This is a genomic window from Idiomarina abyssalis, assembly GCF_900116625.1.
GTDB classification, from domain to species: domain Bacteria; phylum Pseudomonadota; class Gammaproteobacteria; order Enterobacterales; family Alteromonadaceae; genus Idiomarina; species Idiomarina abyssalis.
On record NZ_FPBE01000001.1, the window covers coordinates 800,676 to 857,789 of the forward strand.

General features: G+C 46.9%; 60 protein-coding genes (2 of these 60 running past the window's edge). 29 read left to right on the forward strand and 31 right to left on the reverse strand.

Annotated elements, in window-relative coordinates:
• A protein-coding gene (rpsB, locus tag BM359_RS03955) for a 30S ribosomal protein S2 (RefSeq protein ID WP_054488169.1) crosses the window boundary here: on the reverse strand, positions 1-78 show its 5' end (the start). The gene continues 651 nt to the left of window position 1, outside the view; 78 of the gene's 729 nt are visible here — the first part of the coding sequence; it begins with the start codon at positions 76-78; its stop codon lies beyond the left edge, outside the window.
• Between the two features lie 285 nt (positions 79-363).
• Here rpsB and map point away from each other — a divergent pair, with 285 nt between their 5' ends.
• From map to dapD, 3 genes are read left to right on the forward strand one after another with little or no spacing between them, the layout of a single operon-like run.
• Positions 364-1,152 carry a type I methionyl aminopeptidase gene (map, locus tag BM359_RS03960; protein ID WP_054488170.1) on the forward strand — a complete coding sequence of 263 codons (789 nt, stop codon included), beginning with the start codon at positions 364-366 and terminating at the stop codon, positions 1,150-1,152.
• Between the two features lie 18 nt (positions 1,153-1,170).
• Positions 1,171-3,810, forward strand: a complete 2,640-nt coding sequence (gene glnD, locus BM359_RS03965; RefSeq protein ID WP_054488171.1) for a [protein-PII] uridylyltransferase — start codon at positions 1,171-1,173, stop codon at positions 3,808-3,810.
• Between the two features lie 9 nt (positions 3,811-3,819).
• Positions 3,820-4,644, forward strand: coding sequence for a 2,3,4,5-tetrahydropyridine-2,6-dicarboxylate N-succinyltransferase (dapD, locus tag BM359_RS03970; protein ID WP_054488173.1), 825 nt, complete (start codon positions 3,820-3,822; stop codon positions 4,642-4,644).
• A 3-nt stretch (positions 4,645-4,647) separates the two neighbouring features.
• Here the strand turns inward: dapD and truC are convergent, their stop codons facing one another.
• Both truC and BM359_RS03980 read right to left on the reverse strand, forming a co-directional pair.
• Positions 4,648-5,358 carry a tRNA pseudouridine(65) synthase TruC gene (gene truC, locus BM359_RS03975; protein ID WP_054488176.1) on the reverse strand — a complete coding sequence of 237 codons (711 nt, stop codon included), beginning with the start codon at positions 5,356-5,358 and terminating at the stop codon, positions 4,648-4,650.
• 2 nt (positions 5,359-5,360) lie between these two features.
• Entirely contained in the window at positions 5,361-5,705 is a 345-nt protein-coding gene (locus BM359_RS03980; RefSeq protein ID WP_054488177.1) for a YqcC family protein, read from the reverse strand.
• A gap of 93 nt (positions 5,706-5,798) precedes the next feature.
• Between BM359_RS03980 and BM359_RS03985 the strand changes: the two genes are divergently transcribed.
• Both BM359_RS03985 and BM359_RS03990 read left to right on the forward strand, forming a co-directional pair.
• Positions 5,799-6,830 (forward strand): DUF3549 family protein, encoded by a 1,032-nt coding sequence (locus tag BM359_RS03985; RefSeq protein ID WP_054488178.1) that lies wholly within the window; start codon positions 5,799-5,801, stop codon positions 6,828-6,830.
• Positions 6,830-7,141 (forward strand): DUF3301 domain-containing protein, encoded by a 312-nt coding sequence (locus tag BM359_RS03990; RefSeq protein ID WP_054488180.1) that lies wholly within the window; start codon positions 6,830-6,832, stop codon positions 7,139-7,141. The genes BM359_RS03985 and BM359_RS03990 overlap by 1 nt, the downstream gene beginning before the upstream one ends.
• On the opposite strand, the gene BM359_RS03995 is transcribed toward BM359_RS03990, so the two are convergent.
• The 4 genes from BM359_RS03995 to syd all read right to left on the reverse strand — a co-directional run bounded on the left by BM359_RS03995 (position 7,112) and on the right by syd (position 9,216).
• Positions 7,112-7,426, reverse strand: coding sequence for an Mpo1-like protein (locus tag BM359_RS03995; RefSeq protein ID WP_054488181.1), 315 nt, complete (start codon positions 7,424-7,426; stop codon positions 7,112-7,114). The genes BM359_RS03990 and BM359_RS03995 overlap by 30 nt on opposite strands.
• Before the next feature lie 5 nt (positions 7,427-7,431).
• A complete protein-coding gene (locus BM359_RS04000; protein WP_054488182.1) occupies positions 7,432-8,112 on the reverse strand; it encodes a GNAT family N-acetyltransferase in 681 nt (226 codons plus the stop codon).
• A 33-nt stretch (positions 8,113-8,145) separates the two neighbouring features.
• Complete coding sequence (locus tag BM359_RS04005; RefSeq protein ID WP_054488183.1) at positions 8,146-8,526, reverse strand: DUF3192 domain-containing protein; 381 nt, start codon at positions 8,524-8,526, stop codon at positions 8,146-8,148.
• Positions 8,527-8,667: 141 nt separating this feature from the next.
• Positions 8,668-9,216 (reverse strand): SecY-interacting protein, encoded by a 549-nt coding sequence (syd, locus tag BM359_RS04010; protein WP_054488184.1) that lies wholly within the window; start codon positions 9,214-9,216, stop codon positions 8,668-8,670.
• 59 nt (positions 9,217-9,275) lie between these two features.
• Here syd and queF point away from each other — a divergent pair, with 59 nt between their 5' ends.
• Complete coding sequence (gene queF / locus BM359_RS04015) at positions 9,276-10,100, forward strand: NADPH-dependent 7-cyano-7-deazaguanine reductase QueF (protein WP_054488185.1); 825 nt, start codon at positions 9,276-9,278, stop codon at positions 10,098-10,100.
• A gap of 4 nt (positions 10,101-10,104) precedes the next feature.
• On the opposite strand, the gene BM359_RS04020 is transcribed toward queF, so the two are convergent.
• Entirely contained in the window at positions 10,105-11,883 is a 1,779-nt protein-coding gene (locus tag BM359_RS04020) for a M61 family metallopeptidase (RefSeq protein WP_054488187.1), read from the reverse strand.
• Positions 11,884-12,034: 151 nt separating this feature from the next.
• Here BM359_RS04020 and BM359_RS04025 point away from each other — a divergent pair, with 151 nt between their 5' ends.
• The 5 genes from BM359_RS04025 to BM359_RS04045 all read left to right on the forward strand — a co-directional run bounded on the left by BM359_RS04025 (position 12,035) and on the right by BM359_RS04045 (position 18,012).
• Positions 12,035-13,558, forward strand: a complete 1,524-nt coding sequence (locus tag BM359_RS04025; protein WP_054488188.1) for a GGDEF domain-containing protein — start codon at positions 12,035-12,037, stop codon at positions 13,556-13,558.
• A gap of 73 nt (positions 13,559-13,631) precedes the next feature.
• Positions 13,632-14,987: a nucleotide 5'-monophosphate nucleosidase PpnN gene (gene ppnN, locus BM359_RS04030; RefSeq protein ID WP_054488189.1), complete on the forward strand. Its 1,356-nt coding sequence runs from the start codon at positions 13,632-13,634 to the stop codon at positions 14,985-14,987.
• A gap of 7 nt (positions 14,988-14,994) precedes the next feature.
• Entirely contained in the window at positions 14,995-15,381 is a 387-nt protein-coding gene (locus tag BM359_RS04035) for a DUF3192 domain-containing protein (protein WP_054488190.1), read from the forward strand.
• Complete coding sequence (locus BM359_RS04040) at positions 15,378-16,901, forward strand: hypothetical protein (RefSeq protein ID WP_054488191.1); 1,524 nt, start codon at positions 15,378-15,380, stop codon at positions 16,899-16,901. The genes BM359_RS04035 and BM359_RS04040 overlap by 4 nt, the downstream gene beginning before the upstream one ends.
• A gap of 106 nt (positions 16,902-17,007) precedes the next feature.
• The gene (locus BM359_RS04045) at positions 17,008-18,012 is read left to right on the forward strand and encodes an isocitrate dehydrogenase (protein WP_054488192.1); all 1,005 of its coding nucleotides are present in this window, start codon (positions 17,008-17,010) and stop codon (positions 18,010-18,012) included.
• 44 nt (positions 18,013-18,056) lie between these two features.
• Here BM359_RS04045 and rlmM read toward each other — a convergent pair whose 3' ends face one another.
• From rlmM to BM359_RS04090, 9 genes are all read right to left on the reverse strand, one after another.
• On the reverse strand, positions 18,057-19,166 hold the full coding sequence (gene rlmM / locus BM359_RS04050) for a 23S rRNA (cytidine(2498)-2'-O)-methyltransferase RlmM (RefSeq protein ID WP_054488194.1): 1,110 nt from the start codon (positions 19,164-19,166) through the stop codon (positions 18,057-18,059).
• The gene (locus tag BM359_RS04055; RefSeq protein WP_054488196.1) at positions 19,166-19,546 is read right to left on the reverse strand and encodes a DUF423 domain-containing protein; all 381 of its coding nucleotides are present in this window, start codon (positions 19,544-19,546) and stop codon (positions 19,166-19,168) included. Before BM359_RS04055 ends, rlmM begins: the two co-directional genes overlap by 1 nt.
• Entirely contained in the window at positions 19,543-20,166 is a 624-nt protein-coding gene (locus BM359_RS04060) for an alpha/beta family hydrolase (protein WP_054488198.1), read from the reverse strand. The genes BM359_RS04055 and BM359_RS04060 overlap by 4 nt, the downstream gene beginning before the upstream one ends.
• Positions 20,166-21,065, reverse strand: coding sequence for a transcriptional regulator GcvA (locus tag BM359_RS04065; RefSeq protein ID WP_054488199.1), 900 nt, complete (start codon positions 21,063-21,065; stop codon positions 20,166-20,168). Before BM359_RS04065 ends, BM359_RS04060 begins: the two co-directional genes overlap by 1 nt.
• A gap of 97 nt (positions 21,066-21,162) precedes the next feature.
• Positions 21,163-21,927, reverse strand: a complete 765-nt coding sequence (locus BM359_RS04070) for an SDR family oxidoreductase (protein WP_054488200.1) — start codon at positions 21,925-21,927, stop codon at positions 21,163-21,165.
• Positions 21,928-21,947: 20 nt separating this feature from the next.
• Positions 21,948-22,844 (reverse strand): 3-hydroxyisobutyrate dehydrogenase, encoded by an 897-nt coding sequence (mmsB, locus tag BM359_RS04075; protein WP_054488201.1) that lies wholly within the window; start codon positions 22,842-22,844, stop codon positions 21,948-21,950.
• A gap of 27 nt (positions 22,845-22,871) precedes the next feature.
• Positions 22,872-23,993: an enoyl-CoA hydratase/isomerase family protein gene (locus BM359_RS04080; protein WP_054488202.1), complete on the reverse strand. Its 1,122-nt coding sequence runs from the start codon at positions 23,991-23,993 to the stop codon at positions 22,872-22,874.
• 9 nt (positions 23,994-24,002) lie between these two features.
• Positions 24,003-25,160, reverse strand: a complete 1,158-nt coding sequence (locus BM359_RS04085; protein ID WP_054488203.1) for an acyl-CoA dehydrogenase family protein — start codon at positions 25,158-25,160, stop codon at positions 24,003-24,005.
• Positions 25,161-25,172: 12 nt separating this feature from the next.
• Positions 25,173-26,672 carry a CoA-acylating methylmalonate-semialdehyde dehydrogenase gene (locus BM359_RS04090; RefSeq protein ID WP_054488204.1) on the reverse strand — a complete coding sequence of 500 codons (1,500 nt, stop codon included), beginning with the start codon at positions 26,670-26,672 and terminating at the stop codon, positions 25,173-25,175.
• Positions 26,673-26,740: 68 nt separating this feature from the next.
• Between BM359_RS04090 and BM359_RS04095 the strand changes: the two genes are divergently transcribed.
• A complete protein-coding gene (locus BM359_RS04095; protein ID WP_054488205.1) occupies positions 26,741-27,619 on the forward strand; it encodes an EamA family transporter in 879 nt (292 codons plus the stop codon).
• A 20-nt stretch (positions 27,620-27,639) separates the two neighbouring features.
• Here BM359_RS04095 and BM359_RS04100 read toward each other — a convergent pair whose 3' ends face one another.
• Positions 27,640-28,821 (reverse strand): acetyl-CoA C-acyltransferase, encoded by a 1,182-nt coding sequence (locus tag BM359_RS04100; protein WP_054488206.1) that lies wholly within the window; start codon positions 28,819-28,821, stop codon positions 27,640-27,642.
• Positions 28,822-28,899: 78 nt separating this feature from the next.
• Here BM359_RS04100 and BM359_RS04105 point away from each other — a divergent pair, with 78 nt between their 5' ends.
• From BM359_RS04105 to rcsF, 12 genes are all read left to right on the forward strand, one after another.
• Complete coding sequence (locus BM359_RS04105) at positions 28,900-29,319, forward strand: MerR family transcriptional regulator (protein ID WP_054488207.1); 420 nt, start codon at positions 28,900-28,902, stop codon at positions 29,317-29,319.
• Positions 29,316-30,485 carry an isovaleryl-CoA dehydrogenase gene (locus BM359_RS04110; protein ID WP_054488209.1) on the forward strand — a complete coding sequence of 390 codons (1,170 nt, stop codon included), beginning with the start codon at positions 29,316-29,318 and terminating at the stop codon, positions 30,483-30,485. The genes BM359_RS04105 and BM359_RS04110 overlap by 4 nt, the downstream gene beginning before the upstream one ends.
• 15 nt (positions 30,486-30,500) lie before the next feature.
• Entirely contained in the window at positions 30,501-32,108 is a 1,608-nt protein-coding gene (locus tag BM359_RS04115) for a carboxyl transferase domain-containing protein (protein WP_054488211.1), read from the forward strand.
• A gap of 16 nt (positions 32,109-32,124) precedes the next feature.
• Positions 32,125-32,910: an enoyl-CoA hydratase/isomerase family protein gene (locus BM359_RS04120; RefSeq protein WP_054488212.1), complete on the forward strand. Its 786-nt coding sequence runs from the start codon at positions 32,125-32,127 to the stop codon at positions 32,908-32,910.
• A gap of 14 nt (positions 32,911-32,924) precedes the next feature.
• The gene (locus BM359_RS04125; protein ID WP_054488214.1) at positions 32,925-34,895 is read left to right on the forward strand and encodes an acetyl/propionyl/methylcrotonyl-CoA carboxylase subunit alpha; all 1,971 of its coding nucleotides are present in this window, start codon (positions 32,925-32,927) and stop codon (positions 34,893-34,895) included.
• Between the two features lie 2 nt (positions 34,896-34,897).
• Positions 34,898-35,803 carry a hydroxymethylglutaryl-CoA lyase gene (locus tag BM359_RS04130; RefSeq protein ID WP_054488216.1) on the forward strand — a complete coding sequence of 302 codons (906 nt, stop codon included), beginning with the start codon at positions 34,898-34,900 and terminating at the stop codon, positions 35,801-35,803.
• Positions 35,804-35,805: 2 nt separating this feature from the next.
• A complete protein-coding gene (locus tag BM359_RS04135) occupies positions 35,806-37,749 on the forward strand; it encodes an acetoacetate--CoA ligase (protein ID WP_054488219.1) in 1,944 nt (647 codons plus the stop codon).
• A 3-nt stretch (positions 37,750-37,752) separates the two neighbouring features.
• A complete protein-coding gene (locus BM359_RS04140; RefSeq protein ID WP_054488221.1) occupies positions 37,753-39,969 on the forward strand; it encodes a putative bifunctional diguanylate cyclase/phosphodiesterase in 2,217 nt (738 codons plus the stop codon).
• Between the two features lie 17 nt (positions 39,970-39,986).
• Positions 39,987-41,636, forward strand: coding sequence for an electron transfer flavoprotein-ubiquinone oxidoreductase (locus BM359_RS04145; RefSeq protein ID WP_054488223.1), 1,650 nt, complete (start codon positions 39,987-39,989; stop codon positions 41,634-41,636).
• A gap of 132 nt (positions 41,637-41,768) precedes the next feature.
• Positions 41,769-42,194, forward strand: coding sequence for a hypothetical protein (locus tag BM359_RS04150; RefSeq protein ID WP_054488225.1), 426 nt, complete (start codon positions 41,769-41,771; stop codon positions 42,192-42,194).
• 160 nt (positions 42,195-42,354) lie between these two features.
• The gene (locus tag BM359_RS04155) at positions 42,355-42,771 is read left to right on the forward strand and encodes an H-NS family histone-like protein (protein ID WP_054488227.1); all 417 of its coding nucleotides are present in this window, start codon (positions 42,355-42,357) and stop codon (positions 42,769-42,771) included.
• A 114-nt stretch (positions 42,772-42,885) separates the two neighbouring features.
• Positions 42,886-43,254, forward strand: a complete 369-nt coding sequence (gene rcsF, locus BM359_RS04160) for an Rcs stress response system protein RcsF (RefSeq protein WP_224797288.1) — start codon at positions 42,886-42,888, stop codon at positions 43,252-43,254.
• Here the strand turns inward: rcsF and BM359_RS04165 are convergent.
• Positions 43,251-43,895 carry a hypothetical protein gene (locus BM359_RS04165; protein WP_054488229.1) on the reverse strand — a complete coding sequence of 215 codons (645 nt, stop codon included), beginning with the start codon at positions 43,893-43,895 and terminating at the stop codon, positions 43,251-43,253. The genes rcsF and BM359_RS04165 overlap by 4 nt on opposite strands.
• Positions 43,896-44,106: 211 nt before the next feature.
• Between BM359_RS04165 and tsaA the strand changes: the two genes are divergently transcribed.
• Positions 44,107-44,814: a tRNA (N6-threonylcarbamoyladenosine(37)-N6)-methyltransferase TrmO gene (gene tsaA, locus BM359_RS04170; protein WP_054488233.1), complete on the forward strand. Its 708-nt coding sequence runs from the start codon at positions 44,107-44,109 to the stop codon at positions 44,812-44,814.
• Positions 44,815-44,892: 78 nt separating this feature from the next.
• Positions 44,893-46,596 carry a proline--tRNA ligase gene (locus tag BM359_RS04175; RefSeq protein ID WP_054488235.1) on the forward strand — a complete coding sequence of 568 codons (1,704 nt, stop codon included), beginning with the start codon at positions 44,893-44,895 and terminating at the stop codon, positions 46,594-46,596.
• A 68-nt stretch (positions 46,597-46,664) separates the two neighbouring features.
• Here BM359_RS04175 and gpt read toward each other — a convergent pair whose 3' ends face one another.
• Together gpt and BM359_RS04185 are read right to left on the reverse strand one after the other, a co-directional pair.
• A complete protein-coding gene (gpt, locus tag BM359_RS04180) occupies positions 46,665-47,150 on the reverse strand; it encodes a xanthine phosphoribosyltransferase (protein ID WP_054488237.1) in 486 nt (161 codons plus the stop codon).
• A gap of 7 nt (positions 47,151-47,157) precedes the next feature.
• Positions 47,158-48,450, reverse strand: coding sequence for an NCS2 family permease (locus BM359_RS04185; protein ID WP_054488239.1), 1,293 nt, complete (start codon positions 48,448-48,450; stop codon positions 47,158-47,160).
• A gap of 109 nt (positions 48,451-48,559) precedes the next feature.
• On the opposite strand from BM359_RS04185, the gene BM359_RS04190 reads away from it, so the two are divergent.
• On the forward strand, positions 48,560-48,880 hold the full coding sequence (locus BM359_RS04190) for a 2Fe-2S iron-sulfur cluster-binding protein (RefSeq protein ID WP_054488243.1): 321 nt from the start codon (positions 48,560-48,562) through the stop codon (positions 48,878-48,880).
• 14 nt (positions 48,881-48,894) lie between these two features.
• On the opposite strand, the gene BM359_RS04195 is transcribed toward BM359_RS04190, so the two are convergent.
• From BM359_RS04195 to prmB, 5 genes are read right to left on the reverse strand one after another with little or no spacing between them, the layout of a single operon-like run.
• Positions 48,895-50,037 (reverse strand): ATP-NAD kinase family protein, encoded by a 1,143-nt coding sequence (locus BM359_RS04195; protein WP_054488245.1) that lies wholly within the window; start codon positions 50,035-50,037, stop codon positions 48,895-48,897.
• 3 nt (positions 50,038-50,040) lie between these two features.
• Positions 50,041-50,169, reverse strand: a complete 129-nt coding sequence (locus BM359_RS04200) for an entericidin A/B family lipoprotein (protein ID WP_074930774.1) — start codon at positions 50,167-50,169, stop codon at positions 50,041-50,043.
• Positions 50,170-50,189: 20 nt separating this feature from the next.
• Positions 50,190-50,735 (reverse strand): elongation factor P hydroxylase, encoded by a 546-nt coding sequence (locus BM359_RS04205; protein ID WP_054488247.1) that lies wholly within the window; start codon positions 50,733-50,735, stop codon positions 50,190-50,192.
• 6 nt (positions 50,736-50,741) lie between these two features.
• A complete protein-coding gene (gene aroC, locus BM359_RS04210; protein ID WP_054488249.1) occupies positions 50,742-51,830 on the reverse strand; it encodes a chorismate synthase in 1,089 nt (362 codons plus the stop codon).
• Positions 51,830-52,759 carry a 50S ribosomal protein L3 N(5)-glutamine methyltransferase gene (gene prmB / locus BM359_RS04215; RefSeq protein ID WP_054488251.1) on the reverse strand — a complete coding sequence of 310 codons (930 nt, stop codon included), beginning with the start codon at positions 52,757-52,759 and terminating at the stop codon, positions 51,830-51,832. Before prmB ends, aroC begins: the two co-directional genes overlap by 1 nt.
• Before the next feature lie 86 nt (positions 52,760-52,845).
• Between prmB and smrB the strand changes: the two genes are divergently transcribed.
• A complete protein-coding gene (smrB, locus tag BM359_RS04220) occupies positions 52,846-53,409 on the forward strand; it encodes an endonuclease SmrB (RefSeq protein ID WP_054488253.1) in 564 nt (187 codons plus the stop codon).
• A gap of 3 nt (positions 53,410-53,412) precedes the next feature.
• Here smrB and sixA read toward each other — a convergent pair whose 3' ends face one another.
• The 3 genes from sixA to BM359_RS04235 are packed head-to-tail and all read right to left on the reverse strand — an operon-like array spanning position 53,413 to position 54,693.
• Positions 53,413-53,895, reverse strand: coding sequence for a phosphohistidine phosphatase SixA (sixA, locus tag BM359_RS04225; RefSeq protein ID WP_054488255.1), 483 nt, complete (start codon positions 53,893-53,895; stop codon positions 53,413-53,415).
• Positions 53,892-54,257: an RnfH family protein gene (locus tag BM359_RS04230; RefSeq protein WP_054488256.1), complete on the reverse strand. Its 366-nt coding sequence runs from the start codon at positions 54,255-54,257 to the stop codon at positions 53,892-53,894. The genes sixA and BM359_RS04230 overlap by 4 nt, the downstream gene beginning before the upstream one ends.
• Complete coding sequence (locus BM359_RS04235) at positions 54,250-54,693, reverse strand: type II toxin-antitoxin system RatA family toxin (protein ID WP_054488258.1); 444 nt, start codon at positions 54,691-54,693, stop codon at positions 54,250-54,252. Before BM359_RS04235 ends, BM359_RS04230 begins: the two co-directional genes overlap by 8 nt.
• A gap of 107 nt (positions 54,694-54,800) precedes the next feature.
• On the opposite strand from BM359_RS04235, the gene smpB reads away from it, so the two are divergent.
• Complete coding sequence (gene smpB, locus BM359_RS04240; protein ID WP_054488260.1) at positions 54,801-55,280, forward strand: SsrA-binding protein SmpB; 480 nt, start codon at positions 54,801-54,803, stop codon at positions 55,278-55,280.
• A gap of 15 nt (positions 55,281-55,295) precedes the next feature.
• On the opposite strand, the gene BM359_RS04245 is transcribed toward smpB, so the two are convergent.
• Together BM359_RS04245 and BM359_RS04250 are read right to left on the reverse strand one after the other, a co-directional pair.
• Positions 55,296-56,222 carry an aspartyl protease family protein gene (locus tag BM359_RS04245; protein ID WP_082332141.1) on the reverse strand — a complete coding sequence of 309 codons (927 nt, stop codon included), beginning with the start codon at positions 56,220-56,222 and terminating at the stop codon, positions 55,296-55,298.
• Between the two features lie 158 nt (positions 56,223-56,380).
• Positions 56,381-57,114, reverse strand: partial view of a zinc-dependent alcohol dehydrogenase family protein gene (locus tag BM359_RS04250; RefSeq protein ID WP_082332142.1) — the 3' portion only. Its footprint extends 286 nt past the window's final position; only the last 734 of its 1,020 coding nucleotides appear in the window; its start codon lies off the right edge, out of view — the gene reads right to left on this strand; it ends in the stop codon at positions 56,381-56,383.

The window sequence follows — 57,114 nt, forward strand, 5'->3', positions numbered from 1 at the left end:
TTTTGGATTCCAGAAACGAGTTTGGTGACCGAAATGGACACCTGCTTTCAGCATGTCACGCATTGACACGTTAGCCATAATATTTTTCCTTTTAGGGGGTTAAGCCTCCATACATCCCATAAGCCGACTTGTTCTTAGACAAGCACCCCGCCTTATGTGTCGATGTATGTGTGGATTATCATTTACATACAAGTTTACTTTGTTGGCATAAGGCCAAAAAAGCGTGCGTTTTATACCATAACGAGCACACTTACACAACAAAAAACGTTACTTAACTTATGTTTTAACCCGCCTCAAAGATAGCGAATTCTATCAGTCGCTGTTAAACTGTCGGCTTTTCCAGCAGTCACGGACAGGAAGAGAATGACCATCTCAATTAAGACACCCGAAGAAATCGAAAAAATGCGCGCTGCAGGCAAGCTTGCCGCTAGTGTTCTTGAAATGATTGGTGAATACGTAAAACCCGGTGTAACCACAGAAGAGCTGGACGATATCTGCCACAAGTATATTACTGACCATGGCGCTTACCCTGCTCCGTTAAATTACCATGGGTTCCCTAAGTCCATTTGCACCTCTGTTAACCATTGTGTCTGCCACGGTATTCCTGGTCCCAAAAAGCTTAAAGATGGCGATATTATGAACATTGATGTCACCGTAAAGCTTGATGGTTACCACGGCGACACCTCAAAAATGTTTGTGGTAGGTAAGCCTACTATTATGGCAGAACGTTTGATTAAAGTGACCCAGGAGTCCCTTTACAAAGCGATAGAAATGGTCAAGCCAGGGATCAAGCTCGGCGACTTTGCGGAAGTTATTCAAAAGCACGCGGAAAGCCACGGCTACTCAATTGTCCGCGAATACTGCGGACACGGTATTGGCTCCGTGTTTCATGAGGATCCACAAATTCTTCATTATGGCCAGGCAGGTACCGGCGAAGAGTTAAAAGCCGGAATGTGCTTTACTATCGAGCCTATGGTTAACGTTGGCAAGCGCCACACGAAATTGATGAAAGACGGCTGGACCGTACTTACCAAAGATCGCAGTCTGAGTGCACAGTGGGAGCACACTCTATTAGTCACGGATAACGGTGTAGAGGTTCTCACATTACGTAATGACGAACCTGACTTAGCGCGAGTTATCGAGCACAACTAACTGACTTCAGGGGGTATTATGGCTGATGTTGAACAGGATAAAGACTTCCATGGCCGTTGGCCTGACAGAACTCATACCCCTTGCATTAAAGACTATAAAGCACTTCTGGAGAGCTACCGTAACTGGTCTGCGGCGCGTTTTGTTACGGCCGACATTGATGAGCTTGTTCATCACCGTTCGACATTTTTTGATCAGCTCATTTGCCAATTGTGGCAACAGTTTAAACTTAACAATGAACCCGCCACTATATTAGCTGTTGGCGGTTATGGCCGTGAAACACTGCATCCGGGTTCAGATATCGATTTACTCATTTTAATTGCCCCCCGGAGCGAAGACGCTGAAACCAGGTTGTCTGAAAAGCTCAGTCAGCTTATTACCTTTTTATGGGATCTTCATTTAGATATCGGCCATTCGGTACGCACCATCGACGAATGTTTTAGTCAATCAGAAAACGATATTACTATTGCTACAAACCTTATTGAGAGCCGTTATCTTGATGGCTCTGAGGATCTTTATAACGAATTTCATCAACAGTTACTGAATGACTTTCCATGGTCGAGCCGAGACTTTTATCAGGCCAAACTTGATGAGCAAAAACAACGACATCAGCAATATCACAGTACGTCCTATAATCTCGAGCCTAATATCAAATCAAGTCCCGGTGGACTGCGTGACATCCAGACCGTTGGCTGGATTGCTAAACGTCACTTCCGCACCCATTCGGACGAAAACCTGGTTGAATACGGTTATATGACGGCCGATGAGTTCGTCGAGCTACGTGACTGCATGAACTGGTTATGGCGCATCCGCTTTGCCCTCCATCTTGAAGCTGGTAAACGCGAAGACCGCCTGTTATTTGACTTTCAGCCCGGCGTAGCGGTTCGCCTGGGGTATGGCAATGACGGTAAAGCATCCGTCGAAACCATGATGAAAGATTACTTTAAAGTGGTTCTTCGTGTCAGCGAGCTCAACCAGATGTTACTGCAATTCTTTCATCAGGCCATACTGGGTACACAGGACTTACAACACGCAGAGCATATTAGCGATGACTTTGCGGTCTCAAATGAGTTGCTCACTGCACGACATGACAACGTATTCGACGACCACTGCAATATTGTCCGGGCTTTTGTCTGCATTGCCGAACACCCACAGATAAAAGGCATCCATTCAAATACCATTCGTTTACTCAGAAACGCGCGCGCTCAGTTAACCGAGCCTCTTAGCCATGACCCTGAATGCAGAAACCTGTTTAACCAGCTCATTCAGCATCCCCGTGGCTGTGGCCTGGCGTTTGCACTTATGCATCACCACAGCGTATTGGCCAGTTATTTATCTCAGTGGCAACAAATTGTGGGGCAAATGCAGTTTGATCTGTTCCACGCTTACACTGTTGATGAGCACACTTTTCGTCTGGTGAGAAACCTATACCGCTTCAGCGACGAAGACTACCAGGACCAGTTTCCCTTATGCGAAAAGCTGGTAGCACAGATGGATCGTCGCTATTGCCTTTATTTGGCGGGTATTTTTCATGATATAGCCAAAGGCCGCGGAGGTGATCACTCTGAATTAGGCGAAATGGACGCGCGCAACTTCTGTCATCAGCATGGTTATGACGAAGAAGACGCTGAGCTGGTTGCCTGGCTGGTAAGACACCACTTAACCATGTCAGTTACCGCACAGAAACGTGACATTCATGATCCTGAGGTTATACAAGACTTTGCTAATCAGGTTTCAACGCTCGAGCGGCTGGACTACCTTTATTGTCTTACGGTGGCGGATATTCGCGCAACCAATCAGTCGCTCTGGAATAACTGGAAGGCAACCCTGCTGGAAGAGCTATACAACGCAACATCTTATTTGCTGCAACAAGACAGTAATAAACCAACTCTGGATATTCGCCAGAAAATAAACGAAAACAAAGCCAATGCAATGGCTTTGCTGTTAAGTGCCGGGTTTGAAAAGTCAGAAATTCTCGCTTTGTGGGGCCGTTTTACTGCCGATTATTTCTTCCGGCATACGCCAGAGCAGATCAGCTGGCATTCACAGCATATACTAAACTTGCCGACCGACCAGCTACCACTGATTCTAATTGGTGATGAAAACAACTATGGTACAACCGAGCTGTTTATTTATCATCATGAAGAAAGCCACTTGTTTGCGTCTGTTGCCGGTGTTCTGGATAGCCAGCAGTTAAATATTCTGGATGCACAAATCCTTGCCACTCGTGACGGTTTTGTCATGGATACTTTCGTTGTACTGCAACGGGACGGCAAGCCATTGACAGAACCTCAGCGCATTGAAGAAGTCAAACAACAATTGCTGGACGTTCTGCATAAACGCATACCTGTCCCCAGTACAAAACGCCCCTTGTCACGGCGCATGAAAAACTTTTCAGTCGCCACAGAAGTGACATTTATACCAAGTAAGCATCACGGTCGCACAACCTTTGAGCTAGTAACTCTGGACAGACCCGGCCTTATTGCTAAACTTGCGGCTATTTTACAGCAACAGAATGTCACCTTACTTGCCGCAAAAATTACCACCATAGGCGAGCAGGCAGAAGATTTATTCATTGTCACCACGGAGCAACAAACCGCTTTGGACGACAAGCAGAAACAAACGTTAAAAAAACAAATTATCAAAGACCTGGAGTTTTAAATTCTTATCATGGAAAACATAAAACAACGCATCATCGATGCATTTGAACAACGTGATCAGCTCAACGCCCATACTGAAAATGACGACTTGCGTGAAGCAGTTCGCTACGTCATTGACGAGATTGACCGCGGCGAGTTGCGAGTCGCTGAAAAAATTTCGGGCGAGTGGGTTGTTCATCAATGGCTGAAAAAAGCCGTTCTGCTGTCGTTTCGTTTAAACGACAACGACCTGATTGAAGGCGGCGAAACCCGCTTCTGGGACAAAGTGCCGGCGAAATTTGCTGACTATGACAGTGCCCGTTTCCGTGCCGAAGGCATGCGCGTTGTACCACCGGCTATGGTGCGTAAAGGTGCTTTTATTGGCCGCAATGTCGTCGTTATGCCGTCATACGTAAATATTGGTGCATACGTTGGTGAAGGCACTATGGTTGATACTTGGGCTACTGTCGGCTCCTGCGCACAAATCGGTAAAAATGTGCACCTATCCGGCGGTGTTGGAATCGGTGGTGTTCTGGAGCCGCTGCAGGCAAACCCGACGATTATTGAAGATAACTGCTTCATTGGTGCGCGCTCAGAAATTGTTGAAGGCGTTATTGTTGAAGAAGGCGCGGTGATTTCCATGGGCGTTTACATTGGCCAGAGCACGCGCATTTATGACCGCGAAAATGACCGCATTCTATATGGTCGCGTACCTTCAGGTTCCGTTGTTGTACCAGGTTCATTGCCTTCTGCAAACGGTACACACAGCCTATACGCTGCCATTATTGTAAAACGGGTAGATGCTAAAACTCGTGCCAAAGTGGGTATCAATGCCCTGCTACGCAGCGCGGAATAACTTTTACTTAAGAAATGGCTGGTGAAACTCATCCGGCAGTGGTATTTCCAAATTGATGGACTCGCCACTGACTGGGTGTTTAAAGCTAAGTCCAGTCGCTGCCAGCAGTAAACGGTGGCAATTAAAGTGCTCGCGAAAAAAGTTATTATGCCGGCCATCCCCATGGTTGGTGTCACCAACAATGGGATGTCGAATGTGGGCCATGTGGCGGCGTAACTGATGCTTGCGTCCCGTTTCTGGTTGTAACTGAACCAATGAATAACGCGTGGTATCGTGTTTTTTGCTGACCTTATAAGGCAATTCAACCTGCTTTAAGCATTTATAATGCGTCACCGCCGGCTGTTTTTCTTTATCGGTATCCGCGTCAGCGTCCGCTAATTTATCCAGTTCTTCTTTTAGCGCGTAATCAATAGTACCGCTTTCAGCTACATAACCTCTGACGACCGCATGATAGGTTTTTCTTACCTCACGAGCGGTTAACTGTTCAGTCAAAGTTCGTGCGATATCACTACTAAGAGCAAAGATGAGTAACCCTGACGTTGGCCTGTCCAGCCGATGCACAGGGTAGACATGACGCCCCAATTGGTTTCGCAGCATTTGCATAGCAAATTCACGGGCACCGCTTGCTATGCGGCTTCGGTGAACCAGTAAGCCACTGGGTTTATTAATAACAGCTAAATGTTCGTCTTGGTAAACAAGTTCTAACTGCTTCACCGTTAGACGTCTTCCTGCAGAGGATCAGTGCCACTTAGCAGCACATCAAACTCACGGATTAGAGCGATAAGTTGTTCGTATTGTTCAAGCTCGTTACGGTAGGTATGAGCAGCCATTGGACTAACCGCGACGCCCTCAGGCAAAGGTCGTTGACTGTCGACCAGAGACCACATCCGCGGCAACATAATAAATTGCAGCCACTGATGAAACTCCAGCGTATCAACAGCAAAAGGCTGCTGACTTTCCAAAGCCTGCACGGGAGGCTGGTGAGACTGCCATAAGCCAAGACTGTTCAGTTCGCGCTCTATTCTATCAAGTAATCGAGCGGCTTTCTGATACTGCTCCATATCAGACTCCGTTACCACATCATTGTATAAACCGATATAATGGCGCCATAGTGATTTAATACGCCTTAAAATTCAAGCAAAAAGGGAGCGCCTGTGTCAGCACCGACCATCACCACCTTGGGTGAGTTTTTGCAAGCCGGCCAAGCAGAGTACAAAATTTTTGATATTGGCAGATGCCTTACTGAACTGTCTCAGGATGACTTTGCTGCTATTGAGCACCAGCAACGTCCTTACCCCTACCCGATAGCCAGACAGGCTCAACTGGCGATATTGTTTCAGCATAAGCAGCATGATCAGCAGCCTTTCATCTGGTTTTTGCAGTTCCCTTTGGATGAGCGCGGGCTTTTAAATTTAGCGGCACGTAATCAATACCTTGAATATGTGGTTAACGCATTGGGCCACGAAATTACCGGTGAGATGACCGAGGAGCAACAAAAGCAACTGCAGCAGAATCCTTATTTACTCACACCGAATGAGCATCAGCGGGCTGCGTTGCATGCACGGGTTCAGCGTCAGCTAAAGCTGTCACCCTCAATTCACTTTGAGACCGCGGAAGCTTACTTAAAACAACCGGAAGCTGACATTGACTGGCAGCAAATTGGCTTACAAGGCCTGCACGACTGTGCAGCCCGATTAGAGCAACTGCCGGAACTGAGCGAAGCCATAGCAACACATTTTTCAACTTACCCTAAAGCGGTAAGGCAGCCGCTCGCTGTTGCCCTTGAACAGCAAAGCATCACGCCACGACTACGAGATTCATTGCTTGAGCATGTTAAGAGCAATGGTGCACTGCTTTGTACAGACAGCCTGAGAGCGTTAGCTTCCGTTGCCACTCACCCGCGCGTACAAAAGTCCGTCAACGAGACCATTCCTGATGCAAACGCTGACCAACTGGTTGTTGTCGCCGCCCGATTATGGCCCGTACTTAACGATGAGCACAGCTTGTTAAGCTATTTAGATGCAATCGCTTCACTGGATAACGCCCTGTTTGATGCGTTATTTCAGGATATTATTGCCTTACCGGATATACGTCCCCTGCTTCTGTCTATATTGGCACAGCAGAAACAGTCGGAAGCCGTTGGCGAAGCTTTAAACCGATTAAAACAGCAAACCCGGAGCGCTTGATGAACTTACTTGATGTTATTGTTTTTCTCGGGTTGGCAACCGCAATATGGGTTTTCTGGCAACATCGCCAGCAGTCGGAAAGCGCGCAAAAACACGCTGTTTTTTATTGTAAACAGCAAGGTTTGCAGTTTCTGGATATTCGTCGTGAGGATACCCGATGGTCTTTTAAAGGAAGCCAGCCGGGCTGGCGAAGTACATTTAAAATGGGGTTTAGCAGCGACGGAGAAACTCGTTATGAAGGAGAACTGACTCTTCATAACCAGCGCTTAGTTGGTGTTGAGTTACCGCCGTTTCGAATTCCCGGTCAATAATTTAACCCAGGCATCTTTATACATAACCCAGTCACCCAGTAAGCTATATAAAGGATACTGAAAAGTGGCTGGCTTATTCTTCTCAAACACAAAGTGACCCAGCCAGGCAAATCCATAACCAATAACCGGCAAAGCCAGCAACCACCAATAGTTAGCGCTAACCAAAGCGTAAACTAACACAGCCAACACCAGGGTGCTGCCAATATAATGTAGGATCCGACAACGCTTGTCAGAGTGCTCTTGCAAGTAGTAAGGGTAAAACTCTTTAAAACTGGAATAACTCATTAGCTTTAATCTTCTTGCCTAGGGTAAAAGAGTACTTCACCGGGTAGCTTTTCAACTTCTATCTGGGCCTGCAAACGGTAACCGCGCTTCTTGAAAAATGCCTGATAATCAGAGCGGGTGACGTAGACTGCAATGCCCTGCGATTCAGGATCTTCTTCAAATACCGTTTTAGCAGCCTCAACCAATAAATGCCCTACCCCTTGAGATTGATACTGCGGCGCTACGGCAATAAAAGCTAACATATGGTAGGGAACATCGGGCATCGCTTGCTGAATAAGACGTTCTTTTTCAAGCACCTGTCGGGTACTTAAAAAACCTGCAGTCAGCAGCATACTAATGCGCCAATGCCAAAAACGGCCAGGACCAAAGCTCTTACCAGGACGGGTGAGACAGGCGACACCTAATAGTGTGCCGCCGTCACGGATACCAATAATGGGTTGTCCACTTTCCCAAAACGCATTCAGATCTTCACGAATTGCGGCTCGTAGACGCTTTTCGTAATCCGGCTTATCGGCCCGAAAAATCTTTTGCAACAATTCATCGTCATAGTAAGTCTGAAACAAAAGCGAAGCCGCTAATTTAAGATCTTCGGCAACAAGATAGACAAGCTCTCCCTTAATATGCTCGCTGCTGTTCTCACTTGCCTTATCGATTTCACTTTCTGTTTTTTCGGTTAAGCCTTGCATAACAACCACTGGTTAGTTTTTTATAACACCAAGTTAACCATTTTTCGGGATCCTGTCGAGAGCCATTTCTCCGGTACCTGCCAGGGTACCGTCAATGAACACAATAGCCGTGCACTCATCACGGGTCGTCATACCATCAGCATGTTTTCTGTGTGTGCGATAATACAGAACCTGATATCGATGTTGTTCAGATTCCCAGGAGTCATTAAAATCGGGAGTTCCTAATCGGTTCAAGGCTTCGCTAACCGAAAGTGAGGGTGGTAATGCCGCAATCGAAGAGCGGTTTCTTTGCTCTGACTGCTGCCCTTCATATTTTTCGTTACTACCATCGTAACTCGACTCTTTTACAACAACACAACCGGATAAAGTTAACGCGCTTAGCAACGCAACAGCCAATAAAGATCTTTTCAGCATGCTTCATGTTCTCCTGATTATTTTATTAATAAGTTTGCTTCAATATATTTTCAGCAGCTCATTTAAAGCAAGCTTCAGGCCAAAACGTAACCCTATGTTTTTATTGCGCTTTATATTTTTCAGGTTTTGCTAATTTGCTAATTAATCGTTATTTTCACTAATTTTAGGCTCGCATTCATTGAGCCACTCAGACAAAGAGTCGGCAAGGACTTCATGCTGTTCCTTCCCCACCCATTCAAGTCCAACAGCACCGCTGTGGTTATCTATCGACAACAATAAGTCATCGTTATCTGCTCCTAACCCAATAAAGACCGTTTCTGGTTGTTTTAACCGACGTTTCATTAAAATATGTCCGGTTATATTTGCCAACAACCGCTCACCATCTTCTTCACTTTGGATCTGTAATAAATGTATCGGATGTCCCTGATAAGAAAGCGCCAGGTCGCCCGCATACCAGCGCCCAAATAGCGCTTTAATACTGTCATGGAAGGTTATTTCTAAGGCTTTTTCCAGCTCATCAAAAGCCAGAGGCTTAGTTTGTAAAAACGGCGTCCATTCAACCGTATCGTCATCAATAACCTCGCCATATATTGGACTGCTCCACTCTTCTACATACTCCGTATAACGGACAGGAACCTGATTTTGATAACGCTCCATTAAGGCATCGATAGTTTCTTCTAACGTCTTCATCTGGCACTTACACCTAAGAAAATTTACAATAAGGGCATTGTACTTACGGAGCGACTTAAATGCCAAAAAAGCACGCACTCGACCACTTATCGCTGGGGCAAAGCACAGACTACCCGAGTGAATATGACCCGAAGCAGCTACAACCTGTCCCCCGCTCACTGAATCGTGAGCCCATAGGTCTTGTTGGTAAGCTGCCTTTTTCCGGTGTCGATTTATGGACTGGCTACGAAGTATCCTGGCTGAACTCAAATGGATTGCCACAAGTCGCTGTCGGCTACTTTGAAGTGCCTGCGGAAAGTCCGAATCTCATTGAATCAAAGTCCTTTAAACTTTATTTAAACAGTTTCAATGACACTCGTTTTGGTTCCTGGCAAGAGGTTCAGGTACTTATAGAAAAAGACTTATCTGCATGTGCCGGAGCCAGGGTCAGTGTTACCTTAAAGCCCTTGTCTGAGCTAGAAGGTGAATCCATTGCAACCTTCCCCGGTCTTTGTATTGATAAGCAGGACATTACAATCTCGCAATATGACTATCAGCCGTCATTATTAATAACGGAGCATAATGAGACAGAAGAGAAGCTACACAGTCACCTGTTGAAGTCTAACTGTCTTATCACGAACCAACCAGACTGGGGATCCGTCTATATTCATTATCAGGGGCCCAAGTTGGATCATGCGTCATTATTGGCGTATTTGGTCTCATTCAGGCGCCACAATGAATTCCACGAACAATGCGTTGAACGTATTTATCAGGACTTAAAAGCGCTGGGGATGAAAAAACTGACGGTTTATGCCCGCTATACTCGCCGCGGAGGCCTCGACATAAACCCATTTCGTTCGGACTTCGAACCAGCGCTGCAGATGCAGCGCATGGCCCGACAATAAAGCCTTAGGCGTTAGGATGCGGAATTTGTAACCATTGAAGAAACCGGGCCTGTTGCTCAGCCGTTGGCTCATCCACAGGCTCAATTTTCGCATCTGTGGCGGGTTTGGCTTTCACGCTCAAGGTTTTTTCATGCAACTGGTCACGACGGAAGAACGTAACGGTTATAGACTCTCCTGCCTCATACTCTTTAAAAGCATCGCTGAAACGACCATCAACCACTTTGTGTCCGTCAAAGGCGACAATCACGTCACCGGGGGTAAAGCCAGCTTCCCACGCGGGGCTTCCTTTACTAACACGAGTCAGTTCCATACCGCCGCTTGTGTCATTAGCATTCCAGCCTGCCCACACTTCTGGCTCATCATCTTTCTCATAAACCAGTTCCAAACCAACTCGCTCCAACATGGTTTCAAACGGAATATCGGCAGGCGTTTCAACATTATTCTGCCACCAGTTCTGCCAGGAGCGGCCTGTCAGCTCTTTTAATATGGTTAATACATCCGCGGCAGTGAATCCTTCATGGTCAGCATCAAAGCGCTGATAGAGTTCATTATGAATATCGCGGTAACTAACTTCACCTTCAGTTGTTTCCAGAAGTTCACTGTCCAGCATCCAGGAAACCAGCGCCCCCTCTGAATAAATATTAACAGAGTCGTTATGAGCCCTGTCACCGTATTGGTCTATCCATGCTTCAAATGACGCCTCAGCTACCGACATGACGTCACGTCCGGGTTTCGCTTTGTGCCGATCAATACTTGTGGCCACACGCTCAAAGTATTCTGACGGTTCCATAATGCCTGCGTGTAACAACAGATGATTCTGGAAATAACTGGTGGAGCCTTCTGCTATCCAAAATAAATCTGTGTAGTTTTCTTTTTGATAGTCATAAGGAACTAAACCACTGGGGCGGTATGCTTTTACGTTCCAGGTGTGAACAAACTCATGCGATGCTGTCGACATAAAAGATAGGTAGTCATCGCGGCTGGCAAAGCTATAACGTGGTCGCTGAATAACCGTGGAGTTCTTGTGTTCCGTTGCGCCACCGGCACCAGTTGTTGCGTGGATCATGAACACATAACGCTCGAACGGATAATCACTCCATATAGAGTCACCAGTTCCCACCAGCTTTTTTAAATCTGAAACCGTCTTTTCAGCATCGTAATTTCCTTCACCCCAGAACACCACTTCGTAGTTCCGTTCATCCTGAGTAAATGCATAGTGTGTGTTAATACCGGTCTCTATTGGGGAATCAACAAATACATCCCAATTCTGAGCAGTAAACTGATGATCTCCCTGGCGCTCCATTCCCGAGTAGCTTTTCCAGTCCTCAGGAACGTCAAGAGAAACTGAAATTGGTTCATTGCGCCACGCGTCGGCATACATAAATACGGCAGATGCATCCAAATAAGCGTGAGTGTCGTCTATATGGCGACTACGACGCCCCAACTGATTCGCATAGATTTCGTAATCAACGGTAACCTCACCGCTTTGCTCTGGCAGGTATATGCGCCAGGTACTTTTATCAACTTTTTCCCAACGCAGTTCTTCACCATTGCTGCGCACTTCGAAGTCGCGCACGCCATTCGCCAAGTTTAAAATTCGGTAGTAACCTGTTCTCCAGGCTGGCATTTTTATATCCAGGAACTTTTCTTCGCTGGCCGGAAAAGTAATTGAAACCTCACCCTTATGGTGTTCTGGTTGCGCCAGGTCAATTTTATAATCGGTATTTGCCAATACTACTGAAGGGGCTAACATAACACCAACAGCCAATAAGCTCTTACGCACAGTCAGTCTCCGTTAATTTCGAGTTTTTTGTTAGTCTGTTTTTGCAAAGACTACCACAATTCACCAATAGTAAATAAATTCAGATAGGTTAGACTTTATAATAATAATTTTCGTATCATAGCTATTGCATTCAGTATTGGGTAGGTGAGCATTGGCAGTACCTGAAACACCACAAGAAAAGATTCAGCATCTTAGCAAAAAGTTGCAACAGAGCATCCAGTCTCGTAAGCAATTAGAAGATGACTATTTACGTGACTCACAAAGATACTCAAATTTTGTGAATGATCTTTGCTTAGCGTTAAGTGGTGTTGATACGGAGCTGGACACTCTGCTGCATAAGCTGCGCGGACACCTGCAGCAGAATGCTTCTGCGGCCGTTCTCGAGCCAATTATGCAGAAGCTTAGCGACGCAATATCGCAGCATACGATTCGTTTGCAGACACAGCTAAAGCTAACCAACGAAAGCATCCGTCAGGCGCTGGCTTCAATTAAACCGCACGATAATAACAGCCGCTCTAAACTGCAGCGTGTCGCCAGCGAATTTGAGCAACCGACAATGACGGTTTCTCACTATCTTCCGTTGATGAACCAATTACTGGCACTTTCCTATCAACAGCCTGCTGTTAAGACAGAGACTCAAGTTAGTCAGTACCAGAGCCAATTGCTCGACTTACTAAGCGAAGTTGAGTTTTCAGGAAACGCTGCCGATACTCTGCGACAAATGAAAGTTGCCCTGCAAAAACCGCAGACAAGTGAAACTCTGCTCGCCATCACTTTAAAAATCATGCGGTTAGTTTTCAGTAACATTAATGATGAACGAAAGTCGGCACAGCATTTCTTAAAGCAACTGAATGCTTCGCTGGAATCGGTTCAAAGTGTGCTGGGTAAAACTATTAATCATTCTTCAGACTACGCTGACCAGCGCGTTCATCTGAATCAAAAACTGAAAAATGGCGTCTCAGAGATCAGTGCATGTGTCACCGATGCCTGTGAGCTTTATGACTTAAAAGAGTCCGTTGGCAAACAATTACAGACATTAAGTGAAACACTGAATCAACACTTGAAGTTGCATGATGAAGAGCGTGAAAACTTTAACAGCAACACGCTGGAAATAAAGCAGCAGCTAAGGGATACCGAAGCTCAGGTCGAGTACTATAAAAAAGAATTAGCAAAACAGCAGTTTCGTAGCTTACAGGATAATCTGACCAAGTTACCCAACCGGTCGGCTTTTGAGGAACGCCTAAACCTCGAGTTTGAGCGTTGGGTAAAAGGTGAGACACAGCTTACTATCGCGGTAATAGACGTCGACCACTTTAAAAATATTAACGATAACTTCGGTCATATTGCCGGCGATAAAACTCTGCAAGTTATTGCAGGAACCCTCAGCAAGGCACTCAAAGAGTCTGGTTTTGTCTGTCGCTACGGTGGCGAAGAGTTTGCTATTATATTCTGTTCGGATGATCGGGAAGCTTATCAGCACATCGAAAATGCACGGGGAAAAGTTGCGACTATTCCGTTTAAATTTAAAAGTGAAGACATTCGTATTACTATTTCAGCAGGAATAGCGAAGTGTCAATACAACGAAGATACGCCATTAGCGGTTTTCGAAAGAGCAGATAAAGCTCTATATGATGCAAAAAATAGCGGGCGCAATAAGGTCATGAAAGCGAAATAGAAACTAGACGCACGACCAACGCCGGCACAAGGATGACGCCGAGTCATCGTTTTTACAGGAGTATGAAAACATAATGAGAGCAAGCATTTCTCCAAGAGGCAGTATGTCTCTTTTGTCACAGCTCGAAATAGAGCGTTTAAAGCAGTCCTCAAACAGCCAACTTTATAAATTATTCCGTAACTGCTGTCTTGCGGTTTTAAATGCCGGTAGTAACACCGACAGCAGTGCTGAAATCTACGATAAATACAAAGACTTCGCAGTTAATATTATTCGCAAAGAGCGCGGCATTAAAATTGAACTTATAGAACCACCTGCCGAAGCCTTTGTTGACGGCGAACTGATTGTCGGAATACGTGAACTGCTCGAGTCTGTATTACGTGACATTCTTTTTACCGGAGACCGTTACTCGGAAGAAGAACTTAAAGACGCTGATAGCGCTACCCTCACCCATGTGGTATTCGATATTTTACGCAACGCCCGCACCATTCAGGCGATGCAAGAGCCGGACATGGTAGTTTGCTGGGGAGGCCACTCCATTAATGAAGGCGAGTATAAATACACCAAAGAAGTGGGTTATCAACTCGGTTTACGAGGCCTCAACATCTGTACAGGGTGTGGCCCCGGAGCAATGAAGGGGCCAATGAAGGGCGCTACTATCGGACACGCTAAACAGCGTATTAGCAGTGGCCGTTACTTAGGTCTTACAGAACCCGGGATTATTGCAGCAGAACCACCTAACCCTATTGTCAATGAGCTGGTTATTCTGCCTGATATTGAAAAACGTTTGGAAGCTTTCGTGCGCTGCGCGCACGGAATTGTGATTTTCCCGGGTGGCGCGGGTACAGCAGAGGAACTGTTGTATTTACTTGGCATTTTGATGCACCCGAAAAACCAGCAACAAAGTTTGCCCGTAATTTTGACAGGTCCCGAAAGCTCTAAAGACTACTTTGATGCTTTAGATACTTTTATCGTCGATACGTTAGGCGAAGACGCCCGCGGTTTTTACCGTATTATTATCGCAGACCCTGCCGGTGTCGCTCAGCACATGCATGCGGGTATGGCGGCGGTAAAACAGTATCGCCGTGACTCAGGCGATGCTTACTACTTTAACTGGACCCTCTTTATCGATGAAAACTTTCAGCGTCCTTTTTATCCGACTCATGAAAATGTTTCATCGCTTAACCTGCACCCAGAGCAGCCCAAAGAAGAACTTGCCGCTGATTTACGTCGCGCCTTCTCTGCCATTGTTGCCGGTAATGTGAAAGACGATGGTATTCGCCAAATTAGAGAAAAAGGCGTATTTACTATTCATGGTGAAAAACAGTTAATGAAGCGACTTGACGTATTGTTAAGAGCATTCGTCGAACAGGGTCGTATGAAACTGCCGGGTTCGGTGTATCATCCTTGTTATAAGGTTGTTACTGACTGAAGGATTTATGAAAAATAAAGTCTTTGTCATACTTGCTATTGGTGCCGTAAGTTATCTGGCTATTGTCGGGGCAGTACTGATGCTTTATCAGGCTGACCCCGCCGACTTGCAGTGGCAGGAACGGGAAACCTACAACGCCAGACAAATTGGTCAGTTAGATCTCGGTATGTCCAAAGACAGCGTTATCCGAATTTTGGGCTCCCCGGACATCAACGAAGCAAAAGCCTCACCCAAAGGTGACATGCAAGTATTGTTTTATCGTACACACCACGTGACTTCTGACGGCATCACCACCAAAGATGAATGCACGCCTCTGGTATTCAAAGACAATGAGCTCATAGCCTGGGGTAACGATTCATACCGCGACTATCAGGATAATCAGAGGCGCGAATGAATAAACTGACGGAGTGTTGTGAAAAAGCCGGTAATTTACTGAAACAACACGATATTCGTCAGCTTTATCGTTTAGTTCAGTTTATTGATGAAGAATACCAGCAAAACCGCTGGCCGGAGCTTCTTCCAATTTATGCCGAGCAACAGTATCCGGAAGACAACCACGCGATAAGTGAGATACTTGCCGTTTGCGTTAACGCCTTAAAGTGCGGTTATCAGTGGTCTTTACACACCCATTATCGCCGAATTCTGGCTGCGGCCTGCATTAGTGCAAAACTTAATCCCGACCCTGGCTATTGGAAACAGCGTCAGCTGCGACAATCACTGTGGCTTTCTGCTTTAGAGACATTGACGTTAAGCTCGCCCGATATCGTTGTATTTAGATACTGGGTTGAAGCATTGACTCAAGTGCAGCTAAAACGAATCGAACCCAGCCTGGCGTTTTTTCCGTTATTAAACGGAGATTTTCGCTACCGTTTCTGGGCGCTTCTAACCCAGCAAGACACCTTCTCAGTGCGGCTGACAGGCCAGAAGTTTTCGAATGAACAAAACAAACAAACCGCCGTATTGCTGGGGTTTGAAGGCAAGCATGCCGTCGTAGCCTTAATTCATAAGTTGGACAGTCCATTTTACCTGAGCCCGGAAGAGTCAGCCAATTGGCAAATAAACAATCGAGCTCTGACGAATGAACAACTCAACGCTCTGAGTAGCCATCGCTTAATGAAACAAGAGCAACAGAGCTCAGTACAGCAAACACCGCGGTCGCTGTTAAAAGCGATTAATCGATACGCAAATGCAAATGGCGCCTTGAATGCCGTCATTCAACAGGTAAACCAGCTTCCTTTTTTAGCCAATAGTTTGCACGCTGCAGTCCAACAAAGTGAGCGTATTGGTTACAGCGAAGCAAGCCGTATGGATTTAAAACAGGCTTACTTGTGGCTGGGTTCTAAGCGAGCTTCCGTGATTCTGGCCACTGCATTCCTGCAGCATCAGTTTTCTTTAAACACTATTCCCTTGCATAAAAATTTGATGCAAAAGCTCGGCTTATTAACCACTTTATTGCAGCGCTTATCAGATACCACAAGTATTAATTTACCCACACCGGCGCCGCTACTGGCTCTACTTTCAGGTTCCGACTTATTTCGTCACCCAGAACTGATAAAGTCCGCTAAATGGCCTCGTCCAAAATACGTTGAGCATTGCTACAGCACCAGTTGGGTAGGTTCAGCGCTGGATATTAGTGATTTTCGCCGGAGTAAGCAGTTGGTCAAACGCTGGCAGCTGCCTCCGGCTACTGAGCGCCTATTAGATCCAGATAAGGAAGAAAATGATGAGTTAAGTGCCCTTTTCTTTTTGTCACACTATTTGACCTTAAGCACTTATTATCCCGATGTATCATTAAGCAGCTCAGTCAAATCCCTGCTAAAATCCAGTTGTCAGCAATTAAAAATCGATGCTGATCAATTGACAAAAATTAAAACAAAAGCAGCCTTCGACAGTCATTGTTACTCACCGTTATAGTGCTTATTCGCGTGGTGAATAGTACAGAGCTAGTCAGTATTATCAACGCGGTGGTAGAATGACCGTTCCTGTTTTTTGTTGTAACACGGTTTAAAGGAAGCAATTCATGAGTAGAACCATCACAGTTATTCCAGGTGACGGCATAGGCCCGGATATCGTTAAGTCAGCAACCGCAATTTTAGATAAAGCGGGTTGTGACTTTCAGTATGAATACGTAGAAGCCGGCCTGACTGCTTTGGAAAAAACCGGAGAGCTATTACCGCAAAATACTCTTGATGCGATTGAACGTAACGGTGTTACTTTAAAGGGGCCATTAACAACCCCAGTTGGCGAAGGCTTTACTTCAATTAATGTCAGCCTGCGCAAACATTTTTCTCTCTACGCAAATGTGCGCCCTGTATTGTCCTTTAAAGGGACTCAGGCCCGCTATGAAGATATTGATATCATCACCATCCGCGAAAATACCGAAGGTATGTACTCGGGTTTAGGACAAAAAGTCTCTGAAGATGGTAATGAAGCTGAAGCTATGAGCAGAATCACGCGCGAAGGTGCAGAGCGTATCGTGCGGTTTGCTTATGAAACAGCGCGCCGCGAAGGTCGTAAAAAAGTTACGGCGGTTCACAAAGCCAATATCCTGAAGTCAACGTCAGGCTTATTCCTTAAAGTTGCTCGTGAAATTGCAGAAGAATATCCGGATATCGAGTCGACAGAAATGATTGTCGATGCGGCTTGTATGCGTCTGGTAATGAACCCGGAAGAGTTTGATGTGATTGTTACCACAAACCTGTTCGGCGATATTCTATCTGACCTTTGTGCTGGTTTGGTCGGTGGGCTAGGTATGGCACCAGGCGCTAACATTGGTAAAAACTGCGCCATTTTCGAAGCCGTACATGGTTCAGCTCCGGATATCGCCGGTAAAAACCTGGCAAACCCAAGCTCAGTAATTCTGGCTTCGATTCAAATGCTTGAGTATTTGGGAATGCAAGAACAAGCAACCAATATCACCAAAGCACTGGCCGACGTCATTGCCAGCGGCGACCGTACAACTCGCGACTTAGGCGGTTCACACGGCACTACAGACTTTACTCAGGCGGTTATTGACCGACTTTAAAATTTTCGGCATGGCCATGGCTCTCATGGCTATGCCGAAACGAGCTAGCTCCGTGGCAGCCAACGTAAGTGTACAGTGACTTCTTCACGGTCGTGATAAAGGTGCTTAGCCTGAATTTCAAAAGGCTTGGTGCCTTCAGTCTGAAGCTTATCGGTAATCTGACTCAAATACTCTTTCACTGCCGCATAGCGCTGTCGCATTGGCAACTTCAAGTTAAAAATGGCTTCTTCACAGTCACCTTCCAGTAACCAACTGGTCATCAACTCACCGACTCGTGCCGGCTTTTCGACCATGTCACAAACCAACCAGTTAATATTCTTACGTTTAGGACGAAACTTAAAACCATCTTCTTTAATATGCTTAACCTGACCTGTCTCCATTAAAGACTCAGCCATCGGTCCGTTATCGACCGCCTGTACCATCATGCCACGACGTACTAACTGATAAGTCCATCCGCCTGGAGCAGCACCTAAATCCACGGCTTTCATGCCCGAGTGAACACGTTTTTCCTGCTCATTTTCAGGTACAAACACCTGGAAAGCTTCGTCCAGTTTCAGGGTTGACCGGCTAGGTGCTTCTTTGGGCATACGTAAACGAACAATACCGCCTTCGTGCACTGTCTGGTTATAGCTATAAGAATACCCCACCAGCGCATGTGCCGAGTTAACAAATAACACGTGTAACATAGGTCGCTTAGCCAAAGGCTTATTACTTAAAAGCTCTTCTTTACGCAAGGCCTGGCGCAGTGGAACACTGAACTTCCGGCAAAACTTTGATAGCTGATTGGCTTCGTTGGTATCCGGCGTTTCTACTCGCAGTTCACCCGCTAAACCAAAAGTTTCTCTGTGAGGTTTCAGCACATCAATAACTTCGGACGCACGATCTTCAATACCGGCCAATTTTACCGGGCCAAGTAAGGCGAACATTTCTCGTGCAAAAACCAGATCTTTAAGCGACAGCTTACGGGCAATGTGTTCAGCTTCTTCATGCTGGCAGTTATAAGTGACATAGGCCTGATCAGGTTGAGTCTGACAGTAGCCGTAAACACCCAGCTCTGCCGTTTTATCCTGAATTTCAGCCGCACAATCGCCTTCAAACCCAGCGCGACACAGTAATACAATACCACTGCCTTTGCCGCTAACGATGTCTTTCATTAACTACCTGCTCCTAACTTCACTGCGCCAACTAACAAACTGAGCCAACCGGCAATAAATAGCAATCCACCGAGAGGCGTTATTGGCCCGAACCATTTAATGCCCGTCAACGCTAACGCATACAAACTGCCCGAAAACAAAATAACACCCGCCAACCATAAATAACCGCTGGCAACAAACCAAACCGAATGTGACTGCTTTAACCAAAGTGCTAAGGCAAATAATGCCAGAGCGTGATAAAACTGATAAGTAACACCAGTTTCAAATGCGCTTAACAAGTTTTCGCTTAACTTCGATTTAAGCCCATGGGCAGCAAAAGCCCCCAGCATAACGCCTGTACCGCCTAAAATGGCCGCCACAATTAAAAATAACTGACTCATTGAATGAACTCCTTAATAGCATCTGCCGCCTCTTGCCATAGCTTAGGCGTATCCGCCGCTTTGGCTTTTGTGGCGGCAAAACCGTGATCGGCACCCTCTAGCCATTGTAACTGCCAGTTGTGCGGTAACTCCACGCATTGCCCCTGCTCCGCTCTTTTTAAAAGAGGCTTACTAAATGGGTCCCGAGTGCCCTGTAAAATAAGGCCGGGAGCCTGCGTCATTTCCAGCTCTTCCAAACGTGACTTTTCCGGCTTATGCGGCGGATGAAACGGAAAACCCAGAACAATTACTGCTTTCGCGCTGTACTTGTCAGCTAAGCGCAACATCACCCGGCTTCCTAATGACTTACCCATCAAAACTAACGGCTTATTATCTTGCTGTAATTCGCTCAGCAGCTCGTCAGTTGCATCGGCGAGCACCGGCATTTTATTCGGAGGTCGTTGCTTACCGGTTTCCCGGACCATTTCCCAATAAGGAAAATCTGGCCGCACAACTTCCGCGCCAAGCACCGCCCCCTGCTCCGCAAAAAAATTCATAAACTCTGTATCCGGCCCACCACCTGACCCGTGCAAAAAAACAATACGAAAGGTCCCGTTCGAATTCTGCTGTTGATAGCGCATTATTGATTAAACTCTTGCTCTTCTTTTTGAACCAAACCGAGTAGCCATTGACGGAAGGTCGCGATTTTACCTATCTCCGCCTGATTGTCACGACAAACCAGATAAAAGGCTTTATTCCGCTGCAAAGCCTGAGGAAAAATACGAACCAGATGCCCGCTGTCAATTTCGGATTTAACCAGTACATTATTCGCTAATGCAATGCCCTGTCCGTGAACCGCCGCCTGCAAAGCCAGGCTGGAATGGCTAAATACTGGTCCGTTATCGCCTTTATACTGAGGCAACCCTACCAACTGAAACCAATCCTTCCAGGCATTTCGGGTTTCATCATGCAGCAGCGTTTGTTTGAATAAATCTATCGGCTCTTGAATGTTGGCTTTGTCTAACAACAAGGGAGAACAGACTGGCCATAAATATTCTTCATGCAGCTGGTAAGCTTTTACGCCGGGCCAGCGGCCATCACCATAGTAAATAGCAACATCAACATCGTCCGTCAAAGAGCCACTAATTTCATCCACCGCTTTAATGCGTATGTCCATATCGGGGTGCTCTTCACGAAAACTACTGAGCCGTGGGACAAACCATAAAATAGCAAAGCTGGGTGGAACCGAAACGGTCAACGCGCCTCGTTCAGACACTAACCGAAGCTTATCGGTGGCCTGTGCCAGTTGCTCAAAAATATCCCGTAACTCTAAGTAGTATTCCTGCCCTTCTTCGGTCAGCAACAGCGAGCGATTACGTCGAATGAAAAGTTTAAGCTCAAGGAAGTCTTCTAACGCTTTTACCTGATGACTGACGGCCGCCTGAGTCACAAATAACTCTTCGGCTGCTTTGGTAAAACTAAGGTGACGCGCTGCCACTTCAAATGATTTAAGCGCGTTTAAGGGAGGTAATTTCCGCATGCCATTAATTAAAAAGCGTCTCTGTTTAGTAGATAACCTCCACTATAACAGAGACGCCCTTAGTTCGGCTATTTATCATTACTTTAACTAATGTGACTTACAGACGAACGCCGCCATCAATCTCGACCACACGGCCGCTGAAGAAGTCATTTTCAATAATGTAGCGAGCGCTGTGAGCAATTTCATTGGGCTGCCCCCAACGTTTCAACGGAACCATAGATAACGCGCGATCAACCGCTTCGGGTTTCATCTGTGCCGTCATTGGGGTTTCGATAAAGCCAGGCGCAATGGCACCACAGCGAATGCCGTAGCGACCCAATTCACGAGCCCAGGTGACTGTCATGGCAACCACACCGGCTTTGGTTGCGGAATAGTTAGTCTGTCCCATGTTGCCGGCACGCGCGACACTGGAAATATTGATGATAACGCCTTTCTTACCAGCTTTTACCATCTGCGCTGCGGCTTCACGGCCGCATAGGAAGGTACCGGTGAGGTTCACATCCAGAACCGACTGAAATTGCTGCAGTGGCATCTTCTGTTTCAGTTCGCCGTCTTTGAATTTAATCAGCAGGCCGTCACGCAGTAGGCCTGCGTTGTTTACCAGCACATCAATACCATCAAACTCTTGCTGAATTTGTTCAAACACGGTTTCTACCGACTCTTCGTCAGTAATATCAACTTCATAGCCAACTACTTTGGCAGCACCCAGCTTTTCGCAGTGCTCCTGAGCTTCACCTAATACGTCGCCGTTAATATCGATAAGTGCAAGTTTAGCGCCTTGTTTGGCGAAATCTTCAGCCATTGCAAGGCCCAGCCCCTGGGCACCACCGGTAATAACAATAACACTGTCTTTAATTTGCATGTGCTTCCTCGTTTCTTAGGTTACTTCTGTGACTTAGGTGCCACATAATTAAAAATACTGGAAAAATCCTGACGACCGTGGCCTTGTTCAGACCAGCTATGGTAAAGATTACGAGTCAGTGACCCCATAGGCGTTGCTGCACCACTTTCTAACGCGGTTTGTTGCGCCAGGCCTAAATCCTTAGCCATTAAGTCAACCAAAAAGCCGCCCTGATAGTCGTTACTTGAAGGCACGTTGTCCATTACGCCCGGACATGGGTTATAAACCTGTAAAGTCCAGTTGCTACCCGAGCTTGCCAGCATAATTTCAGACAAAACTTTCGGGTCCAGCCCGTTTGCCTTACCTAGTTGCAGAGCTTCTGAAGTACCCACCATTAACACCGACAACAGCATGTTGTTGCAAATTTTTGCAATCTGTCCGGCACCGACATCACCGGCACGGAAAACATTTTTCCCCATGTCGTTAAGCACGGTGCGAGCGCGGTCCACATTGGTTTCTGTGCCGCCGCAAATAAAGGTTAAGGTGCCGGCTTTCGCGCCACCCACACCACCAGAAACCGGCGCATCAATAAAGGCAATACCGGCTTTCTCGAGCTGTTCACCCACATACATAGCGGTATCTGATGAAATGGTACTGCAATCAATAACGAGCTGATCTTTGGTCAGTTTATTAATTAAACCGTCGTCTCCAAGGTAAACAGCTTTTACGTGGCGGTCTGCCGGCAGCATAGACACCACAAACTCAACGCCGTCGATGGCTTCAGCCGCTGTTTTCGCTGCCTGTGCACCGTCCGCAACTATAGCTTTCAGCGCGTCTTCCGATAAATCAAAAGCCTTAACGGTGTGGCCTGCTTTTGCCAGGTTGCTGGCCATAGGGCCACCCATGTTTCCCAGTCCAATAAATCCTACGGTTGCCATACAGGCACTCCTTCTTGTTAATTCGTTTTATTTATCAAGATCGGCTAATGGATGCGTTCGCTCGCCCCAGGGCGGTAAAAAGAATGCATCAACCTCTTCCGCTGGTACTTCTGCTACCGAGCTATGCTGCCATTGTGGATTCTTATCTTTATCAATCAGCAATGCCCGAATACCTTCAGCGAAATCGCCACGAACCGCACAGTTACAAGACAGGGTCAGTTCCAGTCGAAAGCAATCCGCCAACGACAAATCAGAACCCTGCTGCAATTGGTTCCAAACCAGGTGCGAAGTAAACGGGCAACCATTTGCCAGGTTCTTCCGCGCCCGCGCCAGCCATTTGTCATCGGTTTCATCATTCACAATACGTGTAACAATATCGCCAATATCATTGCCGGCTGTTAATTCTGTAATAAGCGACTGGTGCGGCTCAACCTGAGGGTTAGGTAAGGCCGTTGTATCGTTGCTGGCAACTGAACTTAATAAGTCGGTCACTTTCTGCTTATTTAGTGCAGAGGTATTCCCCCATTCCATTTCTTTAAGCTGAGTCAGGATCGTCTCTTTACTTTCGTGACCCACGAAATGGTCTGCCAGGTTCAGATATAACGCATCATTTGCGTTCATCGTGGCACCGGTAATACCTAAGAATAAACCACAGCCCTGTGGCATAAGGTTTAGGAAGTAGGTAGCGCCAACGTCCGGGTACAAGCCAATCGTCACTTCCGGCATGGCCAGTAACGAGCGCTCAGTCACAATACGGTGGCTGGCCCCGTTCATTAAGCCCATACCTCCGCCCATGACAATACCGTCACCCCAGCAAATTAAAGGCTTAGGGAATGTCTGGATAAAGTAGTCCAGCTGATATTCCTGGGTAAAGAAGTTTTCAACCTCTTCCACTAACTTGCCTGGCTCGGCCTGCATAGCTTTGTACATAGCGACAATGTCACCACCGGCACAGAAAGCTTTTTCACCAGCGCCCTGCAACCAGACACAAGCCACTTTGTCGTCATCTGCCCATTTCTTGAGCTGTGGCAACAGCTTTTCAGCCATTGCCAGGCTTAGAGCATTTAGCGATTTCTCGGAATTTAATGTAGCAACGCCGATGACTTTGTCACCGGCGTTCAGTTCTTCAAAAAGTACAACGTCTTGCATGGAGTCTCCTTACAAGATTTCGCGGTCGTTATCCGCCAACATACGGCGACCAATAATCATACGCATCACTTCGTTCGTCCCTTCCAGAATCTGGTGAACACGAACATCACGCACATGGCGCTCTAATGGATACTCTTTTATGTAGCCATAGCCACCGTGCAGTTGCAGTGCGTCGTTACACACCTTAAAACCAACATCGGTCGCAAACTGCTTCGCCATAGCGCAATAGGTGGTTTTGTCAGCGTCGTTGTTATCAACTTTACTGGCTGCCAAACGCACCATTTGACGGGCTGCTACCAGCTCAGTGGCCATATCAGCTAACTTAAACTGTAGCGCCTGAAAAGCTGCCAACGGCTTACCAAACTGCGTACGTTCCTGCATATAAGCTTTAGCTGTGTTCAGCGCTGCTTGGGCGGTACCGACAGAACAAACCGCAATATTAATACGTCCGCCGTCTAAGCCCATCATGGCAAATTTAAAGCCTTCGCCTTCTTTACCCAGCAGGTTTTCTGCCGGAATACGAACGTCTTCAAACGTTACTAAGCGAGTTGGCTGGGCGTTCCAGCCCATTTTCTCTTCGGCTTTACCGTAAATAACACCTTTGGCATCGGCTGGTACAGCAAAGGCAGAAATGCCTTTAGGACCGTCTTCGCCAGTGCGTGCCATAACCACCAGAACGTCAGTTTCACCGGCACCGGAGATAAACATTTTAGAGCCGTTCAGAACGTACTCGTCACCATCTTTTTTCGCACTGGTGCGTAAGCTGGCAGCGTCTGAACCTGAACCGGGTTCTGTCAGGCAGTAAGAGCCCAGCTTCTCGCCGGTAACCAACTCTGGTACCCACTGGTCAATTACAGACTGTTGGCCGAAGGAGCCAATCATCCAGGTGACCATGTTATGAATCGTCATCATGGCCGTGGTTGCTGTACAACCACCCGCCAACTGCTCAAAAATGAGCGCTGAGTCTAAGCGGCTCATTCCAAAGCCGCCAGCTTCTTCCGGCGTGTACATGCCCATAAAGCCCATTTCACCGGCTTTACGGAACACTTCAATTGGGAAGTGGTGTTCTTCATCCCACTTAGCCGCATTAGGCGCCAGCTCTTTATCAGCAAACGCTTTAGCCGTATCGGCAAAGGCTTGCTGGTCTTCTGTCAATTCGAAATTCATCGCTATCCCCTACTACCTTAGGTTAATTGACATGTTAGGGCCGGCTGGATCTTCCAGATCGCTCTCAAACCAACGCGCCGTTACTGTCTTCGTTTCACTGTAAAAACGAACGCCCTGCTTACCATAAGCGTGGAGGTCACCAAAGAATGAGCGCTTCCAGCCAGTAAATGAGAAGAACGGAAGTGGTACCGGAATTGGAATGTTGATACCGACCTGACCCACTTCAACTTCGTGCTGGTATTTACGCGCTGCCGCACCGCTTGCAGTAAAGATAGACGTACCGTTACCGTAAGGGTTGTTGTTAACCAATTCTAAAGCGTCTTCTAAGCTGTCTACTTCTGTGGCGCACAATACCGGACCGAAAATTTCCGTTTTGTAGATTTCCATATCCGGCGTTACGTTAGAGAATACTGTTGGACCAACCCAGTTACCGTTTGGCAGGCCATCAACTTTGCAATTACGACCATCAACCAACAATTTCGCGCCTTCTTTTTCACCCTGAGTAATCAAAGCTTCAACGCGCTCTTTTGCTTGTGGGCTAATAACCGGACCATAAGCGGCATTTTCATCATTCCATGCGCCCGGACGAACTTTCGCAATGGCTTCAGCAATTTCAGGGATCCACTCTTTTGCCGCACCAACAAATACTGCGACAGAAATCGCCATACAACGTTGACCCGCTGCACCAACAGAAGAACCAACCATGTTGTTGATCACTTGCTGTTTATTGGCATCTGGCATAATAACGCAATGGTTTTTCGCACCAGCAAAGGCCTGTACCCGCTTACCATTTTCTGTACCACGACGGTAGATGTACTCTGCAACCGGCACAGAACCAACGAATGACAAGGCACGAACTGCCGGATGATCCAGCAGGAAATCAACCTGATCTTTATTGCCATGCAAGACCTGCAACACACCTTTAGGCGCGCCAGCTTGTTCAAATAATTCCACCAAACGATTTGGGGTTAATGGATCTTGCTCAGAAGGTTTAAGAATAAAGGTGTTACCACAAGCAATTGCCAGCGGGAACATCCACAGTGGGATCATAGCCGGAAAGTTAAACGGCGTAATACCTGCACAAACCCCAAGTGGCTGAGTGTAGCTGTAAGAGTCAATTTTACGGGCAACGTTCTCAACAGTTTCACCCATTAATAACGAAGGAATATTGGCTGCGTGTTCAACCACTTCGATACCACGCCAGACGTCACCTTTTGCATCTTCAAAAGTTTTACCGGTTTCCTGCGCCAGAGTTTCTGCTATTTCTTCCTGATGTTCTTTTAACAAGGCCTGATAACGCATCATGACACGAGCGCGTTCAGAAACAGGCACTTCTTTCCAGGTTTTAAAAGCTTCGCGTGCACTCTCAACCGCTGCTTCCATTTCACTCTGGGTAGCAACTGGCACTTGTGCGATAACTTCCTGTGTCGCTGGATTGGTGACAGGAATCCACTGTTCTGACTTCGAGGCGACAAATTCGCCATCTATATACAGAGGCACTTTCTTAGACATAATTCACCTTCTTATTGTGTTATTTTGTCATCTATTGATGAGCTAAATTTAGTTAAGTGAGTCTTAACGTGACCCTCTTAATTCTGATTACTTTACTTTGGGCCGCCAGTTTTTCGCTAATCGGCGTTTATCTTGCCGGTCAGGTTGACGGTTATATTGTTGTGTTTATCCGCATGATTTTAGCACTGATAACCGTGTTACCGTTATTTCGTTGGCGGCATTTGTCTCCCAAAAGTGGGCAGCTACCTCAACTGACTAAACTGGCCGTTATTGGCGCTATACAAATTGGCGCCATGTATTTGTTTCTTTACCATGCGTTTTTGTATTTGAGCGTTGCCGAAGTGCTTTTGTTCACTATTTTTACACCGCTCTACATAACCCTCATTGACGAACTCATACTCAACCGCAAGCATTTACCTCTTTTATGGTGGATTGCTGCGGCAGTATCCGTTTGCGGCGCTGCCATAATTCGGTATCAACCGCTGTCTGATGATTTCATCACTGGTTTCTTTTTAATTCAGGCCGCCAATGCTTGCTTTGCCTTAGGTCAAGTTGCTTATAAACGTTTACCGACCGGTAAGACATTGGCACAAAGTCAGCAATTTGCTGCGTTTTTCTTTGGTGCCAGTGTTATTGCCGGCCTGGGTGTTTTGCTTTTTGCTGACCTAAACATGATGCCTGCAACTAACCTCCAGTGGGGCATTTTACTGTGGCTAGGTATTGTCGCCTCAGGCCTTGGTTACCTTGGTTGGAACCTTGCCAGTAAATGGGTCAACACCGGACAGCTTGCCACTATGAACAATGCCTTAATTCCCGCTGGAATTCTGGTTAATGTCTTATTCTGGGAACAGTCCTTTGACTACACCCGTTTAAGCATTGGTGCTTTGATCATAGTGCTTGCCGTTTGGCTAGCCGGGCGGGTTCAAAAGCTGAAACCCGCAGGCTAGCCTATACCGGCAAAGCCCGACTAGATCATTTCCACAGCCAGAGCGACAGCTTCGCCGCCACCGATACACAACGAAGTAATGCCTCGTTTCTGGCCTTTTTGTTTTAAGGCGTGCAACAGCGTTACCAGCAAACGTGCACCGCTTGCGCCAATAGGATGCCCTAAAGCGCAAGCTCCGCCATGCACATTCACTTTGCTCGCATCCAGTTTCATTTCCTGAATTGCCAGCATGGTTACCATGGCAAAGGCTTCGTTAATTTCCCATAAATCGACGTCGTCTTTTGTCCAGTCCAGCTTGCTCAACAATGAGTTCATTGCGCCAATAGGTGCAATAGTGAATTCAGACGGTGCCTGCGAGTGCGTTGTGTGACCCATCACCCGGGCCAACGGCTGCAGACCTTTGGCTTTTGCTTCACTTTCACGCATTAAGATAAGCGCCGCAGCACCGTCAGAAATAGAGCTTGAGTTAGCCGCGGTGATCGTACCGTCTTTTTTGAACGCCGCACGTAACTGAGGAATTTTATCCAGTCGTGCTTTACCCGGCTGTTCATCGGTATCTACGGTAACTTCACCTTTACGAGTTGAGTAAGTCACCGCTGTAATTTCATCTTTAAACAAGCCGTCTTTAATGGCTGCCTGCGCTTTGGTTAAAGAATGAATCGCAAATTCATCCATTGCTTCACGATCAATACCGTACTCATCAGCAGTACTTTGCGCGTAGCTTCCCATGGCTTTATTCTCGTAAGCATCTTCAAGGCCGTCGAACATCATGTGATCCAGCACTTGTCCATGCCCCATGCGATAGCCGCTGCGACCTTTAGGTAGCATATACGGCGCGTTGGACATGCTTTCCATACCGCCCGCCAGTACAACGTCAGCAGAACCGGCTTTGATTAAGTCATGAGCCATCATCGCGGCTTTTAGGCCCGAGCCACAAACCTTGTTTATCGTTGTAGCGCCGGTCGAACGAGGTAAGTCAGCATAAAGCATCGCCTGACGAGCCGGAGCCTGACCTAAGCCTGCCGGCAAAACATTACCCATGATAACTTCCGAAATATCATCGGCTTTCAAACCGCTGTTACTCAGTGCTGCCTTAATGGCTGCTGCACCCAAATTAGGAGCAGAAACTTCACTCAGACAACCCTGAAAACCGCCCATTGGCGTACGGTTGGCCGCCACAATCACGATGGAATCGCTTGACATCTTTCCTCCAAATGCACTTTACGTTAACGTAAACTTCCTCTAAGCTTAGATCCCAGAGCAACCAAAAAGCAAGTACCGATGGACAATAAAGTAACTTACAGTATTGGTGAACTGGCAAAACAATTTGACATTACCACTCGCAGCATTCGTTTTTACGAAGACGAAGGTCTGCTCTCTCCCAGACGCCAGGGCCAACAGCGCATTTACACCAATAAAGACCGGGTTCGTTTAAAGCTGATTCTACGCGGCAAACGGCTGGGGTTTTCACTGGCTGAAACCGGCCGTTTATTTGAGTTGTACGATGCAGACAACAGCAGCGCGGCGCAGTTACAAAAAGTACTTGAGCTCATCGGTGAGAAAAAGCTCTCGCTCAAACAACAGATGGAAGATATTAATGTGTTACTGACCGAGTTAAGCGGTCTTGAGCAACGTTGTCAGGACGAGCTTAAGACCATTAGCTCATCAGTTTCAGAAGTTCATTCTCAGGAGTCGTTATGATCAGTCAATACACCACCTTTAACTTTGGGCTCGGCGAAACAGCCGACATGATCCGTGAGCAAGTTAATGCCTTTGCGCGTGACGAAATTGCCCCTCGCGCCGCTGAAATCGATGAAAAAAATGAGTTTCCCAGCGACTTATGGCGCAAGCTTGGCGATATGGGTCTGCTCGGTTTAACCGTTGCCGAAGAGTATGGTGGTTCTGGCATGGGCTACCTTGAGCACGTTATCGCGATGGAAGAAATTAGCCGTGCATCAGCCTCTGTTGGCCTGAGCTATGGGGCACACTCCAATTTGTGTGTGAACCAGATTCACCGCAACGGTAATGAAGAACAGAAGCAAAAATACTTACCTAAGTTATGTACTGGCGAACACGTTGGTGCCTTAGCAATGAGTGAACCTAACGCCGGCTCTGACGTTGTCAGTATGAAGCTACGCGCCGATAAAAAAGGCGACAAATACGTTCTGAACGGCAACAAAATGTGGATCACAAACGGTCCTGAAGCGAACGTCTTTGTTATTTACGCAAAAACCGAACCCGAAAAAAACTCTCGTGGTATCACCGCTTTTATTGTTGAAAAAGACACGCCAGGGTTCAGTCAGGCACAAAAGCTCGACAAACTGGGTATGCGTGGCTCAAACACCTGTGAACTGGTGTTTGAAGATGTCGAAGTGCCTGCAGAGAACATTCTGGGTGAACTTAACGAAGGTGTTAAAGTGCTGATGAGCGGCCTTGATTACGAGCGCGCTGTTCTTGCTGCTGGTCCTTTAGGCATTATGCAGGCCTGCCTTGATACTTGCGTACCTTATATTCACGATCGCAAACAGTTCGGTAAAGAGATCGGCGAATTCCAGCTGATTCAAGGCAAAGTTGCTGATATGTACACTCGCACTAATGCGGCGCGTGCTTACGTTTACGCAGTAGCTCAGTCTTGTGACCGTGGTGAAACTACCCGTAAAGACGCCGCAGGCGCAATTCTTTACGCAGCCGAATTAGCGACTCAGCTTGCGCTGGACGCTATACAGTTATTGGGTGGTAACGGCTACATTAACGAGTATCCGACAGGCCGCCTGCTGCGCGACGCGAAGCTTTATGAAATCGGTGCCGGTACGTCGGAAATTCGTCGTATGCTTATTGGTCGCGAACTCTTCACTGAATCAAAATAATAAGGAGGCAACGCCGTGGCGATTTTATCCAGTAAAATCAACACCCGCGATGCACAATTTGCGGCTAACAGTGAGTCTATGCAAGACGTCGTTAACGACTTGCAGGAAAAAGCGACAAAGATTCATCAGGGCGGTGGTCCTAAGTATCAGGAGCGCCACTTATCTCGCGGTAAATTACTGCCTCGTGACCGTATTAATAAGTTGCTGGACGCTGGCTCGCCATTTTTAGAAATTGGCCAGTTTGCCGCCTGGGAATGCTATGAAGATTACGTTCCTGCTGCCGGCGTTGTCGCTGGCATAGGTCAGGTTGAAGGCACTGAGTGCATGATCATCGCCAACGATGCCACTGTGAAAGGCGGCACCTACTACCCACTGACCGTGAAAAAGCACTTGCGCGCTCAAGAAATTGCCGAGCGTTGTCACTTGCCCTGCATTTACCTGGTGGACTCTGGCGGTGCCAACCTGCCCCGTCAGGACGAAGTATTCCCGGACAAAGAGCACTTTGGCCGCATTTTCTTTAATCAGGCGAATATGTCAGCCAAAGGCATTCCGCAAATTGCGGTGGTTATGGGCCTTTGTACTGCCGGCGGTGCGTACGTACCCGCGATGGCGGATGAAAGTGTTATTGTTAAAGAGCAAGGTACTATTTTCTTAGCCGGTCCCCCGCTAGTTAAAGCGGCTACGGGTGAAGAAGTTTCAGCCGAAGAGCTTGGCGGCGCCGATGTGCATACACGCATCTCCGGTGTTGCTGATCACTTCGCTCACAACGATGAACACGCTTTAGCCTTAGCACGCCGCTCGGTCGCACGCCTTAACCGCGGCGAGCCGACTAAGCTGGATCGCCAACCGGCCAAACCGCCGCGTTACGATGCAAAAGAGCTGTACGGCATTGTCGGTACCGACCTGCGCAAGCCTTATGACGTTCACGAAGTCATTGCGCGCATTGTTGATGATTCGGACTTTGACGAATTTAAAGCTAACTATGGTAATACACTGGTGACGGGTTTTGCCCGCATTGACGGCTACCCCGTTGGTATTGTGGCGAATAACGGCATCTTGTTTTCCGAGTCGGCACAAAAAGGGGCTCACTTCATTGAGCTTTGTGCCCAACGTAAAATTCCACTGGTGTTCTTACAAAACATTACCGGCTTTATGGTCGGTAAAAAGTACGAAGCCGAAGGCATTGCCAAACACGGCGCGAAAATGGTTATGGCCGTTTCCTGTGCGAAAGTTCCTAAGTTTACCGTCTTAATTGGTGGTAGCTATGGTGCCGGTAACTACGGCATGTGTGGTCGCGCTTATGACCCAACCATGATGTTCATGTGGCCAAATGCGCGTATCTCGGTCATGGGTGGTGAGCAAGCTGCAGGCGTTATGGCGCAGGTCACCAAAGATAACTTAGCCCGTAAAGGCGAAAGCCTGAGTGAAGAAAAAGAACAAGCGCTGAAAAAGCCGATTGTTGAGCAGTACGAGAAACAAGGTCATCCGTATTATGCATCTGCCCGTTTATGGGATGACGGCATTATTGACCCGGCACAAACGCGCGAAGTTCTGGCACTAAGCCTTGCTGCTTCATTAAATGCACCGATTGAAGACAGCCGTTTCGGCGTCTTCCGCATGTAATCGGAGGTTATTAACCATGGCAAAATACACAGAGCTTGATATCAACAGCCAAGGCGTTGCGACGCTGACGTTAAACCGCCCTGACGTTCACAACGCTTTTGACGATGTGATGATTGCGGAACTCCTGAAGGCATTAGAACAAGTTGAAGAAAGTGATAGCGCGCGCGTGTTGGTGCTTCGTTCAGAGGGTAAAAACTTTTCTGCCGGTGCGGACCTGAACTGGATGCGCTCCATGGCGGATAAAAACTACCAGCAAAACGTTGATGACGCCGGCGAGCTTGGGCTGTTAATGGAGCGTTTAGACTTGCTCAGCAAGCCCAGTATCGCGTTAGTCCAGGGCGCCGCTTTCGGCGGTGCCGTAGGCCTTGCCGCCTGCTGTGACATTGTACTGGCGCAACCGCGCAGTAGCTTTTGTTTGAGTGAAGTGAAAATTGGACTGATTCCTGCGGTTATCAGTCCTTATGTTGTCCGCACCATTGGTGAAAGACAGTCTCGTCGCTATATGCTGACAGCAGAACGTTTCTTTGCCGATAAAGCGCAGGAACTGGGCTTAGTTAATGACGTTGTTGAAGACTTCGATGAGCCCCTGAACAAACTTTTGGAAGCGCTTTTAGCGAACAGTCCACAAGCGGTAGGTGCCTGTAAGAAACTGATTCGCAATGTCGGTTCACGACCAATCGATAAAGGCGTACGTGAACACACCATTAAAGCCATTGCCGAAATTCGCGTGTCGGACGAAGGTCAGGAAGGCCTCAGTGCGTTTCTTGAAAAACGCCCCGCCGCCTGGCTTAAACAGAGTTAACAACAGGTCTCATTATGATCAAAACATTATTGATTGCGAACCGTGGTGAAATTGCCTGTCGTATTATTGCCACAGCTAAAAAAATGGGAATTCGCACCGTAGCGGTATTCTCTGACGCCGACCGCAAATCGCGCCACGTTAAACTGGCCGATCAGGCTGTACATATTGGTCCGGCAGCAAGTACTGAAAGTTACCTCCGGGGCGACAAAATCATTGCTGCGGCTAAACAAACCGGTGCCGAAGCTATTCACCCCGGTTATGGTTTTCTTTCGGAAAATGAAGACTTCGCTGACCAATGTCAGGCTAATGACATTATCTTTGTTGGCCCGCCGGTATCGTCCATTGCTGCTATGGGCTCTAAGAGCGCGGCTAAATCTATTATGCAGGACGCCGGCGTTCCACTGGTTCCGGGTTATCATGGTAGCGAGCAAGACATCGAAACCTTAAAAGCAGAAGCTGAAAAAGTCGGCTTTCCGTTACTGCTGAAAGCGGCTTACGGCGGCGGTGGTAAAGGTATGCGTGTGGTCGAAAACATGGGCGAATTTGATGAAGCTCTGAATTCGGCGAAACGCGAAGCTAAGTCCTCTTTCGGTAATGATAAAATGCTCATGGAGCGTTTTATTCGTAACCCCCGCCACGTAGAGATTCAGGTGTTCACCGATGAACACGGTAACGCCGTTTATTTGGCAGAGCGCGACTGTTCGGTACAACGCCGTCACCAAAAGGTGCTTGAAGAGGCTCCGGCTCCGGCATTAACCGAAAAAACGCGCACCGAAATGGGTGAAGCCGCCATTCGCGCCGCTCAGGCAATAGACTACGTTGGTGCAGGTACGGTTGAGTTTCTGTTTGACCAAAGTGGCGAATTTTATTTCATGGAAATGAACACCCGCTTACAGGTTGAGCATCCGGTTACAGAAATGATCACCGGACAGGACTTGGTCGAATGGCAATTACTGGTTGCATCCGGTCAGCCACTACCTCTGGCGCAGAATGACATTCAGGTAAACGGTCACGCGTTTGAAGCCCGAATTTACGCTGAAGATCCGGACAACGACTTTTTACCTTGCACCGGTACCATTAAACACTTACGCACTCCGGCAGAAGAAAACGGCGTTCGCATTGATACCGGTATTGAAGAAGGCGATGAAATTTCCGCCTTCTACGACCCTATGATTGCGAAGCTCATTGTCTGGGACACCGATCGTACTCGTGCTCTGCTACGCTTACAAAAGGCCTTACGTGAGTACCGTTTAACCGGCCTAACCACTAACGTCGACTTTTTGCATCGTTTGGCTTCACACCCAGAGTTTGTGAAAACCAACCTGACAACAGAGTTTATTCAACAATATCAGGAAGACCTGCTGCCGGATAACTCTGTGAATTATCAACAAATTGCGACTGAAGCCGCTTTATTTGATATTAGTCAGCGTCAGCAGCAACGTGGCAGTTCACCATGGCAAAGTGGTAATGCGTTTAGAATGAACTCAGCAGCTGCACATACAGTGCCACTGCAGTTTGGCGAAGAAACCTATGCCATATCACTCATTGAAACTGCCTCAGGCGAATTCCTGCAGAAAGTTGATGAGGAAAGCATTCGCTGGCAGGCGTCTTTAACCGACGACAAGCTCACGCTGACTGCGGGCAGTATGCGTTATCATCGTTATGTCAGCGCCGATGATCAGCAAATTACCGTATTTACTGACAACGGCCCTGTCATTTTCCATCGACACCGTGTGGCAGACACCCTGTCCGATGACGCCGCTCATGGTGGCCATGTTGCGCCAATGAACGGTACCATCATGGAAGTGCTGGTAGAAAAAGGCGATACTGTTGAAAAAGACCAACCGCTTGTCATCATGGAAGCCATGAAAATGGAATACACCATTCGCGCCGGGCATGAAGGTGAGGTGACCGACATTTTCTTCGCCGCTGGTGACTTAGTCAGTGACGGTGACGAGCTTATAGCAGTTAATGAAGCGGAGTAACAATGAGCCTTGCAGACAAGATAAAGATCGTTGAAGTAGGTCCGCGTGACGGCTTACAAAATGAAACCGCCGTTTCTGTCGATGCAAAAGTTGCTTTGATTGAAGCGCTGGCTGATGCTGGCGTTTCCTACATTGAAAGTGCCAGCTTTGTGAGCCCTAAATGGGTACCGCAAATGGCCGACAGTAGTGCCGTTATGGAACAAATAACGCGCCGTCCAGGCATTACCTACGCGGGTTTAACCCCCAACCTGAAAGGCTTTGAAGCAGCCGTTGCAGCCAATATGGACGAGGTTGCCGTATTCGGCGCAGCGTCGGAAGCCTTTACACAAAAAAACATAAATTGCAGTATTGATGAATCGCTGGAGCGTTTTAAGCCGGTTATTGCAGCCGCCAAAGAAAAAAACATACCTGTCAGAGGTTATGTATCCTGCGTTTTAGGTTGTCCTTATCAGGGTGAGGTGCCGCTGGAAAATGTAGTCAAGGTTGCTGAAGCGCTTTACAACATGGGCTGCTATGAGGTTTCACTTGGCGATACCATAGGTGTCGGAACCCCCTTAAAAGCACAGGAAATGCTCGCTGCGGTAGCCGAAAAAGTGCCCATGGAAAAGCTTGCATTGCACTTTCACAATACCTACGGACAGGCTTTAGCTAATATTATGGCTTGCCTTCCATTAGGCGTTGCTACTATTGATACGGCCGTTGCTGGTTTAGGCGGATGCCCTTACGCTAAAGGCGCCAGTGGTAACGTTGCCACCGAAGATGTGGTGTACATGCTAAACGGTATGGGAATTAAAACCGGTATTGATCTGGACAAGTTAATCGCAGCCGGGGCCGATATTTGTCAGCATTTAGCGCATGGCCCCCGTTCACAAGTCGCGATAGCAGAATTGGCAAAACAAGGGGATTAAACATGACTTCAGAAGCATTGTGGCAACCGTCAGCAGATACCATTGCCAATGCCCGCATGACGGATTTCCTGCAACAGGTGAATACAGAAAAAAATGTAGCACTGGCCAATTACCATGACCTTTACCAGTGGTCAGTCGACAACGACGAAAGCTTCTGGTCTATGGTATGGGACTACTTTGATGTTATTGGCGAAAAAGGTTCTACCGTCGTTACCGATAAAGAAAAAATGCCGGGTGCCAAATGGTTTCCTGAAGCCAAACTAAACTTTGCTGAAAACCTATTACGCCATAAAGATGATCACATTGCGCTTATTTTTCGTGGTGAAAACGGCGTAAGACAACAACTGACGTATGCTGAACTAAACCACGAAGTAGCCGCCTTTGCCGCGGGCTTGCGTCAACGCGGAGTCGAAGCTGGTGACCGTGTTGCTGCCATGATGCCCAATTGCATTGAAACCATTATTGGTATGCTGGCAACTACCAGTATCGGTGCTATCTGGTCATCCTGCTCTCCGGACTTTGGTGTTCAGGGTGTGCTTGACCGCTTTGGTCAAATTGAACCCAAAGTACTGATAACCGTTGACGGCTATTTTTATAATGGCAAAAACCTCAACATAAAAAGCAAAACCGCGGATATTATAAAAGAAATAAAAAGTATTGAAGCCACCGTTGTGGTCAATTTCAGTCAACAAAAAGACCGCCTTAAAGGTGAAAATGTTTTTGCCTGGAATGACTTTGGCGATGCCGAACAAACACAAATAGACTTTGTTCCTCGTAATTTTAATGATCCGCTCTATATTATGTTTTCATCTGGCACCACGGGCGTACCTAAATGTATTGTTCACGGTACCGGTGGCACGCTATTGCAGCATGTAAAAGAGCACGGCCTGCATACCGACTTAGACCGTGACGATAACCTATTCTATTTCACCACCTGTGGCTGGATGATGTGGAACTGGTTAGTCAGCGGTTTAGCTGTTGGCGCTACCCTTACCTTATTTGATGGCTCTCCTTTTGCACCGGAACCTGAATTTTTATGGGACGTTGCAGACGAAGAAGGCATTACCGTATTTGGTACCAGCGCAAAATACTTAGCGGCACTTGAAAAAGCCGACGTTAAACCAAGAGAAAGTCACAACCTGGAAAAGCTGCGCAGTATCTTAACAACCGGTTCTGTACTGCCGCCAGAAAGCTTTGATTACGTATATCGCGACATTAAAAAAGACCTTTGTCTTTCGTCTATATCGGGTGGTACTGACATTGTTTCTTGTTTTGCCCTTGGCTGCCCTATTCTGCCTGTTTACCGTGGTGAATTGCAGTGCCGCGGGCTTGGTTTAGCCGTGAATGTTTATGACGATAACGGCAAGCCGGTTCGTGGCGAAAAAGGCGAACTTGTCTGCGAAAATTCCTTCCCTTGCATGCCAGTGAGCTTTTGGGGAGATGATGACGGTGAGCGCTATTACAACGCCTACTTTGCCCGTTTTGAAAATACCTGGGCCCACGGTGATTTCGCCGAGCTAACTCAGCACGATGGCGTGATTATTTACGGCCGCTCTGATGCGGTTCTTAATCCTGGCGGCGTGCGTATTGGCACTGCTGAAATTTACCGTCAGGTAGAAAAAGTTGATGAAGTATTGGAAAGTATCGCTATTGGTCAGCAATATCACGATGACGAGCGTGTCGTTCTTTTCGTTAAGCTAAGAGAAGGTATAGAGCTTAACGACGAGCTGCGTCAAACCATTGCAAAAACCATTCGTGCAAACGCGACTCCGCGTCACGTTCCTGCTGTAATTTTGCAGGTTGACGATATACCCCGTACTATAAGCGGTAAGATAGTTGAATTAGCGGTACGTAATGTGGTTCACGGTGAGCCTGTTAAAAACACAGAAGCTCTGGCAAACCCAGAAGCACTGGATTACTTCCGTGATAGAGAGGAGTTGCGTTAATCCATGATGTTCCTGCACGGATCACGGCAGGCGGTCGTAGCAGCCATTGTAGGCCTGGTTATTACGGTTACCGCTTTTAGCTATTTGCGTTACCAAGAAAACCAAGTTGTCCACGACGCACTGGAAGCTGAAACTTACAGCTTACAGCGTGATATCCGGCAAAGTCTGGTTTCACATTTATTTGTCGCTGAACTTCTGGCGAGAGAGTGGGAACGCAGTGATCTGACCATAAAGGAACGCTGGAAGGAAAATGCCGATATCGTTACCTTGTACTATCAAAACGTGCAAGGTATCGCCTGGCTTAATGACGACCTCAACATTGAATTAATCTATCCCCAAAATGAACAGCCGGAGTTATTAGGCACCTCTTTCTCTAAAACTTCACTGGTTGGAAAACTGGAAGCATCTGAAGGTAATAGGCATGCCATGATGGGGCCTGCCGGAAATCTCGGTCGTATTAGCAGCGACATTGCCATTTTCGTCCGGGTTGAACGAGAGCAAAATCCAGGCTTTCTGGGGTTCATCATTAGCCTACAGAGTCTGTTCAGCAATGTTGTTCGCAGTAATATTAGTGAAGGCTTTCAACTGAGTGTACGAAGTGAAGACGACGTCCTTTTCCAGTTTGCCGGAGACTCTTCGTTACGTGATGAATGGTCCCATTATCACTCATTACAGTTGGTCGGCAACAGTTGGGAGCTTTCGGTTTGGCCTACGACGAATCATTTGGAACAGCTGCGCGGTGGTATCTCAGTAGCGGCCTTAATTGCCGGGCTACTGGTTACCAGTATGTTGACTTTTGTGCTTTATATTCTGGGGCAAAGCCGCTTTAAGGCGCAACAACTGGCCGATTCAAACATTGAGCTTTATAGTGAAATTGACGAGCGAGAGCGTATTGAAAAGCAAATGGCATACCTGGCCGAACACGACTCGCTCACCGGACTGGTAAACCGTAATGCGCTAAAACGTATTTTGGGTGAATGGCTGGAAACTGAATCACCGCATAAGAAAGCAGCTTTGCTTTTCATTGACTTAGACAGATTTAAAGAAGTTAACGACGCGCTGGGGCATACCGTTGGTGACGAACTCTTACGCAGAGTTGCGCGCCGTATTACGAAGCTGGCTCCTAAGTCCAGTGTTCTTGCCCGGGCTGGTGGTGATGAATTCTTACTCGCTATAGCAGAGCCGGACAGTCGCGAGAGCGTTATAAAGCTATCTGAACAGTTACTGCAAGCTCTCGACACCCACTTTTTCGTTGATGTCTACGAGTTATTTATTAGCGCATCCATTGGTATTACCTTTGCTGAGGATGCCGACTTTAACGCCGAATACTTTATTCGTAATGCCGACACAGCGCTTTACCAGGCTAAAGAGCATGGCCGTAACACTTATAAAGTTTACGATAAAGCCATACACAGAGACTTGACCAAGAAGCTGGAACTCGTTAAACGACTGCGCCATGCTGTTTCTAAACAACAATTAACGGTTTATTATCAGCCTAAGGTTGAGTTAAGCAGTCGCCGTATCAGTGGCCTTGAAGCCTTGGTTCGCTGGGTCGATGAAGACGGCAGTATTATTCCACCGGATGAGTTTATTCCATTGGCTGAAGATACCGGTTTGATTATTCCGATATCAGAATACGTTATGGAAGAAGCTTTTCTCCAATTGAAGCAATGGCACGATATCGGCTTTGAAGAGCTCAGTATCGCGATCAATATTTCAGGAAAGCAGCTACACTTACCTGAGCTGGTTGATGATATTATGGAGCGCGTAAATGAAGCTCAGATACCACCGAACAAAGTGGAACTAGAGCTTACTGAGCAAGTCTTTATTGAGAATATTCAGTCACATACCCGCTTTATGCATTCGGTACGTGAACACGGAATGTCACTGGCAATCGATGATTTTGGCGTAGGTTACTCTTCATTGTCGTATCTTAAGAACTTCCCGGTGACTTCATTAAAAGTTGACCGCTCCTTTGTTAAAGACCTGCCCCACAACGAAGATGACGCAACCATTACGCAGGCGATTATTAGTCTTGCACGCAACCTGAATATTCAACTGGTTGCAGAAGGTATTGAAACAGAAGAACAAGTCGAATTTTTATTACAGCGTGAATGTAGTACCGGCCAGGGGTTCCTTTTTAGTAAACCCGTGCCGGCACGACAAATCACCCAATTATTACAGCAGTATAAAGGGCTTATCCCTATCCAGATTGCCTGAATATAGCGGAGGTTAACGTGGAACGCGAAAGTATGGAGTTTGATGTCGTAATTGTTGGCGCTGGCCCTTCAGGGTTGGCAACGGCCTGTCGACTCGGTCAACTCGCACAGGAAAATGAGCAAGAGCTCATGATATGCGTTGTTGAAAAAGGCGCTGATATTGGCGCGCATATTTTATCAGGTGCCGTTTTTGAACCACGTGCCTTAAATGAACTTTTTCCTGACTGGAAAGAGCGCGGCGCGCCGCTTAATACGGAAGTTACCGGCGATGATATTCTGCTGTTAAAAGACGAAGATAGTCACACTCGTCTACCTGACTTTACCGTGCCAAAAACCTTCCATAATAAAGGCAATTATATTGCCAGTATGGGTAACCTTTGTCGCTGGATGGCAGAACAAGCAGAGCAACTAGGTGTAGAGATTTTCCCGGGCTTTGCAGCCTCAGAAATTCTATACAACGAAGACGGCAGCGTTGCCGGTATTCAAACTGGTGACATGGGTGTTGCTAAAGACGGTAGTGAAAAAGATGGCTACATGCCAGGTATGGAACTGCGTGCTAAGTACACTTTGTTTGCAGAAGGCTGCCGTGGACACTTAGGTAAAGAACTGATTAATAAGTTTGAACTGGATAAAGACAGTACACCTCAACACTACGGTTTAGGCTTTAAAGAAATTTGGGATATACCAGAAGAGCTGCATGAACCCGGGAAAGTGGTTCACACCGCAGGCTGGCCGCTAACCGACAGTAATGCCAGTGGTGGTGGTTACCTTTATCACGCTGAAGACGGACAGGTGTATTTAGGGTTAATTGTGGACCTCAACTACGCAAACCCATATCTGAACCCCTTTCAGGAGTTCCAACGTTTTAAAACGCACCCGGCAATTAAAAACGTGATAGAAAACGGTAAGCGCGTATCCTACGGGGCTCGAGCCATTGCCAAAGGTGGTTATTACTCGTTGCCGAAAATGACATTCCCGGGTGGTTTACTTGTCGGCTGTAACGCCGGCACTTTGAATTTTGCCAAAATTAAGGGTAACCATACTGCCATGAAGTCGGGCATGGTTGCCGCTGAATGCGTCTTTGAACAACTTAAAAATGGCAAAGCCAACGACGACATCAGTAGCTTTAAAAACGCCTTTGAAAACTCATGGGTATTTGATGAGTTATACCGCTCTCGCAACTTTGGCGGCGCTGTTCATAAGTTAGGTACCATGTTAGGCGGCGCATACAACATGGTTGACCAAAATTGGTTTGGCGGCAAATTACCCTTTAAATTTAAAGAGTGGACACCGGATTATAAAGCCACCGGTAAAGCCGAAGATTTTAAGGCAATTGACTATCCTAAACCTGATAATAAACTCACATTTGATCGTTTATCATCTGTCTTTTTATCTAATACTAACCATGCTGAAGATCAGCCTTGTCATTTAAAGCTGGAAAACGCTGATATTCCTTTAGAGGTTAATTTACCGAAATACGCCGAGCCCGCGCAGAGATATTGCCCCGCCGGCGTTTATGAGGTTGTTGAAGAGGACGGGAAACAAGTTTTCCAGATTAACGCTCAAAACTGTATACATTGTAAAACCTGTGACATTAAAGATCCTAGTCAGAATATTACCTGGGTTGTTCCGGAAGGTGGTGGCGGACCAACTTATCCTAATATGTAAGTAAAGTGTAAATCTCATAACAAAAAACACCAAAGCATGCTAAATGTTTTGGTGTTTTTTCATTTTAGGAACTTGTAAATTTTTAACTTGTCGACTTATTAAGTCCTAAATGTCCCTTAAACGAGGTGTATTATGAAACTATTAACGTCCTTAGCAATATTATCTTTATTAGCGTCTCCTTTCGCTCTGGCTCAGCAATCTGAAGATAATAACAATGAAGAACAAGAGCGCAGCGAAGAAGTTCGCAAGCAGCAAGACGATTTAAAAGCTGACATGGAAGCCATGCGAAACGAGCAAAAGGCTGAAATGGAAGCTATGCGCAACGAGCAAAAAGCGAAAATGGCAGAACGTAAAGAGGAACGGAAACAACAAAAAGCAGAGCGCAAGGAAGACAAAGCTGAGAAAAAAGAGAAATGGAAATCGATGAAAGATAAACGTAAATCAGAAAAAGAAAAAATGAAAGAAAAACGCCAATCGCTTAAAGATAAGTCTGACGACTCAGATAAGAATGAAGACAAAGACGACGATAATAACGATGATGACAATGGTAACAATTAATTGTTAATAACTGAGTGTATAAAAGGCGGATCAATGATCCGCTTTTTCTGTTTGACACATAATTTTTAATTAATAATAAACTTCAATTAAAATACTTTATCTCGCTATAATGAAAACAAATCAACATGAAATTTAAGTCAATCAAATAAGGTAAGCATCAATGAGTGATTTCATTAATATTCTGCGTCATGAGCGTCGTTTAAAAGCTGCACTAAAAGAACTTAACTTAAATGAACTGGAAAGCATTAAAGAAAAGTTCGATTCGGTTATCGCTCAGCGTCGTGAAGAAGAAGCTGAGAAACTGCGCCAGCATGAAGCCAAACAAAAGAAAATTGAAGAGTTTAAAAGTGCAATGGCAGACGCCGGTATCGAGCTTTCAGACATATTAGAGCAAGAGCTGGGTGGAGAGCCTATTGTTAAAACAACTCGCAAGAAAAGAGCGCCTAAGCCGCCTAAATATGAATACACTGATGAAAATGGTGAAAAGCAAACCTGGACCGGTCAGGGGCGCATGCCAAAAGCTATGAAAACAGCGATTGATAATGGCAAACCGTTAGAGTCTTTTTTAATTAAGTAATAAGACGAATTTATGCGTAGTCGCGATGAATAATTAATCAAGACTACGCTTTTTGTTGAACAATAGACTCAGCTTGATTAGGCTATAGAAAATTCAAACTGGCAAGGATCGACATTGCGCTATCGTTTCATAGCATTCGTATTAACGCCATTATTCGGCCTTTCTGCCTGCAGCATCTTACCTCAGATGCCAGGAGGCTTTAATCAAATCGACTCGGGTGACATCAGAATTTACCATACAGGCGACACGCCATCGCGCGCATACGAGCTCGTTAGTGTTGTAAATGGTGAAAGCTGCCAGCGGCAATTTAACGGTGAACCGGCGTCAGATAACAAAGCTATTCAAGCTCTACGGGTCGACGCTGTTCGATTTAAGGCACATGCCGTCATTGAAACCCAGTGTTTTTCATTAAAACCTAAAGCCGACTCCATCTGTTACAGTGAAGTCAGCTGTGTAGGCCGTGCAATTCGGTGGCGTGACTAGTTGCTTCTGGTTAACGTCACGTCACCTACCCCAACTTCAACCTGAACATCCGTCGAACCATTACCCCGATAACTGGATTCCGACGTTACTAACATTCTGTTTTCCTGAGTATTACCGAAGTTTCTCAAGCTGGTATCGCCAACACCTACTGAAGCTTCAACCAAACCATACTCACCGTTGGCAAGGTTCAGTGACACATCGCCTACGCCCAAATCTACTTTTACATTGTTGAATGGCAAGTCACCGGATATTTCGCCAACACCCAAATTTACTTCCAGTAACCGTGAGCGAGGAACTGACACCTTCCAATGTTGAGACATATCATCGTGCGGCGTGGCCGATATTTCCAAATGATTACCGCTACGCTCCCCTTTTATGAGCACCTCTGACAAATCACCACCACTGGCAAACCAGCCGTCATCATCAGATTCAACGCGCAGTTCAATTTCAACCGCCTCACCTTCAGTAACTCTTAGCTCAACAGTCCCGACCGTTGCATCCAGGCGAATTTCTGTATCGCTGCTGACAATATAGCTGTCAGTCAGAGTGCGCTCGCGATCATTTGCAGAGAAAGCCGCTGTGCTAAGCGTAACTAAGCCGATAAAGCCTAAAGTTAAAGGCCAAATTTTATGTTTCATCATTTTTCTTTTCCTATTGTTATTAAAACCGTTCATGCCAAACTCTAAAGCACGTCATGTAATTTATTGATTAGCTCTGCAACGCTTATGCCAAAGATTAAAACCTTTTAATATCAAACATTTAAATAATTCGAAAAGTAATCAGTTAGCGAAATAGCTAACTATGTGGTGAAATTGGCTACCTGTATTTCGCGTGTTCACTAACGGAGGCGATATGAAAAGCCAGCAACAACTGACACAGGTTGCGGTTATCCGTACGCCTTTTCCTGAGAAATTCAGCGTTCCCCGACAGCCGGGGTTGGTTCCTTCTGCACTCGCTCAAGTGGAACTGGTTGGTGACTACCAACACGCACAAGCCATAGAAGGCATCGAGCAGTTTTCACACCTTTGGCTAACTTTCGAGTTTCATCAGCACGATACCTGGCAGGAAAGAGTCCGGCCGCCGCGTCTGGGAGGTAACCAACAGTTAGGGGTATTTGCCACACGTTCTCCGTTTCGGCCTAACCAGTTGGGTTTGTCCGTTGTCGAACTGATTGCGGTACAAACGGAACCGAATGTCGTCTTGACTGTTCGCGGAGCAGATTTAGTCGATAAAACGCCAATTGTCGATATAAAGCCTTATATTCCCTACGTTGACTCTATTACCGATGCCCGAGCGGGATTTGCACAAGAAAAGCCTGAGTCTCGTATGAAAGTACAATTTTCGGACGCCGCCGAGGCAGTGTTGAAAAGCGCACATTCGAGCTCTTCCGGCCTAAGGACACTGGTTACTGAGGTACTTAGTCAGGACCCTAGGCCGGCCTATCACAAAGCGCAGTCACCCCAGAGAACTTACGGCACCGCACTTTTAAACTATAATATTCGTTGGTATGTACAACAAAACACCGTTTTTGTTGAAGAAATCTCATTAAAACAGCCGTAAAAGGCTTTTGAGCTGAGTCAGACACTGCTAAACTTCGCTCTAATTTTTGACCACTATAAATTGCAGAGATGCCGGACTATGCGCAGCAGCCAATATTTATTATCTACGCTTAAAGAAACACCTTCTGACGCTGAGATCGTGAGTCATCAGCTTATGTTGCGGGCAGGCATGATCCGTAAGGTCGCCGCCGGACTTTATACCTGGACTCCCACCGGCCTGCGTGTACTACGTAAAGTTGAGAATGTTGTCCGTGAGGAAATGGAAGCCATTAACGCATTGGAAATTTTAATGCCAATGGTACAACCGGCCGATCTCTGGCAGGAATCTGGACGCTGGGATGATTACGGCCCGGAGTTATTGCGTATCAAGGATCGCAATCAACGTGACTTCTTATTGGGCCCAACCCACGAGGAAATTATCAGTCAGTTGGTACGCAAGGAAGTCAGTAGCTATAAGCAACTGCCATTAACCTTATTCCAGATCCAGACAAAATTCCGCGACGAAATTCGCCCTCGTTTTGGCGTTATGCGTGCACGTGAGTTTATGATGAAGGACGCTTACTCTTTCCATCTCACTGACGAGTCGCTGCAAAAAACTTACGATGACATGTACAAAGCGTACAGCCGTATTTTTGAGCGCCTGGGTCTGGATTATCGTCCGGTTATTGCAGACACAGGCTCTATTGGCGGAAGTCACTCGCACGAGTTCCACGTTTTGGCCAGCTCCGGCGAAGACGCTATCGCATTTTCTGACTCATCAGATTATGCCGCCAATGTGGAAATGGCCGAAGCTTTGGCCCCTGCAGGAGAACGCCCTGCTGCAACGCAAAAAATGGAAAAACATCAAGTACATGGTGATGAACTGGCCGCTGTATTACAGCCACTATCTGTAGAAAGTCAGCAAGCTGTTAAGTCCGTTATTGTCAAAGCATCAGATGACATTGAAGCCGAGTACATTCAACTTGTATTACGCGCGGATCATGAACTGAATACAGTGAAAGCGGAAAAACTCGAACAAGTCGCGGCTCCGTTGGAAATACTGACTCAAACTGAAAAAGCAACGGGTATAGAAGCGCCTTACATTGGCGTAGTAAAGTCAAAGCTCCCATTGCTGGTTGATCGCAGCGCTGCTCACCTGGCCGATTTCGCCTGTGGCGCCAATGAAGATGGTCACTGGCTGACAGGCGTTAACTGGGAGCGCGACACTCCGGACTCTACCGTAGTGGATATTCGCAATGTTGTTGCCGGCGACCCAAGCCCTTGTGGTCAGGGTAAAGTGAAAATTGCCCGAGGCATTGAAGTCGGCCATATTTTCCAGCTCGGCACAAAGTACAGTGATGCCATGAAAGTTGGTGTACTGTCTGAAACCGGTAAACACGAAACTCTGACTATGGGTTGTTATGGTATTGGTGTATCGCGCATTGTTGCTGCTGCAATAGAACAGAATAACGACGAGCGTGGTATATGCTGGCCAGATGCCCTGGCGCCCTTCCAGGTCGTCATTGTGCCAATGAACATGCATAAATCAGCACGTGTTCAGGCGGCCGCTGAGAAGCTTTACGAAGACTTGAAGGCTCAAGGTATTGATGTTCTTTTTGACGACCGTAAAGAGCGCCCTGGGGTCATGTTTACGGACATGGAGCTCATAGGTATTCCACATCAGGTTGTGGTTGGTGAACGTAATCTGGATGAAAACCAGGTTGAGTACCAGAGTCGTAAAGGCGGCGAGAAGCAAAAAATCAGTTTAGACGACTGCGTTAGCTTCATTAAACAGCAGTTCTAAACTCAATAAACAAAGAAAAAGGCCTGATAGCAAAACTATCAGGCCTTTTTACCTTAACAGGGCGAGTTTTAAGATTCCTGCCCTGCCAACGGCTCAATGTAATGCAAGTGCATGTCCCAGGGGAAGTGGATCCAGGTGTCTTGTGCTAAATCAGCAACAAAATCATCAACCAACTCCATTCCTGCCGGTTTTGCATAAACCGTAACAAACTTTGCTTTTGGTAAGCGGTCACGTAAAAACTTCAGGGTGTTACCCGTATCAACTAAATCGTCTACAACCAAAAAGCCTTCGCCATCAGTCGTTGCGGTAACGTCTTTCATTACCTGTAAGTCATCTCGTTGCTCGGTGTGATCATAGGAACTCACCGCCACACAATCGACCACACGAATATTTAACTCACGCGCCACAATAGCCGCAGGCACCAGGCCACCACGGCTTACCGCAATAATACCTTTATATTGCTCCGCCGGTAATTGACGGCGCGCCAGTTCACGCGTCGCACGGTGCAACTCTTCCCATGATACAAAAAACTCGCGGTTTGAATGCCATCCCATAATTTCGTTACCCTAACCAAATAAATTTAGCGACAAAAAGCGCGCCTAAGAAAATTACGCTCGGTGTTAAATCTTGATAGCGTCCGCCGAGTAATTTCACCACAACGTAACTGATAAAACCTAACGCAATACCATCTGCTATTGAAAATGTCAGTGGTGTCATCAATAAAACCACAGCAACAGGTGCGGCCTCCGTAATGTCATCCCACTTTACGTCTTTCAGTGTAAACAACATTAGAACCGCGACATAAATTATTGCCCCGGCGGTTGCGTAAGCTGGGATCATACCAGCCAACGGCGCGAAAAACATTGCCAAAAGAAAGAGAATACCGACCACCACCGCAGCAAGCCCGGTTTTACCACCCGAAGCGACTCCTGCTGCAGATTCTATGTAACTGGTGGTGGTTGAAGTACCCAGTATTGACCCCGCGACGGTGGCGGTACTGTCCGCCATTAGCGCTTTATTCAGCCGGGGCATTTCACCATTAGCTTTGGCCAGACCCGCTTTTTGTGCAACGGCCAGCAAAGTGCCTGAGGTATCAAATAAGTCCACGAACAAGAATGCAAAAATAACGGACAACATACCAATATCGAAAGCTGCCGCTAAGTCCATTTGCATAAAGGTGGGAAGCAGACTTGGAGGGGCCGATACAATACCATTATATTCAACTAACCCCGTTGCCCAGGCAATAAGAGTGACCAGCAAAATACTGATTAATGCCGCACCCTGTACTTGCCGTGCAACCAAACCAATAATTAGGAAGAAGCCCGCTGCTGCCAGCAATACAGACGGCTCAGATAAAGAGCCTAAGCTCACCATTGTTGCGTCGTTGGCGACAATTATGTTGGCATTCTGCAAGCCAATTAACGCCAAAAATGCACCAATACCGGCGGCTATAGCCAAACGTAAGGTGGTAGGAATGGATTTTATAATCCACTCGCGCACCCGAAAAGCAGAAAGTAAAAAGAACAAACAACCAGAGAAGAATACAGCCCCCAACGCCGTTTGCCAGGTATACCCCATGCTAAATACAACGGTGTAAGTGAAAAAGGCGTTTAAGCCCATTCCCGGCGCCAGTGCTACCGGGTAGTTCGCCCATAGCCCCATAATCAAACAACCAATGGCTGCCGCTAAACAAGTAGCCACAAATACAGCCCCATAATCCATACCTGTTTCGCTCAAAATAGACGGGTTAACAAAGATAATGTAAGCCATGGTCAGGAAAGTTGTCAGTCCACCAATAATCTCGGACTTAACAGAACTACCACTTGCTTTAATTGAAAACAGCTTTTCCAGCATGAGAAACCTTGAAAGTTTGGCGTTGTGGTTAAAAGGCAGGTATTTTATCCTAATTGCCGCGTAATTTGTTGTTCACTTTTTATTTTTTAAACAGGATACAGAATTTATCATGCCAACCGTTTATTTCGTCGATGCCGATGGGAATCAGTTTGAAGCCACAGTCGACTCGGGAACCAACGTTATGGAAGCCGCAGTCGAGAACTTTATTGACGGCATTATTGGAGAGTGCGGCGGCGTTATGTCGTGTGCAACTTGCCATTGCTACATTCCGCCTGAGTGGCAGGATAAGCTCCCTGCTCCGTCAGAGCAGGAAGAAGATATGATCGATATGGTCATGGAGCCACAGGAAAACAGTCGGCTTAGCTGCCAAATAGAAATAACTGACGAGCTGGACGGCTTAGTTGTCCATATGCCTAAGTCTCAGTTCTAAATAGATTAGAGAGACTAATTGACGGCTGCCACCGGCATAAGAACTTCGTCGTGGTAGCCGGTAATTACCCGGATAGTTCCTGAAAGCGAACTGTCTAATTCAGCATCGCCCGTATCGACCCGCAACGGCTTATTGTTCAGTGCCTGTAGCTTAGTCTTAGTAGCAACGACCCATATATTGTCTTTACCAATATGGCGAATAACTCTAGGACTCAACTGCTGATTACCCCGGCCAAATAAATGACCTTGCCCGCCTATTAGGGTAATAACCAATTTAATGCTTCCCGTTTTATGCTGGCTCACTTCGTCATACAAACGGCTTTCAGTAACATCGCTGGCTAGTAAGTTATCGTTTTGAACCAAGTCAACGCCAAGTAAGGTGTTCTCGTGCCCCATTGCCTGCATAACGGCTTCCACTGTAGAACCCGACCCCATTACTAAAAGTTCATCATCAACCCGTTCAATAATCTCTGCAGCAATATCGTCCAGAACCAGTTCATCACTTTCTTTGCCGCCCATTTTTACTGCCTGAACGTATTCCAGCTCCGCCGGTACAGACATTTCACCAAAACGTCTGGCTTTTACCGTACCTTTTCTAAAAGCCTCTTCGTCAATATCCATAACGTCGGCATTGTGAATACTTGATAACTCTCCCTGAAGAATTTTCTCAATAACTCGCCCCGCGGCTGTAGGACTAATAGCATAAACTCCAGAATGGATTTTTACCCCGGCGGGTATCCCCAATACCAGTTGTTGTTCAGGCACCACTTCATAAATATCGCGTGCGGTACCGTCACCTCCGGCAAATAAAAGGATATCGACCTTGTGAGCAATAATTGCTGACACTGCTTTTTTAGTGTCTTCAGGCGAAGATGGTGATTCAGCAGCTGAATAAACCGACTCAAAAGAGAAGCCGAGGGTATTTAGACTGTCTGCCCCCATTTCATTCTCAGCGGTGACAAAATTCAACTGTTGCTTGTATGGTTGGAGTAATTGTAATGCGGTTTCTGCGCGTTTCGATGCCTTTTTTTCAGCGCCGGCAGATAATGCTTTTTCGCGAATATCGGCGCCATCGCTTCCTTTCAAAGCTAAGGCGCCGCCAATCCCCGCATAGGGGTTTATAATGAGACCAACGGTCAGCTTACTGCTCACTTCCATTATTTATTCGTCGTTAGCCTCATCTTGAATCGCTTCGCCTGCTTTTTCTAAGTCACGCCCCGCGCCTTCTATCGTTTCGCAGGCAGATAAGCCTAATACCGCTATAGCAACTAATAACGCTCTTAAGAACATAAGTAACTCCTTGTTATTAACTAATAATGAATACGAACTTTTTGGCGGTTAGGCCAGCTACAATTAAACTCCCGACACAACGCTTTTGCAAACGTTACCGCACGCTTTGGTAGCGCATCAGTTTCCAGCAATTGAGTGAGTTGCTCTGCCACCTTTTCGGTAAAAGCCTGCCTGTCTACTTCCACGTCATTGAGATTATCTACGCTGACTTGAAAAGGAAAGTCACAGCATAATGAAAATAACCATTCCAGAGCTTGCGGTTTTCGTTCAACCTGCTCAAAAGACTTTTGCTGGGCTTCATTTCGTCCATCGGGTTCATACCAATAGCCGTAATCAAACTGCTTGCGCCGAGCTTCACCGGCTATGCACCAATGAGCCGTTTCGTGCAGTGCTGAAGCAAAAAAACCATGCGCGAACACCACCTGGTTATGCTCGCCTTCATGCCTTGCTGGTTGATAATAAGGCTCGTCCTCGCCTGCAACCAATAAGGTGTTGTAATCCTCTTTAAAACAGCGCTTAAACACCTGAATTAAGCGCTGGTAATGATGCTCTGACTTCTGACTCATATCCGCTTAACGACTAATATCCGGCGTTTCAGTTTGTGCTAACAAGTTGTGCGCACGCTGACGTAACCAATGGTCCACCAGGACCAGGCTGGTCATAGCTTCAACAATAGGAACCGCACGTATACCAACACAAGGATCATGACGGCCTTTGGTGACGATAGCCTGCTCTTTGCCCCAGCGGTCAATTGTCCGGCCACTAATGGCAATGCTGGATGTGGGCTTTAACGCAATATCGGCAAACACAGGTTGCCCACTACTAATACCACCTAAAACACCGCCAGCATGGTTCGACAAAAATCCGTCCGGCGTCATTTCATCACGGTGTTCACTGCCCCGCTGACTGACCACGTCAAAACCGTCGCCAATACTGACCGCTTTCACCGCATTAATACTCATGAGAGCTTTGGCTAAATCAGCGTCTAACCGGTCAAAAACCGGCTCTCCCCAACCCGGCGGAACACCGGTGGCCCGAACGCGAATTTTTGCGCCAACCGAGTCGCCTTCTTTTTTCAGTTGACGAATAAGATCCTGCATAGGCTCTACCGCATTGGCATCGCCACAAAACAGTTCATTATCACGTACTTGCTGCCAGTCAATATTACTGGCCACAACATCACCCATTTGTGTCAACGCGGCCTGAACTTCAATGCCCTGCTGCTGCAACAGTTTGTACGCTATAGCACCCGCAGCTACCCGCATTGCGGTTTCACGGGCGGAAGAACGACCGCCACCCCGATAATCTCTTACACCGTATTTATGCTGGTAGGTGTAGTCGGCATGACCCGGGCGAAAAGTATCTTTTATATCAGAGTAATCCTGACTTCGTTGATCGGTATTTTCTATCAGCAGACCAATAGGCGTGCCGGTTGTGACACCTTCAAAAACACCGGAAAGAATCTTGACCTGATCAGACTCGCGGCGAGCCGTGGTGTAACGGTTTTGACCCGGTTTACGGCGATCCAGTGCTTCTTGTAAATCAGCTTCCGTCAGCGCCAGGCCAGCCGGACAGCCGTCCACAACCGCGCCCAGCGAAGGGCCGTGACTTTCACCAAAAGTGGTTACTTTAAATAACTGCCCAAAACTGTTTCCTGGCATTAGCTGACCTTAGTCTCTCGTTGTTTATGTTCAATAAGCTGCTCTTTTGTCAGAAGGAAAACGCCGTCTCCACCATTGGCAAACTCAAGCCAGGTAAAAGGCGTTCGTGGGTACTTTTCGGCAAGTGCCGGCATCGAGTTACCCACTTCACAGACAAACAAGCCACCATCGTTTAGTAAGTCAGGTGCTTCTAAAAGCATTTTATCCACCAAAATTAAGCCGTCATTGCCTGCAGCTAAGCCAAGCTCAGGTTCATGATGATATTCCGGCGGCAAGTCAGCCATATCTTCTGCATCCACATACGGCGGATTACTGACAATTAAATCGTACTTCTCAGCTTTAACCGCCTCAAATAAGTCTGACTGAATAGGCGTTACCTGATGGGTTAAACCGTGTTGCTCAATATTAAATTCCGCTACTTCCAGGGCTTCGGTCGAAATATCCAACGCATCGACCTCTGCTTCAGGAAAAGCGTAAGCACAGGCTATCGCAATACATCCTCCACCCGTACATAAATCTAAAACGCGGCGCGGCTGTTGCGTCAGCCACGGCTGAAAGCCGTTCTCGACAAGCTCAGCTATTGGCGAGCGTGGTACCAGCACTCGCTCATCAACATAAAAGGGCAAACCCGCGAACCAGGCCTGATGCGTAAGGTAAGCTGCCGGAATATGTTGCTCAATACGCTGCTTCAGCAATTCACTAAACTCGTGCTTCTCAGCAGTTAACAGTCGGCAATGACCCATGTCAGCCAGCTGAACAGTGGTAAGTTGTAATACATAGCTTAATAAAGCCCGTGCTTCGTCAATTGGGTTGTCCGTGCCATGGCCATAATACACATCAGACTGGTTCAGCTGTGTTACGCTCCAGCGGATAATGTCATCAATACTCACTAACTCTTGAATGGCTTGTTCCAGATTACGCACTTGCAAAGGCTGTCTCCCGACCACTGAATGTTTTATACTGAATAAACTTAATGCCTTAAAGATACCTTAATTCAGCGCGGTTTTCATCAATCATGGTTGCAAACAAACGTCAGTCCTCATCACTTTCTGAAGACGATATTGAGCTTTTTCGTGAAGCCGCGAAAGGTGCTGCCCGTATTAAGCAGGATAAACTGCCACCCGAGCCACCAAAGATTGCAGAGCTGCGCAAACGTCGACAATTATCACAACACCCCAACGCGCAACAGATTGCAGACGCGAGCCGCTCTGCCAGCCACTACTTTTCCGATGATTTTGAAGCACATTTTGGTGAAGGCCCGGTGCGTTTTGCTGCCGAAGGTGAATCTGCTTATTTGGTAAAACAACTGCGTCGGGGAGACTACACGCCCGAGTTGTTGCTGGACTTACACGGTATGACACTGGCCACGGCACGCCAGGAGCTGGCGGCATTATTACTGGCATGTGAGCGCGAACATATAGACTGCTGCTGCATTATGCACGGGCACGGCAGTGGTAAGTTAAAACAACAACTGCCGCACTGGTTAGTGCAACACCCGCATGTTCGGGCGTTTCATCAGGCGCCACTGGAATGGGGTGGCGCAGCCTCGTTGCTGGTTTTGTTAAAAGTTGCGAGCTAACATTTAACCCGCACAGCGCTCCGCTATTAATAACTGCTGAAATTTACCGCGTAAGGTTTCCGGCGAAAAATCGACAACCGCAATGCCGGCTGTTGGAAAAATAGGCGGCTGTACACTGGCATCCAGTTCATGCACCAAGTAACTCACCAATGGCATGTGCGACACCAGCACAACGCTGTTAAAGTTATGCTCCTGAATTTCCGCAGCAAGCCAACTGACAACCGAAGCAGCATGGCCGTCGGGCGTAATGTCATCGCAATCCTGGCGTTGCCCGGTTTTCAAATGTGACAGTAAAATAGAAGCCGTTTGCTGGGCCCGCAGGTAAGGACTGACATAAACACAGTCAACTTCTGGCTGCTTGTCTATCAGCCAGGTCGTTGTTGTCATTACTTCGCGTTCACCGTTGGTTGTTAAACGGCGTTCGCGGTCAGAATAACTGCCCTGTGGGTAGTTCGCTTCACCATGACGCATGATATACAGCTTCATTCTGGCTTAGACTCCTCAGCCTGCGCTCGGCGTTTTGCATCAGGTCTGCCGCCGGTAACACGATCAGCACGACCTGACTGCTTGGCTTCTTCCGCACGGCGTTTACGTACAGCCTTGGGATCGGCAATTAGCGGACGATAAATTTCAATGCGATCGCCGTCTCTTAGCTTTGCATCTAATTTCACCGTCTTATTCCAGATACCCACTTTTTGCTGTTCAAGATCAATTTCCGGAAAGTGTTCGAACACATCCGACATTTTAATGCACTCTTCCACCGTCGCGCCCTCTTTTGGGTGCACCGTCAGTAACACCTGTTTTTCGGGCGTCGCATAAGCCACTTCTATGGTTAACTTCTTATCCATGTTGGTTGCCGTACACCTGCTCGGCTCGCTTAACAAAGGCATCGACCATGCGCGAGGTTACCTCACTGAATATTTTACCGAAGGCCATACCCAGCAAACGACTCGAAAATTCAAAATCCAGCTTAAGTTCAACTTTGCAGGCGTCATCTGCCAGTGGTGTAAACACCCAACCACCGGTCAATTTTTTAAATGGTCCGTTTACTAAGTCCATATCAATACGTTCGGGTTCGTGCAGCGTATTTCGGGTCGTAAAGGTTTTACTGATACCCGCTTTACTGATGTCTAGCGAAGCCACTTTTTGCTGGCCAGATGACTCCAGTACACGCGACGCAGCACAACCGGGAACAAACTCCGGATAAGCTTCAACATGATTAACAAGATCAAACATTTGTTTGGCGCTGTACGAAACTAAGGCACTTTTTTGGATACTGGGCATTTTTTTCCCTACAACAAAAATCAACTGCGCAATAATAACGCAACCAGAAACGCTTTGAAGCCCTTAAAGCAATTTTCTTTTCAGTGCGCATAGGTATAATAGCCGCCATGAGTAAAAAGAAACCACAACAATCGTCCAATACCATCGCTCGTAATAAAAAAGCGCGGCATGAATACTTCCTTGAAGACAAGTTCGAGGCAGGTATTAGTTTGCAAGGCTGGGAAATTAAGAGCATAAGGGCTGGCAAGGTCAACATTAGCGACAGCTACGTCATTATTAAAAATGGCGAGGCTTACCTTCTGGGTGCCGAAATTCAGCCACTGAACCAGGCCTCAAGCCACGTTTATTGCGAACCCGACCGCAGCCGTAAGCTGCTTTTAAAGCGCCGCGAGCTCGATAAACTTATTGGTGCTTCAGAGCGTGAAGGCTATTCCATAGTAGCAACAACTATGTACTGGAAAGGTCCATGGGCAAAGGTGGAAGTCTTTTTAGCGCGGGGTAAAAAGTCACACGATAAACGCGACACCATTAAAGAGCGCGACTGGCAACGCCAGAAGGCTCGAATAATGAAGCATTCGGTTCGTTAGCCAATCATCAGGTAATTAGGGCAGCTCTGCGTGCCCTTTGCCACTTTGATAGTCAAGCGTAACGACAAAGTGTTTAAAGACACCATAGCCGGCTAGCCCCTCAACCTTAACGCCTCTTATGCGACTGTGTTGAATTTTGTAACGTTCGCCAAAGTCTGCTTCTTCACCGGCAACGGGTACAGCCACATCCACATTCTTCACTTTGAACGGTCCAAAAATAACGGACGGTAAAGTGAAGGTGTCGGTGTAAGCAATACCGTTTACACCGCGTGACATGGTCTTACCCAGCGCAAACTCATCGAGCCATCCCCTGCGGGCAGCGATGCCTCGTTTCATATAAATTCCGCCGCTGTTACCGGTATCAAGAATCATCCAAATATCTTTTTCATCATTAAGAGTGACCCGGACCAATGGCCTACCCGACCCTTTTTGAGCTCTCATAGGCAAGTTAGCAACTTCATCCAGATTAAGAGCATCACGAGTGGCAAGGCGTAAGCGCCCGTTGGGATAGTCAAACTGCACAATAAAATTTCGTAAAAACGGAGCACCAATAATGAGCGCATTACCTGAGTGACCAAAGTCTGCACCAACCAGGTTAAGCTCCATTTCAGAGCCAAAGAGTTGGGTCGGAACGCTTTCATATATAGGTTGACGCGACTTGTGATGAACGCCGCTAACGCCCGTAAAAGTTGAAATTTCGTACTCTAAATCATGCTTTTCTATAAATTTTTTATTAATAACATTGAGCTGAGAACCTGAGTCAATTATTGCATTGCCTTCAATGCCATCGACTTCAACGGTAATTCTTACGTGACCACTGTCCAACTCAAAAGGGATCCAATCGGTAACTTCAGCATGACTTGTAAACGCAAGCGCAAGCAGCAATAAACCCAAAAAGCGCACATCGACCTCCATGTATTGATTCGCGTCAGAAAATAACATTTTAGCAACAATCCTACTAAAATATTATCCAGCCGCCAATAGGGGTTTCATATTCAAATGCCGTACGCGTTAGCTTTATTAGTAATCTTTCAAATTGATATAAAAAAAGCCCCTGCTTTAATCTCAGGGGCTTTCGTGTCCACAGGAACTATCTGAGCCTAAAACTCTACGCAAATTTTACCGAAGTGTTTGCCTGATTCCTCATAACGAAAGGCGTCAGCCAACTCTTCCAACGCAAAGATTTTATCAATCACCGGTTTAACGCCATTGGACTCTATGGCGCGCACAAAGTCTTTTTGATGGTCACAACTGCCTACAATGAGTCCCTGCAAACGAGCTTGTTTAGCCATGAGTTTTGCAGTTGGAACTTCACCTTCACTTCCGGTTAGCACACCAATTAGCGCAATATGACCTGCAATAGCAACAGCATTAATAGACTGAGGCAGAGTACCCGGCCCGCCGACTTCAATGACGTGGTCGACACCCCGACCATTGGTCAATTTGCGAACTGTTTTACCCCATTCAGGGTCTTCTTTATAGTTGATCAGGTGATCCGCTCCCAACCTCTTGTAATGCTCCAGCTTGTCATTGGAAGACGAAGTTGCAAATACGGTCGCACCCAGGCTTTTTGCCAGCTGGCAGGCAAATACGGAAACGCCGCCACTACCCAGTACCAGCACCGTGTTCCCCGGTTTAATGCCGCCGTCCACCACCAGAGCACGCCACGCAGTAAGCCCGGCCGTGGTCAGGGTAGCGGATTCAGCATGACTGTAGTTTTTAGGCTGGTGAGTAAAAAACTGAGTTGGGCGTACTACAACTTCTCTGGCGTAGCCATCAATTCCATCACCCGGCGTATTGCGGAAGTCGCCGACAGGCGCCGGCCCACTTTGCC

Excerpts from the sequence above, each read along its gene's own strand:
- BM359_RS04070 (WP_054488200.1), bottom strand. The coding sequence starts at position 21,927 with ATGCAAATTAAAGACAGTGTTATTGTTATTACCGGTGGTGCCCAGGGG.
- glnD (WP_054488171.1), top strand. The coding sequence starts at position 1,171 with ATGGCTGATGTTGAACAGGATAAAGACTTCCATGGCCGTTGGCCTGAC.
- BM359_RS04155 (WP_054488227.1), top strand. The coding sequence starts at position 42,355 with ATGAGTGATTTCATTAATATTCTGCGTCATGAGCGTCGTTTAAAAGCT.
- BM359_RS04140 (WP_054488221.1), top strand. The coding sequence starts at position 37,753 with ATGATGTTCCTGCACGGATCACGGCAGGCGGTCGTAGCAGCCATTGTA.
- BM359_RS04105 (WP_054488207.1), top strand. The coding sequence starts at position 28,900 with ATGGACAATAAAGTAACTTACAGTATTGGTGAACTGGCAAAACAATTT.
- BM359_RS04245 (WP_082332141.1), bottom strand. The coding sequence starts at position 56,222 with ATGTTATTTTCTGACGCGAATCAATACATGGAGGTCGATGTGCGCTTT.
- BM359_RS04235 (WP_054488258.1), bottom strand. The coding sequence starts at position 54,693 with ATGCCCAGTATCCAAAAAAGTGCCTTAGTTTCGTACAGCGCCAAACAA.
- BM359_RS04110 (WP_054488209.1), top strand. The coding sequence starts at position 29,316 with ATGATCAGTCAATACACCACCTTTAACTTTGGGCTCGGCGAAACAGCC.
- BM359_RS04100 (WP_054488206.1), bottom strand. The coding sequence starts at position 28,821 with ATGTCAAGCGATTCCATCGTGATTGTGGCGGCCAACCGTACGCCAATG.
- rlmM (WP_054488194.1), bottom strand. The coding sequence starts at position 19,166 with ATGAAAGACATCGTTAGCGGCAAAGGCAGTGGTATTGTATTACTGTGT.
- BM359_RS03995 (WP_054488181.1), bottom strand. The coding sequence starts at position 7,426 with ATGAGTTATTCCAGTTTTAAAGAGTTTTACCCTTACTACTTGCAAGAG.
- BM359_RS04000 (WP_054488182.1), bottom strand. The coding sequence starts at position 8,112 with ATGCAAGGCTTAACCGAAAAAACAGAAAGTGAAATCGATAAGGCAAGT.
- smpB (WP_054488260.1), top strand. The coding sequence starts at position 54,801 with ATGAGTAAAAAGAAACCACAACAATCGTCCAATACCATCGCTCGTAAT.
- BM359_RS04185 (WP_054488239.1), bottom strand. The coding sequence starts at position 48,450 with ATGCTGGAAAAGCTGTTTTCAATTAAAGCAAGTGGTAGTTCTGTTAAG.
- aroC (WP_054488249.1), bottom strand. The coding sequence starts at position 51,830 with ATGCCAGGAAACAGTTTTGGGCAGTTATTTAAAGTAACCACTTTTGGT.
- BM359_RS04055 (WP_054488196.1), bottom strand. The coding sequence starts at position 19,546 with ATGAGTCAGTTATTTTTAATTGTGGCGGCCATTTTAGGCGGTACAGGC.
- BM359_RS04090 (WP_054488204.1), bottom strand. The coding sequence starts at position 26,672 with ATGTCTAAGAAAGTGCCTCTGTATATAGATGGCGAATTTGTCGCCTCG.
- sixA (WP_054488255.1), bottom strand. The coding sequence starts at position 53,895 with ATGAAGCTGTATATCATGCGTCATGGTGAAGCGAACTACCCACAGGGC.
- BM359_RS04065 (WP_054488199.1), bottom strand. The coding sequence starts at position 21,065 with ATGCGGAAATTACCTCCCTTAAACGCGCTTAAATCATTTGAAGTGGCA.
- gpt (WP_054488237.1), bottom strand. The coding sequence starts at position 47,150 with ATGGGATGGCATTCAAACCGCGAGTTTTTTGTATCATGGGAAGAGTTG.
- BM359_RS04165 (WP_054488229.1), bottom strand. The coding sequence starts at position 43,895 with ATGATGAAACATAAAATTTGGCCTTTAACTTTAGGCTTTATCGGCTTA.
- dapD (WP_054488173.1), top strand. The coding sequence starts at position 3,820 with ATGGAAAACATAAAACAACGCATCATCGATGCATTTGAACAACGTGAT.
- BM359_RS04130 (WP_054488216.1), top strand. The coding sequence starts at position 34,898 with ATGAGCCTTGCAGACAAGATAAAGATCGTTGAAGTAGGTCCGCGTGAC.
- BM359_RS04195 (WP_054488245.1), bottom strand. The coding sequence starts at position 50,037 with ATGGAAGTGAGCAGTAAGCTGACCGTTGGTCTCATTATAAACCCCTAT.
- BM359_RS04135 (WP_054488219.1), top strand. The coding sequence starts at position 35,806 with ATGACTTCAGAAGCATTGTGGCAACCGTCAGCAGATACCATTGCCAAT.
- BM359_RS04045 (WP_054488192.1), top strand. The coding sequence starts at position 17,008 with ATGAGTAGAACCATCACAGTTATTCCAGGTGACGGCATAGGCCCGGAT.
- tsaA (WP_054488233.1), top strand. The coding sequence starts at position 44,107 with ATGAAAAGCCAGCAACAACTGACACAGGTTGCGGTTATCCGTACGCCT.
- ppnN (WP_054488189.1), top strand. The coding sequence starts at position 13,632 with ATGAGAGCAAGCATTTCTCCAAGAGGCAGTATGTCTCTTTTGTCACAG.
- BM359_RS04035 (WP_054488190.1), top strand. The coding sequence starts at position 14,995 with ATGAAAAATAAAGTCTTTGTCATACTTGCTATTGGTGCCGTAAGTTAT.
- smrB (WP_054488253.1), top strand. The coding sequence starts at position 52,846 with ATGGTTGCAAACAAACGTCAGTCCTCATCACTTTCTGAAGACGATATT.
- BM359_RS04005 (WP_054488183.1), bottom strand. The coding sequence starts at position 8,526 with ATGCTGAAAAGATCTTTATTGGCTGTTGCGTTGCTAAGCGCGTTAACT.
- BM359_RS03980 (WP_054488177.1), bottom strand. The coding sequence starts at position 5,705 with ATGGAGCAGTATCAGAAAGCCGCTCGATTACTTGATAGAATAGAGCGC.
- mmsB (WP_054488201.1), bottom strand. The coding sequence starts at position 22,844 with ATGGCAACCGTAGGATTTATTGGACTGGGAAACATGGGTGGCCCTATG.
- BM359_RS04230 (WP_054488256.1), bottom strand. The coding sequence starts at position 54,257 with ATGGATAAGAAGTTAACCATAGAAGTGGCTTATGCGACGCCCGAAAAA.
- BM359_RS04125 (WP_054488214.1), top strand. The coding sequence starts at position 32,925 with ATGATCAAAACATTATTGATTGCGAACCGTGGTGAAATTGCCTGTCGT.
- map (WP_054488170.1), top strand. The coding sequence starts at position 364 with ATGACCATCTCAATTAAGACACCCGAAGAAATCGAAAAAATGCGCGCT.
- BM359_RS04085 (WP_054488203.1), bottom strand. The coding sequence starts at position 25,160 with ATGAATTTCGAATTGACAGAAGACCAGCAAGCCTTTGCCGATACGGCT.
- queF (WP_054488185.1), top strand. The coding sequence starts at position 9,276 with ATGCCAAAAAAGCACGCACTCGACCACTTATCGCTGGGGCAAAGCACA.
- BM359_RS03990 (WP_054488180.1), top strand. The coding sequence starts at position 6,830 with ATGAACTTACTTGATGTTATTGTTTTTCTCGGGTTGGCAACCGCAATA.
- BM359_RS04060 (WP_054488198.1), bottom strand. The coding sequence starts at position 20,166 with ATGCGCTATCAACAGCAGAATTCGAACGGGACCTTTCGTATTGTTTTT.
- BM359_RS04205 (WP_054488247.1), bottom strand. The coding sequence starts at position 50,735 with ATGAGTCAGAAGTCAGAGCATCATTACCAGCGCTTAATTCAGGTGTTT.
- BM359_RS04150 (WP_054488225.1), top strand. The coding sequence starts at position 41,769 with ATGAAACTATTAACGTCCTTAGCAATATTATCTTTATTAGCGTCTCCT.
- BM359_RS04040 (WP_054488191.1), top strand. The coding sequence starts at position 15,378 with ATGAATAAACTGACGGAGTGTTGTGAAAAAGCCGGTAATTTACTGAAA.
- BM359_RS04200 (WP_074930774.1), bottom strand. The coding sequence starts at position 50,169 with ATGTTCTTAAGAGCGTTATTAGTTGCTATAGCGGTATTAGGCTTATCT.
- BM359_RS04120 (WP_054488212.1), top strand. The coding sequence starts at position 32,125 with ATGGCAAAATACACAGAGCTTGATATCAACAGCCAAGGCGTTGCGACG.
- BM359_RS04190 (WP_054488243.1), top strand. The coding sequence starts at position 48,560 with ATGCCAACCGTTTATTTCGTCGATGCCGATGGGAATCAGTTTGAAGCC.
- BM359_RS04080 (WP_054488202.1), bottom strand. The coding sequence starts at position 23,993 with ATGCAAGACGTTGTACTTTTTGAAGAACTGAACGCCGGTGACAAAGTC.
- BM359_RS04175 (WP_054488235.1), top strand. The coding sequence starts at position 44,893 with ATGCGCAGCAGCCAATATTTATTATCTACGCTTAAAGAAACACCTTCT.
- syd (WP_054488184.1), bottom strand. The coding sequence starts at position 9,216 with ATGAAGACGTTAGAAGAAACTATCGATGCCTTAATGGAGCGTTATCAA.